We start from the raw sequence: 55,820 nt of genomic DNA on the forward strand, positions 1-55,820 counted from the left end.
GCGCACCGGAACCAGTTGTCGCGGCCGCCCACCGGAAAGGAAATACACCGCCCAGGCGGCATCTTCCGGCGCGGCCTGCGCGAAGTAGGCCTGCATCGCCGCCAGCTTGGCGTTGCTCGACGTGGTCGCATCGAGTTCGGCATATAACTCGGCGAAGGCTTTCATGGGGAAGTCTCGGCAACGGTGGGTTCGACGGCGATGTCTTCTTCGTCATCGCCGTATTCAGTGGTGAAGCCTTGGGCATCGAGGCCCTGTTCGCGCAAATGGCGCACGAGCACGCCGATCGAGCCGTGGGTGACCATGACCCGTTCGGCGCCGGTCTGGTTGATCGCCCAGAGCAGGCCGGGCCAGTCAGCGTGGTCGGACAGGACGAAACCACGATCTACACCACGCCGACGTCGAGTGCCGCGCAGGCGCATCCAGCCGCTGGCAAAGGCATCGCTGAAATCGCCGAAACGGCGCATCCACGTGCTGCCGCCCGCCGACGGCGGGGCGATGACCAGCGCCTGACGCATGATCGGATCGCTTTTTTTCACGTCGCCCGCGTAGATCGTCGGCGGCAGGTACACGCCAGCGTCGCGGTAGACGCGGTTCAACGGTTCGACTGCACCGTGGCTGAGGATCGGCCCGAGGGTTTCGTCGATGCCGTGGAGAATCCGCTGGGCCTTGCCGAAGGAATAGCAGAACAGCACGCTGGCCTTGCCGGCGGCGATATTGGCCGCCCACCACTGATTGATCTCGTCGAAAATCTGCGCCTGCGGCTGCCAGCGATAGATCGGCAGGCCAAAGGTCGATTCGGTAATGAAGGTGTGGCAGCGCACCGGTTCGAACGGGGCGCAGGTGCCGTCCGGCTCAACCTTGTAATCGCCCGACGCGACCCAGACTTCGCCGCCGTATTCCAGACGCACCTGCGCCGAACCGAGGACATGCCCGGCGGGATGAAAGCTCAGAGTGACCCCGTGGTGAGTCAGACGCTGGCCATAATCGAGAGTTTGCAACTGGATATCCTGACCGAGGCGCGCGCGCAGAATCCCGGCGCTGGCGCTGCTCGACAGGTAATGCTGATTACCGGTCCGCGCGTGATCGCCATGGGCATGGGTGATCACCGAACGCTCGACCGGTCGCCAGGGATCGATATAGAAATCCCCGGCGGGGCAGTAGAGACCTTCAGGTCGGGCGATAACAAGATCCATGTCGTGACCGGAATGGGGGGCTTGTTAGCTATGAGGCGGGTGTCAGGCTGGAAGTTCGATTGGCTTTAAAGCGCTACCCTCACCCCAGCCCTCTCCCGGAGGGAGAGGGGGCCGACCGAAGTGTCTGGCGAGGTACATCGACCTGAGGGACCGAATTGAATATGGATCCGGCACAGCCTTGAGCCTGGTCCAATGTTGGATTCAGCGCCTCTCTTTCAGGTCGGCGCAAGACCGAAGCATCCCCCAATCAGTCCCCTCTCCCTCCGGGAGAGGGCTAGGGTGAGGGGCTGTTGATCTTTGCTTTACTTGCCGGGAGTCAGGGTCAAACGAGTCTTGCCATACACCCGATCGAAATTCTGCGGCTGCATCGGCAAGCCGATGTACTGACCCTTGAGCCATGCATCGATCCCGTTCAAATAATTCGGACTCAGCGGATTGCCCGACTGACCCGTGCCGTTCTGCGCCATCAGCGGTTCGCTCTGGCCGAAGTCGACGATAAAACGCATCGCCGGCGCACGGGTCGTGACGAAGTCCTGGCCCCAGGCAAACGCCGAAGTGTTCAGGGTGGTGTGATCGCCACCGGCCGCCAACGGCCCGCGAACGGTCTGGCCATTGCTGTTCTTCCACGCATAGCTGTGCAATTTGCCCCACTGCCAGGCGCGGTGGTCGCCGCCCAATTGACTGTCACCGGCAGTGATGGCCGCCGCGAGGCTACGGGCGAGAATCACGCTTTTGTCTTCCTTCTGCGGCGTACGGACATCGTCCCAGAACGGACTGTCCTCACGCCCCAGCAGATGATCGGCCTGCGCTGCGTAGGACAGATCGCCATTGGCGACAAAGGCCTTCCACGCCGGGCTCGACTCAGGCCCCAATTCGTCGAGGAAAATCTGCTTCATGCTTTCCTGCAGAAACAACTCATAAATCGCTGCATCCGCAGAGGTCGGGCTGAGCTTGCCGTCGAAGGCCATCAAGCGCGTGAAGGCTTCGCGGGCCTTGCTGCGTTCGGCTTCCGGCAGGGCATCGATCGCCTGTTTCAGCGGTTGCTTCATGCCCGGTGCTTCGAAGACTTTTTTCAGCTTGGCGGCGAAGGTGGTGGTCTGGTCGTACTGCATGGTGATCACGCTGCGGCTGTCGTGCTTGCCGCTGCCGGCCATTTCCGCCAGGCGTTCGCCGCGCTCCGGTGCCGCCCAGGATTTCGACAACTGCATGCCGTAACCGTCGGGGATGACGCGCTGGTTGGCGGTGCCGAGCCAGCCTTGTGCCGGGTCCTGATCGTAGGGGTGCAACATCGGGTCGGCGTAACCGTCCCAGTCGTAGCGACCGTCCCAGCCCGGCGAGGGCAGCAGGCCTTCGCCTTCGCGGCGGTTGGGGAAGCGGCCGGTGACTTGCCAGCCGATATTGCTCGCATCGGCGAATACCAGATTCAGGGTAATGGCGCGGATTTCGCGGCTGGCGTCCGAAGCGCGCTCGACGTTTTGCGCGCGGGTCAGATCGAAGAAGGCATCCAGGGTTTTGTCGTCGGTGAAATTCGGTGTCTGCAACGCGAGGCCGAAGCCGCTGCCTTGCGCCGCTGCCTGGGCACTGTTGAGCAGCGCGCCGTGGCGGGTTTCGTAAACGGCTTCGCGAATCGGTCGCTGGCCTTTGACGAAGTAGGTCTCGTTGCGCACGCCCAACGGCTGCCATTTGCCGTTGACCTCATAAGTCAGGCTGCTGCCCTGACGGCGGATTTTCTCGAGGAACAGGTCCTGATTGTCGCCGAGCACGCTGGTCATGCTCCACGCCACTTTGCCATTGAAGCCGCCGAGCACCATCGGCAGGCCGGCAACCGTGACGCCAGCGGCCTGATATTTCGGCGCGCGGATCTGCACGAAACTCCACAACGACGGCGCGGCGAGCGGCCCGTGCGCGTCGCTGGCCAGCAGACTCTTGCCGCTACGGCTGCGTTGCGGGGCGATCGCCCAGTTGTTCGCAGTCGGTGTGGCGAGCAGGTTCAGCGCCGACAGCTGCTGGCTGGCGCTGCTCAGTTCGGTCAGGCCCGGAATCTGCCCGTTGAGCTTGAGGCCTTGCAGCTTGTCGGCTTCCGCCACCGGTAGATTTTCATCGGGCGCCGACGGGCTCAGCCAGGCGAGTTTGTCAGTGGTCACGGTTTGCGCGAGCACCAGTGACTGGATTTCCTCCGGCAGGTTGGCCGACTGGCTGAAATTCAGCAGGGCAAAGATCAGCGCCGAATCTTCCGGTTTCCAGTATTCCGGTTTGTAACCGCTGGCGGCGAGGTCGCCCGGCAACTTGTCGGCGTAGCGGAACAGGTAGGCGTTGACGCCCCGTGCGTATACCTCGAAGAAGCGTTTGAGGCGCGGCGACGAGGCCTTGTAGAGCTCGCCGGCGCTCTTCTTCAGATTGACCGCGCGCATGTAGCGGTCGGCATCGAGCATCGACGCGCCGGACATTTCCGCCAGCCGGCCCTGGGCCAACAGACGCAGGGTGACCATCTGATTGATGCGGTCGCTGGCGTGGACATAGCCGAGGCTGAACAGCGCGTCATGGAAGCTGTTGCTCTCGATCAACGGCATGCCCATCGCATTGCGCCGCACCGACACGTTCTGCGCCAGGCCCTTGAGCGGTTGCACGCCGGAGGTCGGCGGCAGGCTGTCCTGGGCGTTCCAGGTCTGGCAACCGGACAAACCGAGAACACCGGCCACTGCTGCGGCAACGCCGAACCGGGGAAGAAAATGTGTAAGGGCTGGCGAGGCCATGGCGAAGCTCCTGCGGGGGTATAAGGCTGGGGGCGCAATAAAGCCGCTACGTTAGTGAGGGCGCGAGGGCCGCGCAAGCGGGGCGAGTGGTTATTTGTGCAGTTGTCGGCTGATCGGTCACAGGCGTGAGAGTTGCTTGTGGGAAAGCGCTGATGTTGAACTACGGAATAAGTCCCGAGACCTGTCAGGAGAAAGATCGCTATGGCGCTTCAAAGCAACGCTGCGCTGATCATCATCGACCAGCAGAAAGGCATTCTGCATCCGCGTCTGGGGCGGCGGAATAATCCTCAGGCCGAAGACAGAATGCTTGAGTTATTGGCGCTGTGGCGCCTGCGCGGGCGCCCGGTGATTCACGTGCAGCATTTGTCGCGCTCGCCTGACTCGGTGTTCTGGCCCGAGCAGGCCGGAGTGGAGTTTCAAGAGCGATTTGTGCCTCAGGTCGGGGAATGGCTGATCCAGAAACAGGTGCCGGACGCGTTTTGTGCCAGTGGGCTGGAGGCGCAGTTGCGTGAGGCTGGGATCGGGCAACTGATCATCGTTGGTGTGGCGACCAATAACTCTGTTGAGTCGACGGCGCGCACTGCGGGCAACCTGGGGTTCGACACATGGGTGGCAGAGGATGCGTGTTTTACCTTCGACAAAGCCGATTATTTCGGCACGCCACGTACCGCTGAAGAGGTGCACGGGATGTCGCTGGGGAATCTGCATGGGGAGTATGCGACGGTGGTCAGTAGTGCGCAGCTGTTGGCGGCAGACTGAAGTTTTTAGGTGAATGGACCGACGCTTTCGCGAGCAGGCTCGCTCCTGTAGGAGTGAGCCTGCTCGCGAAAGCGTTTGATCAGTCGATATCAATTTCGGATGTGCCGGCCCCATCGCGAGCAGGCTCACTCCTACAGGAGATCGGTACGCGGTCACTGTGGGAGCGAGCCTGCTCGCGAAGACGGTGTGTCAGGCGAAGCAGGTCTCCGCCCGAACCATCAAGCGCCGTGGCACTTCTTGAATTTCTTGCCGTTGCCGCACGGGCAAGGGTCGTTGCGGCCGACGTCTTTCAGGGCGTTGCGCACCGGTTCCTGGTGGGCGTGGCCGCAGTTCGGGCCGTGGACATGACCATGGTCGTGATCGTGATGGTGGTCATGATCGTGGTTGCAGTCAGGGCCATGGACATGAGGTTGCTGGGTCATCGAGGTCACTCCGGAGTTAGATCGGCGGGGATTATCACGCCATTGCGCTCAAGGTGCACGTAGTGGGCGATGAATAAACCGGTTTCCATTTCCCCCTGCAATCGATAGGGAATCTGCTGATTCGGATTTTTCAGCAGTTTCACCACCTGTTTGATCTTCGGCCACAGGTTGGTGCGGATCGGCACTTTGAAATAGGCGCTGCGCTTCGGCCCGACGGTAAACCAGTGCTCATGCTCGCCCTCGGTGAGCAGCATGTCGGCCAGATGGATGCGGTATTCCAGACCGCGTACGGTCAGGTCGCTGTCGTTGGGATTGTCGACGCGAAAGTGCAGGATGAATTTCTGCTCGAGCAGTTTGGCCCGTACCACCTCGACTTTCACCAGATGCACGGCGGGTTCGACGCTGTCATCACTGAACCACGAGGCACAGCCGCCGAGGTTTACGATCAGCATCAACAGCAGAAAATTTAATGTGCGCCGGCGACCGAGCATGGTTGTACTCCCTTTATTGCCAGTCTAGACGCTAAAAGATCGCAGCCTTCGGCAGCTCCTACAGAATGAACGCAAATCCTGTGTAGGAGCTGCCGAAGGCTGCGATCTTTTGATCTTCAGCTCAAGCGCCGAAATAACCCGCACAGCACTTCTTGAACTTCTGCCCGCTGCCGCAAGGGCAGCCGTCATTGCGCCCCAATTTCATCTGCACCGTCGGATCGATGAAATACCAGCGCCCGGCGTTCTGCACAAACGAGGAGCGCTCGCGGTGGCTGTGCTCGCCCTGGCTGTCGTGCCAGCGCGCAGTGAAGGTGACGAAAGCATGTTCCGGCTGACCGCCGAAGACTTCCGAGCTTTCGACCTCAAGACCGAGCCAGGTGCTTTGCGCACTCCAGTCGCTGATCGATTGTCGGTTCAATCCCGCTTGCTGGGCGGGCAGGGTGGTCGCCACCAGATAGTCGATCAGCCCCAGCACATAAGCGCTGTAGCGCGAGCGCATCAAGGCTTCGGCGCACGGTGCCGGGTGGCCGTCATGATAAGGGCCGCAGCAGGCATCCAGCAGATTGCCGCTGCCGCATGGGCAAATGGCTGTACTCATTGCATTACCACCAGTATTTCCCGAAATTTTCCGGATTGGCCCAGAAGCGTGAATTGAGCCAGTCGGGGACTTGTTTGTAGTCAAGCAGATCGTAAGTGAACAGCGTCAGCACCTGCTCGTCGCGCTGGAAACGCTCGCTGGCCTGCAGTGCCAGCGAATAGAAATCGGTTTCCTGCCAGCCACTGGCCGCGAGATCAGCCAGCACCGCGATGCGACTGGCGTTGAGATTGCGGATGCCGCCCAACAGGTTCAGGCCGTCGCGCTTGGGCAGATGTTCCAGGCAATCGACTACCAGCGCCAGATCGAAGCGTTGCGCGGCCAGTTCGGCAGGCAATGCGCCGGGCGCGGCGTGGGCCACCAAGGTGTCAGGGTGCGCCTGCTTGAAGGCGTCCAGGGCTGGAAATGCGCTGGCGCCGATCAGCAGCAGACGAGCCGGGGCGTAGCGATCCAGCAAAGCGGCCAGCGCCTGTTGCGGCGTGCGCGAAGAAATGGCGACGTTCATCGAAGCTCCTCAGTCAGACCGCCAAGACTAGCCTGCCAGACTGCGGCGGCAAAGCGCCCGGTTGCGTGGTTTTCCTTAAAAGTGGCAAACCCCTGTGAACACGGTCGCAAACAGCGGTGGCCTATTGCTGGCGGAGATTAAAACTCCGGTCTTTAATCCCTGAATCGGTTTCAAGCCGATCCCTCAGGAGAAAACTAGATGAGCATAGTTCGGACAGCATTACCCTTGGTTCTGCTAACCAGTGTGTTGACTGGTTGTGCAGGTTTGCAGAAAACCGACTGGCCGACCTGTGCGGCAGTCGGTGGTGTGGTCGGTGCCGGTCTCGGCGCGACGGAAAGCGCTTCGTGGGCCGGTTATGGTGCGCTGCTGGTTGGCGGCACGGCGGCGGCTTATTGCTGGGTGCACGGTGATGGCGATGAGGACGGCGACGGCGTGCCGGACAGTCGCGACAAGTGCCCGGGCACGCCAAAAGGTGTGCAGGTCGATGCTGACGGTTGCCCACCACCGACGCCTGCGCCAGTGGTCGAAGAAGCGGTTGTGGTCAAGGAGGAAACCATCGTCATTCGTGATGTGCACTTCGAGTTCGACAAAGCCACGCTGACCGGCCCTGACAAGCAAGTGCTCGACAAAGTCGCCGATCGCCTGAAACAGGAGTCCTCCACCGCGCAACTGACCGTGACCGGTCACACCGACAGTGTCGGCAGCGATGCCTACAACAAGAAACTCTCGGATCGGCGTGCGCACTCGGTGGTGGAATACCTGATCCAGCAGGGCGTACCGCGTGCCAGCTTCGTTTCGGTGTCGGGCCTTGGTGAAAGCCAGCCTGTCGCTGACAACAAGTCGGCCGATGGTCGCGCGCAGAACCGTCGCACCGAAATCAAAATCGTCCGCTAGCCCCTCTCGCATCCGCGGCTTGTGCAGTCGCGGATGCGGGTCTTTACTCCTGTGTAACCGGTATGGGCCGGTACACAGGAGCGTTCACAAATGCGTGTTTTCTCAAGGTCCGTCTTGCCGGTGCTGCTGCTTGGCAGCTTGCTCACCGGTTGTGCCACTCACAGCGATGGCACCGCCCCCCTCAATCAACGTACGTGGCCGATCTGCAGCCTGCTTGGCGGCCTGGTCGGCGGCGGTCTTGGTGCCATTGAAAGCGCCGGCTGGGCCGGCGGCGGCGCGGCATTGGGCATCGTCACCGGTGGCCTGATCTGTTATGCCCAGGATGGCGACGAAGACAGCGACGGCGTGTTCGACCGCCGCGACCGCTGCCCGGACACGCCGGAAAACACCGAAGTCGATCACCGTGGCTGCCCGCGGCCGCAATATCCGGTCGCAGTAAAACCGGTCGAACCGGCGCCGCAAACCGAAGTGATCACCCTGAGCGATGCCGGCAACGTGTTGTTCGATTTCGACAAATCCGATCTGACCCCGGCAGCAAAAGCCCAGCTCGACACTTTGATGGACAAGCTGCGCAATGCCGATGTGGTCAGCATCAAAGTCATCGGGCATACCGACAGCAAAGGCTCCGATGCCTATAACCAGGCATTGTCGGAACGCCGTGCCAGCAGTGTCGCCGCGTACCTGCTCAGTCAGGGCCTGGCGCCGAACAAGCTCACCAGCGAAGGGCGAGGCGAGAGTGAACCGGTGGCCGATAACGCCAGCGATGAAGGTCGCGCAGAAAACCGCCGCGTCGAGCTGCACATCAATCGTTAGGAAAGGTCTGTAGTCCGCAGGCTAGAGCTGCCGGGCCGAAATCATCGGCTCGGCAGCCTTTTACCCGGTGTTTGTAGAAATTTCATTTTTCCCTCTGGCTTATCCCCCGCAGAAGCCGGTACTGTGCGTGCAAAGAATAATTCGCAACACGGGGGAGCGTATGAAGGTGTTCTGGGGGCTGGGGCGTTTGCTGACCCTGCTGTTCTGCTGCGTGGTGCTGGCCAATCAACTGGTGCCGTTCGTCCATCCGCTGCATCTGCTGGTCAATCTGGCTGGCGCTCTGTTGTTGCTGATTCACGTACTCGAAGTGCTGCTGTGCAATCGCAGTCTCAAGGGGCGTCCGCATCCTTGGCGTGATCGTGGGCGCATTCTGTTGTTCGGCGTTTTCCATCTGCAAACCATCCCGGCCCCGGCCGCTCCGGAGGCTTCTTCCCATGCGTAAACTCTGCCTGCTCGCTGCATTCATCAGTCCACTGGCCTGCGCCCAAGTGGTCAACGTGCAAAGCAATTCGCTGATGCGCTTGCCCAACACCACCAGCACCCTGCAACTGGAGAAGCTGGAAGTTGCCGATTACGGCACCTTGCTGATCCCGTCCAACGTGACCGAATTGAACATCGATGAACTGCGCCTTGGCCATGAAGCGCGCATCGCCATCGTGCCGGCGGAACAGGCGCTGGAGCTGAAGGTCAACCGCGCCGAGTTGAGCGACGGCAGCCAGATCACCGCACGCGGCGCCCCCGGCACTTATGAAAAGGCTGCCCGCGCCGGGCGCAATCTGAACCTGCAATTTCAGGCCCTGAGCGCGCCGCAACTGACCGTCGATGCCCGTGGCGGCACCGGCGCACCGGGTTTCGTCGGCCTCGACGGCGGCAACGGTGAAGATCCGGGCTGCACCTATGGTTCGGCTGGCCACGGCGCCGATGGCAGTGACGGCAGTGATGGCCAGCCGGGCGCGCCGGGTGCGCTGGTGCGCCTTGCCGTGCCACGGGATTTCCCGGCCGAGCTGATCAAGGTCAACGTGGCTGGCGGTGCCGGCGGCCCGGCGGGTGTCGGTGGTAAAGCGGGGAAGGGCGGCAAGTCCAAGGGCTGCCTGGTGTATCGCGCCGATGGCGGCAAGAACGGCAAGGCCGGGGCTGATGGGCAGCCTGGGCCGACAGGGGCGGCGGGTGCCGTAACCGTGCAGCGTCTCTAAAGGCAAGCCCTCACCCCAGCCCTCTCCCAGAGGGAGAGGGAGCCGACCGAGGTGTCTGTCGCTATCCATCGACCTGAAAGACCAGGTCGATTATGGATTCAGCGAAAATCTTCCAAGTCGGCGTAACTCCTCAATATCCCCCAATCAGTCCCCTCTCCCTCTGGGAGAGGGCTAGGGTGAGGGGCTTTTGATCTTTGAGTCGCAGATTGTCAGAACATCGGCCGAGCCGCAGCCACCGCCACCAACACCAACCCGACCAGCAGATTAAGCCCCACCACCCGCCGAATCCGCCCCAGCACCGCCGCACCCGCCGGCCAGTCCTTTGCCTCGACCGCCTTGCGCAACTCCGGCAGCATCAACCCCTGAATGCGGATGAACAGCGCCGTCATCACCACATACAAACCGATCATCACCTGCACATACTTCGGTGCGGTCTCAAAGCCGACCTGCTGCAAGTGCAACATGCCTACGCCGCTGATCGGCAACAGAATCACCGCGACCCAGACCCAGCGGAAAAAACCTTGAAACACTTCCACCCACAGGGTCAGGCGAGCGGGGCCCTCGAGAGCCTTCACAGCCCCAGGGCGCAAGACCATCCAGGCGAAAAACATGCCGCCAACCCACACCAGAGCGGCGAGGACATGCAGGGGATAAACGAGGCTAAAAGGTGTCATTGGGTCACTCCGTTCTGCGCGGGATCGATTAGCGGGGTATGATAGCCGCCGAACCAAACTACTGAAAATTTATCCAGCGTTTTGCGCCCGACACTCAATGATCAGCACTGAACTCAAAACCACGATCCAGGGCGCCTATTCGCGTTTTCTAGAGGCCAAGAGCCTCAAGCCGCGTTATGGCCAGCGCCTGATGATCGCCGAAATCGCCAAGGTACTCGGCGATATCGACACCGACGATGAAGGCCGGCGCAGTGGCGACCCCGCGATTGTCGCGGTGGAAGCCGGCACCGGTACCGGCAAGACGGTGGCCTACAGCCTGGCGGCGATCCCCACGGCGAAACTGGCTGGCAAGCGTCTGGTGATTGCCACCGCGACCGTCGCCCTGCAAGAGCAGATCGTCTACAAGGATTTGCCCGACCTGATGCGCAACAGCGGGCTGAATTTCAGTTTCGCCCTGGCCAAGGGCCGTGGCCGCTACATGTGCCTGTCCAAACTCGACATGCTGCTGCAGGAAGGCCACGCGCAGACCGCCACCGCGCAGCTGTTCGAGGAAGAAGGCTTCAAGATCGAAGTCGACGAGGCCAGCCAGAAGCTGTTCACCAGCATGATTGAAAAGCTCGCCGGCAATAAGTGGGACGGCGACCGTGACAGCTGGCCGAACGCCCTGGAAGACGCCGACTGGGCGCGCCTGACCACCGATCACAGCCAGTGCACCAACCGGCATTGCCCCAACTTCGGCCAGTGCGCCTTCTACAAGGCCCGCGAAGGCATGGGCAAGGTCGACGTGATCGTCACCAACCACGACATGGTCCTGGCTGACCTGGCTCTGGGCGGCGGCGCCGTGCTGCCGGATCCGCGCGACACCATTTACGTGTTCGACGAAGGCCACCACCTGCCGGACAAGGCCATCGGCCACTTCGCCCATTACACGCGCCTGCGTTCCACCGCCGATTGGCTGGAAACCACCGCGAAGAATCTGACCAAACTGCTCGCCCAGCACCCGTTGCCGGGCGATCTCGGCAAGCTGATCGAGCAGGTGCCGGAGCTGGCGCGGGAGATCAAGACCCAGCAGCAGTTCATGTTCACTGCATGCGAGCAGATCGCCGATTTCAAACCCGGCGAAGACGTCGAAGGCCGCGAGCGCCCGCGTCACCGCTTCGTCGGCGGGGTAATTCCCGAGGATATGCGCGAGATGGGCATCGAGTTGAAAAAAGGCTATTCGCGCCTCAACGACCTCTTCCAGCGTCTGACCGATCTGCTCAAGGAAGGCATGGATGGCGAGGTCAATATCGGCATTGCCAGCAATCAGGCCGAAGAGTGGTATCCGCTGTTCGGCAGCCTGTTGTCCCGTGCTTCCGGCAATTGGGAGCTGTGGACCGCGTTCACCGCCGAAGACCCGGAAGACAGCCCGCCCATGGCGCGCTGGCTGACCCTGGCCGAAAGCGGCTCGCTGTTCGACATCGAGGTCAACGCCAGTCCGATTCTGGCGGCGGAAACCTTGCGGCGCAGTTTGTGGAACGTCGCTTACGGCTGTCTGGTGACCTCGGCGACGCTGACGGCGCTGGGCACTTTCGATCGTTTCCGCATGCGCGCCGGCCTGCCGAAAAAAGCCGTTACGGCGGTGGTGCCGAGCCCGTTCCATCATGCCGATGCCGGCGTGTTGCGCGTGCCGGATCTCAAGGCCGATCCGCGCGACGCCGCCGCCCATACCGCGGCGATCATTCGCGAACTGCCGGATCTGGTCGAAGGTTCGCGCGGCACCCTCGTGCTGTTCTCCTCGCGCAAGCAGATGCAGGACGTCTTTGACGGCCTCGACCGCGACTGGCGCAAACAAGTGTTCATTCAGGGCAACCTGTCGAAACAGGAAACCCTCAACAAGCACAAGGCACGGGTCGATGGCGGTGATTCCAGCGTGCTGTTCGGGCTGGCCAGTTTCGCCGAGGGTGTTGATTTGCCGGGGGCTTATTGTGAGCACGTGGTGATCGCCAAGATTCCGTTCTCGGTGCCCGATGATCCGGTCGAGGCTGCGTTGTCGGAGTGGATCGAAGCGCGCGGCGGCAATCCGTTCATGGAAATCTCCGTGCCCGATGCCTCGCTGAAACTGGTTCAGGCCTGCGGCCGTCTGCTGCGTACCGAAGAAGACCGCGGCACCATCACCTTGCTCGACCGGCGTCTGGTCACCCAGCGCTACGGCAAGGCGATCCTCAATGCGTTGCCGCCTTTCCGTCGTGAAATATCCTGAGACACGGGTGGGCCGATTGGCCCGCCGCGTTGTCTATCTCTCTGCTAGCACTTTTCCACTGGCCTTGACTGGTCGTTAGGGAGAACTCCGTTCTTATGATCCGCCGTTCGTTGCCCGCTGTTTTCGCCTTGATCTTTGCCGCGCCGTCGCTGGCCGCGCCCGCCGGTCAGCAGACGCTGTTCAACTTCGTGCGCCCGGCCGATGTGGTCAAGGTCGCCACGGAAAACGCCGACCTGCCGCAGGCAAATGCCGAACAGACCGCGGAAGGCGAAGTGCTGCGTCGGGTGACGTTCAACCCGGTCGCCCGGCCGACCTTGCGCCTGACGCCACAGACCGGCGCCTGGGACTGGTCGCAGTCCGGGATGATGACCCTGCGCCTGCAGAGTTCGATGAACTGGGCGGTGACGGTTTATGTGCAGATCCAGAGCAACGATGGCCGCACTTTGCTCAGCCGCGTCGATCTGCCGGCCGGCCCCGCGCAAACCTTGCTGGTGCCGTTGGTGGCTTCGACGCCGCTGAGTCAGGGCATGAAAGCCGGGCCGCCGATGCCGATGACCGTTGACGGCCAGCGCATCCTGCTGGCCAGCAGCACGGGCGAGATCGACCGCAGCCAAGTGGTTTCGGTGAGCCTGTCGATGGATCAGCCGAAAGTTGCGCAGAGCCTGCTGCTCGAGCGTTTCGGCGTGCAGGACGGCGAGTCGGTGACGCAGGCGGTGTACGGCAATCTGGTCGATGCTTACGGGCAGTCGACCCGCAGCAAATGGCCGGAAAAAGTCAGCAGCGACGAGCAACTGAAAAGCGCCGCCAGCAAAGAACAGCAACAACTGAACAGTTGGCTGGCCGAGCGCGAAAAGTCCTCGCTGGACAAATTCGGCGGCTGGAACAAGGGCCCGGCGTTCAAGTCCAGCGGTTTCTTCCGCACGGAAAAACGCGACGGCCGCTGGTATCTGGTGACCCCTGAAGGCCATCCGTTCTACTCGCTTGGCGTCAACACCGTCAGCCCGCAAGTAAACCAGACTTACGTAGCGGGTCGCGAATACATGTTCGAATCACTGCCGAAGAACGGCGACCCACTGGCTGCGCATTTCGGCGAGGGCCACAACCGTGGCGGTAACGGCGTCGATCAGGGGCGTGGCTACGGCAACGGCCGCTGGTACGACTTCTATGGCGCCAATCTGCAACGCCTGTACGGCGAACCGTGCCAACCGGACAGCGACAACAAGGCCGGGATCGCCGAAGCGGCGAAGGCAGGCGCGGCTGAGGCCAGTTCGGTGCAGGCGGCTGAGTCTGTGGCGGCGCCTGCCGAGCCGAAGTCAGGTATCGCCGAAGCGGCGCAGACCGACGCGGTGCAAACGTCCAGCGCGCAAGCCGCTCCGTGTACAGCCACGATTGATGAGGAACGATGGGCTCGGCATACCCTCGACCGCCTGCAAGCCTGGGGTTTCAATACGGTTGGCAACTGGAGCGCGCCGTCGCTGGCGGACGCTGAGCGCGTGCCGTACACCTTGCCGCTGTCGATCGTCGGCGATTACGCCAGCATCAGCACCGGTAGCGACTGGTGGGGCGGCATGCCGGACCCGTTCGATCCGCGTTTCGCCATGGCCACCGAGCGCGCCGTAGCCATTGCCGCCCGCGATCACCGCGACGATCCGTGGCTGATCGGTTACTACGCCGATAACGAGCTGGCCTGGGCCGGCGCCGGTGACGATCCGAAGGCTCGCTACGCGCTGGCTTACGGCACCTTGAAAATGACCACGGACGTGCCGGCCAAACGCGCCTTTCTCAAGCAATTGCGCGACAAGTACCGCAATCAGGCCGGACTGTCCAAGGCGTGGGGCATCGAGCTGCCGGCGTGGGAGTTGATGGAAGACCCGGGCTTCGTGCCGCCGCTGCCCAATCCTGAGCATCCGGAGATCGAAGCGGACTTCAAATACTTCCAGAAGGTCTTCGCCGACACCTATTTCAAGACCATCTCTGATTCGCTGAAATGGCACGCGCCGAACCAGATGCTGCTGGGCGGTCGCTTCGCTATCAGCACGCCTGAGGCCGTGGCGTCCTGCGCGCAGTATTGCGATGTGTTGAGCTTCAACATGTACACGCTCAAGCCGCAGGACGGTTACGACTTCGCCGCGCTGGCAGCGCTGGACAAACCGGTGCTGATCACCGAATTCAACTTCGGCTCGGCCGACCGAGGCCCGTTCTGGGGCGGCGTGACGCAATTGGCCAAAGAAGAGGATCGCGGCCCGGCCTATGCCAACTTCATCAAACAGGCGCTGAGCGAGCCGTCGATTGTCGGCGTGCACTGGTTCCAGTATCTCGACCAACCGGTGACTGGCCGGTTGCTCGACGGCGAGAATGGCCATTTCGGACTGGTCGGCGTCACCGATCTGCCGTATCAGGGATTTGTCGAGGCAGTGCGCAAAAGCAATCTGCAAGCGCTGGAGCAGTTGGGCAAGGAGGCGCAGAAAACGCCGAATACCGAGGCTGAAGGCGGGCGCAAGGCCGAGGCTGGCAAAGCGCCGGGGGCTGCGCAAGCGGGCGGGCATTCGGGGAATGGTCACTAGGTTTCAGACCGCGTTATCGTTCTTCGCGAGCAGGCTCGCTCCCACGGGGGATCTTCGCTGCTGTTGAGATCCAGTGTGGGAGCGAGCCTGCTCGCGAAGGGATCAACACAAATTGCCGATCAACCGTCTGGCCCGCGCCTGTTCCCAAATCCCTCAAGGGCTGGAACAATGCGGACCACTTTGTAGAGCGTTTTCGCGGGGGAGTTGCGGGTGCAGATTCAGGGACATTACGAGCTTCAATTCGAAGCGGTGCGCGAGGCTTTCGCCGCACTCTTCGACGATCCCCAGGAACGCGGCGCAGCCCTGTGCATCAAGGTCGGTGGAGAAACCGTCCTCGACCTCTGGTCTGGTACCGCCGACAAGGATGGCACCGAAGCCTGGCACAGCGACACCATCGCCAATCTGTTCTCCTGCACCAAGACCTTCACCGCCGTCACCGCGCTGCAACTGGTCGCCGAAGGCAAGTTGCAACTCGATGCCCCGGTTGCCCGCTACTGGCCGGAATTCGCCGCCGCTGGCAAAGAATCGGTGACCCTGCGCCAATTGCTCTGCCATCAGGCCGGCCTGCCGGCGCTGCGCGAATTGCTCGCCCCTGAAGCCCTGTACGACTGGCAAACCATGGTCGACGCCCTTGCGGCCGAAGCGCCGTGGTGGACGCCGGGCACCGGTCACGGTTATGCCGCGATCACCTACGGTTGGCTGGTCGGCGAATTGCTGCGCCGCGCCGACGGGCGTGGGCCGGGCGAGTCGATCGTCGCTCGGGTTGCCAAGCCGTTGGGGCTGGATTTCCATGTGGGCCTGGCCGACGAAGAGTTTCATCGCGTGGCGCACATCGCCCGTGGCAAGGGCAATGCCGGCGACGCCGCGGCGCAGCGCCTGCTGCAAGTGACCATGCGCGAACCGACTGCCATGACTACCCGCGCCTTCACCAATCCGCCGTCGGTGCTGACCAGCACCAACAAGCCGGAATGGCGCCGCATGCAGCAGCCTGCGGCCAACGGCCACGGCAATGCGCGCAGCCTCGCCGGGTTTTACGCCGGCCTGCTCGACGGCAGTCTGCTCGAAAGCGAGATGCTTGAAGAGCTGACCCGCGAGCACAGCCTCGGCGACGACAAGACCTTGCTCACCCGCACCCGTTTCGGCCTCGGCTGCATGCTCGATCAGCCGGACGTGGCCAACGCCACCTACGGCCTCGGCCCGCGCGCGTTCGGCCATCCGGGGGCGGGCGGCTCGATCGGTTTTGCTGATCCCGAGCGCGATGTCGCCTTCGGTTTCGTGACCAATACTTTGGGGCCTTACGTTTTGATGGATCCGCGCGCGCAAAAGCTGGCGCGGGTGCTTGCCACTTGTCTGTAAAGCTTCGACTGAGGTTCCAGGATCGGAACCTCGAAGGGATTTTCGTTTCAAAACGGCTGTTTATCCGGGCGAAAGTGCTCTGATTTTTCATTACTTCATTTTGTGGATTTTCAATGTCATCTAAAAAGACCCTCGCCCTGGCCCTGTGTGTAGCGATCACCGGTTGCGCACAGAACCCGAAAAACGACGCGGACGGCGGCAGCTGGTGGCCGTTCGGTTCTTCCGACAAAGTCGCGGCCAAAGATCCGGCTCCGGCCCCAGCTCCGTTGAAACCGGCGGCGACCGCGCCAGTGGCCAAAACCGAGAGCAGCAACCCGTGGTACTGGCCGTTCGGTTCCAGCGATGAAGCGGTAAAAGCTGATCTGAAAGCCGAGGTCAAACCTGAAGCCAAACCGGTCGAGATGGCCAAGGCCGAGGCCGAGTCCAATGGCAAATGGTGGTGGCCGTTCGGCGGTAAGGATCAGCCAACCGCCAAAGCCGTGCCGATGCCGGATCCGAAGGTGACTCAAGCCTGGCTCGACGACTACGAACCGCGTCTGCGTGAAGCGGTGAAGGACAGCAACCTGCAACTCGAACGTCGCGACAACGTGCTGGTAGTGACGGCGCCGGTAGAAGGCTCGTTCAACCCGGACCGTCCAGCGATGCTGCTGCCTGTCACCCTCGGCCCGTTCACTCGCGTGGCGAAGATCCTTGAAGCCGACCCGAAAACGGCGGTGCTGGTGCTCGGTCACAGCGACACCAGCGGCGCTGCGCCGGCCAACATCAAGCTGAGCCAGGAACGTGCGCAATCGGTGGCAGCGATCTTCCGTCTCAGCGGCTTGCAGCGTGACCGCCTGATGCTGCGCGGCATGGGTTCGGAAGCGCCGCGTGCGGCCAACGACAGCGTTGAAGGCCGGGCCTTGAACCGTCGTGTAGAGCTGCTGGTCACCCCGCAAAACACCATGGTGGCACTGCTGAGCAAATACAACATGCCAGCGCCGAAGCCTGTGACGATGGTCGCCGCGCAAGACGTCAAGCCAGTGGCCAAACCAGCCACCCCAGCGCCTGCGGCGAAGAAAGCTGCTGTGCCGGCGACGAAAAAGGCGCCAGCCAAGAAAGCTGCCGCCAAGGCTCCAGCGAAAAAGGCTCCGGCCAAAGCTGCGGCGAAAAAGACTGCGCCAGCCAAAGCCGCCGCGACCGACAAGAAAGTCGCCGCAGCCGACGCCGCGAAGAAGTGATCCGCTAACGAAAAGGAATCCGCCATGACCCAGGCTCTGGCCGATATGCGTCGCGATTACACCCGTGACGGTTTGACCGAGGCGCAAGCCCCGGCCGAGCCGTTTGCGTTGTTTCATCAGTGGTTCGCCGATGCGGTGAAAACCGAGCAGGCGCCGGTGGAAGCCAATGCCATGACCCTGGCTACGGTCGATGCCGACGGTCGTCCGCATTGCCGCATTCTGTTGCTCAAGGGCCTGGACGAGCAGGGCTTCACCTTCTTCACCAACTACGACAGCGCCAAGGGCCAGCATCTGGCAGCCAACCCGTTTGCCGCCATGACGTTCTTCTGGCCAACTCTGGAGCGCCAGGTGCGCATCGAAGGGCGGGTGGTTAAGGTCACGCCGCAAGAGTCCGATGCCTATTATCAGGTGCGTCCATTGGGCAGCCGCCTGGGCGCCTGGGCGTCACCGCAGAGCCGCGTCATCAACGGTCGTGGCGAGCTGGAAGATTTGCTCAAGGCCACCGAGCAGCGCTTCAGCGACAGTCAGCCGCACTGCCCGGAACACTGGGGCGGTTACCGTTTGTTGCCCGAGCGCATCGAGTTCTGGCAGGGCCGTTCGAGCCGCCTGCATGATCGCCTCAACTACCGGCTGCAGGGCGCCGAGTGGATTCTTGAACGTCTGGCACCCTGAGCAGTCTACCGAGCGGGATGAAGGGCGATGGCGGATCGGTGATTTCACGCTACTTTAAGTGAACGCTCGCGGCATCTGTACCCAGCCTGAATGGAAGCCAATTTTATCCGGAGGGTGTCGTGACAGACGCCAGGCCACGGAGTTTAATGAACACATGTTCTTTTGGAGTTGATGCTATGCGTAAGTCTGTTCTGCTGGTTGCTTCCTTTTCCACGATGGCGATGTTGCTGACCGGCTGCCAATCGAGCCTCACCGGCGACTCCTACTCCCGTGACGAAGCCCGTCGTGTGCAGACGATTCGCATGGGCACCATCGAATCCCTGCGACCGGTGAAAATCGAAGGCACCAAAACCCCGATCGGCGGCGCAGCAGGCGCAGTGGTCGGCGGCGTCGGCGGCAGCGCCATCGGCGGCGGCAAGGGCAGCATCGTTGCTGCGGTCATTGGCGCAGTGGCCGGCGGCCTGCTCGGCTCCGCCACCGAAGAAGGCCTGACCCGCACCCAGGGCGTGGAAATCACCGTCCGCGAAGACGACGGCAGCATGCGCGCCTATGTGCAGCAGGTTCAGGAGAATGAAGTGTTCCGCGTTGGCGAGCGGGTACGGATTTCCACCGTTGGCGGGACCAGCCGCGTTTCGCACTAAGCGGGAAGCCGGGTAAAGAAAACCCCGATCAGGTGACTGGTCGGGGTTTTTCTTTGCTTGTGAGTGGGTCAGTCAGTATTTGACGCAGGTCCCCATGAAGTATTCGAGGCCCTTTGGGAAACTGACGCTGAGCAGATTTTCCAGTGCGGTTACCTGATCCTGAGTCAACAACAACTCGCCGGGTTCCACCTCACCCAAGGGCTTGGATTCAATGAGCTGGGCGACTCTTTCATTCATCTCGCTGCCTGTGATATCCAGCTCGAACTGCAAGGAGTCATCTTGAACTTCGTCAGGGAAGAATCCGGTAATCGAAAGAAAGCGCATGTTTCAATCCTTAATTTCTGGAGGTTTTTCGTTTTGGATCGGCGGGTCCCGTTTGTTCACCTGTCAAGTGATTGAACTCACCTAAATGAGTCGTTCCTAATTTGTCGTATTTTTCTACGGCGTTGCTTTTGTAATCCCATTCGTAAATTCGACCTTTGCGGTCTACCCAACGTGCTCGCTGTTTTCCACCATCTTGTACTGACGACTTCGATTTCACTTTGACTGCATCAGGGAATGCGGGCAGCGTTTTTGGATGGCCGTAATAAGCATGGTCGCGAGCACGGCTGAGCACAACATAGATCGGCCTCACGCCAGAATCTGCCGGAAACACCAGAATAAAATCCCGATACTCCGGCGGATAAAGCGGATTCACCAGTATCCCGTCCGCCGCTTTCGTCGGTGGATAGACCCAGATATGCGGTGCCTGCGGGGCAGCCTCCAGCGCCGGAATGCCGAGGATGTCCGAGCCATCCACCGCCGGGGTCCAGAGCAGTTCGACGCCTTCACCCAGATCGGCAACGAACCGGTCGCCGCGTGCAGTGAACTGCACGACATCGACCATTTCCCAATCGCGGTTCTTGCCGGTGTAGAAGCCGTAACCCTTGAGGCTGCCATTGGCCTGTTGCTCGACGCGCAGGCGTACGCGTGTTCTGGCTTGTTTGAGTGTGCTCAGTTGCTCATCGGTGTAGAGCGCGCTGTCGCTCACGCTTGACGGGATCAGCAGCGCAACCAGCCCGATCAAGGGCGCAGCCACCGCACTGGAGACGAGCGCCGGCAGCGCTTCAAAAGCCGAGCCTGCCAAGGCCAGACTGCCAAACCCGATCGGGATCGCATTGGCGCTGATTTTCTTGAGTGGAATGCCGCCGCTTGCGTCGGCTTCGCGAGCGCCGAGCAGGATCAGCTCGCCGTAATCCTTCAGGCTGTCGGTCGGGACCATGCCGGAAGGATTGCTGTAATCGATGATCGCATCCGGCAACTTGCACGACTTGGCGAATACGCACCCGGCACGCACAGCTTCAGGTTTTTTCGCCGCCACTTCCCGGCTGCGCTCGAAAGCCTCCTGCCGCGCCAGCATCGCATCGTAGGCATTTTGCCCGGCTTCGCGCTCGGCCAGTTCAGCCGCCGTCATATAGCGCCAGGTAACGTGATGTCCGTCGCCCTCCGGTGGGTTTTGCACCCGGGGAATGTCCTTGTACCGCGCCACTGATCGTCCCTTCGTTCACCATCGACAGCCCCTGGAGAGGGGCTGCACGACGTTATCGAAGCGGGGAAAGCGCGGCTGTAGGACGCGTCGCTAAAGACGTGGGGATTGTTCGCTGCTTAACTGAGAGGCGAGGAATCTGTGGCGAGGGAGCTTGCTCCCGCTGGGGTGCGAAGCGCCCCCAAGAAGTGGGCGTGCTGCGCAGTTCAGCGGGAGCAAGGGTTATTGCAGTTGTGAATTCTTGCGACTCGCCGCCGCCGTCACCGCATAACCAATCAGCGCCGCGAGAATCGAGCCGGTGAGGATGCCCATCCGATCCATTCCTGCGTAATCACTCACGCCGGGTTCGAAGGCCAGCGAGCCGACGAACAGGCTCATAGTGAAGCCGATGCCGCAGAGGATCGCGACGCCGAGGACCTGGCCCCAGTTGGCGCCTTGGGGCAGGGCGGCGATGCCGATCTTGACCGCCAGCCAGGTCAGGCCGAACACGCCGATGGTCTTGCCCAGCAGCAGGCCGATGGCGATGCCCATCGGTACGTCGTGGGTGAAGCTTTCGACGGTGACGCCGCTCAGCGACAGGCCGGCGTTGGCGAAAGCGAACAGCGGCAGGATGCCGTAGGCGACCCACGGGTGCAACGCGTGTTCGAGGGTCAGCAGTGGCGACGGCTCGGCATTTTTCGTCCGCAATGGGATGCAGAAAGCCAGGGTCACACCGGCCAATGTGGCGTGGACACCGCTCTTGAGCACGCAGACCCAGAGGATCAGGCCGATGATCATGTACGGCCCGAGCTTGACCACGCCGAGCCGGTTCATCGCCACCAGCGCGGCAATGCAGGCCGCCGCCAGGCCCAGCGAAAGGGTCGACAGTTCGCCAGAGTAGAAAATCGCGATGATGACGATGGCGCCGAGGTCATCGATGATTGCCAGGGTCATCAGGAACAATTTCAGCGAGACCGGCACGCGCTTGCCGAGCAGCGCCAATACGCCGAGGGCGAAAGCGATGTCGGTGGCGGTCGGAATGGCCCAGCCACTCAGGGCGGCGGGGTTGTCGCGGTTGAGGAACCAGTAGATCAGCGCCGGCACCAGCATGCCGCCGATCGCCGCAGCGCCGGGCAGGACGATCTGCGAGGGCCTGGACAACTGACCGTCGAGCACTTCGCGTTTGACTTCCAGACCGATCAGCAGGAAGAACAGCGCCATCAGGCCGTCGTTGATCCACAGCAGCAGGGGTTTGGCGATTTTCAACGCACCGATCTGCGCCACCACCGGAGTGTCGAGCAGGCCGGTGTACAGCCACGACAATGGTGAGTTGTTGATGATCAGGGCGAGAATGGCTGCGGCGATCAGTAACAGACCGCTGGCAGCTTCCAACTGAAAGAAACGCGTGAAAGTGCTACGCAGAGGCAAGGTCGCTCTCCATCGATTGGTGAAAAAGGTGGGCTACCCTAACCCGTACCGTTAGTTGTTAAAACAAAAGTTATATTCTTTTTTGTTATATGGCGTTACAGGCTGTCTGGCTCGGAAGCATTGAGCCTAGCAGTTGCCTGACACATTGAGACTCAGCTGTATCTTTGCCGTCTGCGGGATATTTCCTAAGCTTGCGCAAGACCTTTTTCAGGAGACCCATCTCCTGTCCGATTCCATGAGAAACGAGACCATGAGCGACAACCGACAGTGGGCCCGCGAAGCCATCCGCATCATCGAGGCGGATTTCCAGCGCAGCGCCGACACCCACCTGATCCCTTTGCCGCTACCCGGTTTTGCCGGCATCGAGTTGTATTTCAAGGACGAATCCAGTCACCCGACCGGCAGCCTCAAGCATCGCCTGGCCCGTTCGCTGTTCCTTTACGCGCTGTGTAACGGCTGGCTGAAACCCGGCGCGCCGGTGATCGAAGCGTCCAGCGGCTCGACGGCGATTTCCGAAGCGTATTTCGCGCGCATGCTCGGTTTGCCGTTTATCGCGGTGATGCCCGCGACCACTTCGAAAGAGAAGATTGCCCAGATTGCGTTCTACGGTGGCCAGAGCCATCTGGTGCAGGATCCGACGCAGATCTACGCCGAATCCGAGCGTCTGGCCCGCGAGCATGGCGGTCACTTCATCGACCAGTTCACCTACGCCGAACGCGCCACCGACTGGCGGGCGAACAACAACATCGCCGAGTCGATCTTCCAGCAGATGCGTTTCGAAAAACACCCTGAGCCGACTTGGCTGATTTCCAGCCCCGGCACTGGCGGCACCACCGCTACCCTCGGGCGTTACGTGCGCTATCGCCAGCACTGCACCCGCGTGTTGTGTGCCGATGCCGAGCGTTCGGTGTTCTTCGATTTTTACCAGAGTGGTGATGCGAGCCTGCGCCTGGACTGCGGCTCGCGCATCGAAGGCATTGGCCGGCCTCGGGTGGAAGCATCGTTTCTGCCCAAGGTCATTGATGCGATGGTCAAGGTGCCGGACGCCTTGTCGCTGGCCGCCATGCATTATCTGGCGCAGCGTTTGGGGCGGCATGTCGGCGGGTCGAGCGGGACCAATCTGATCGGCGCCCTGATGGCGGCGCAGAAGATGAAAGCGGCGGGGCATTCTGGGTCAATCGTGGCGATCCTGTGCGATGGCGGCGAGCGGTATGCCGACACGTACTACGATCAGGATTGGCTGAAAGCACAGGGGTATGAACTGGGTGATTTGATTGCAGCGGTGGCGGCGAGTGCCGAGCGCGGGGAGGCGCTGCCGACCTCGGTGTTGCGCGCCAATATCTAACACGCCCCAATCAAATGTAGGAGTGAGCCTGCTCGCGATAACGGTGTGTCAGACGCCATAAATGCTGACTGACACGCCGCTATCGCGAGCAGGCTCACTCCTACAAGGGTTTTGTATCAGTCAGTAAGGCCGAGGATATCGCGAGCCACGGCCTCGGCAATGCGAATCCCGTCCACGCCCGCCGAGAGAATCCCGCCGGCATAGCCCGCGCCTTCCCCGGCCGGGAACAGACCCTTGACGTTCATGCTCTGCAGCGACTCGTTGCGGGTGATGCGCAGCGGCGACGAAGTGCGGGTCTCGATCCCGGTCAGCACGGCGTCGTGCAGCGAATAACCGCGAATCTGCTTTTCGAACGCCGGCAAAGCCTCACGGATTGCTTCAATGGCAAAATCCGGTAGTGCCAGAGCCAGATCACCCAGCGCCACGCCCGGCTTGTACGACGGCTCGACTTCGCCCAGTTCGGTCGAAGGCTTGCCGTTGATGAAATCGCCAACCAGTTGCGCCGGGGCCTTGTAGTCGCTGCCGCCAAGGATGAACGCGTGGGATTCGAGGCGTTCCTGCAACTCGATACCGGCGAGCGGGCCGCCCGGGTAATCGACTTCCGGGGTGATGCCGACGACGATGCCGGAGTTGGCATTGCGCTCGTTACGCGAGTATTGGCTCATGCCGTTGGTGACCACACGATTGGGCTCGGACGTCGCCGCGACCACGGTGCCGCCCGGGCACATGCAGAAGCTGTAGACCGAACGGCCATTCCTGGCGTGGTGCACCAGCTTGTAATCGGCAGCGCCGAGTTTCGGGTGGCCGGCGTATTTGCCCAGACGTGCACGGTCGATCAGCGATTGCGGGTGCTCGATGCGGAAACCCACCGAGAACGGCTTGGCTTCCATGAACACGCCACGGCCATGGAGCATGCGGAAGGTGTCGCGGGCACTGTGGCCGAGGGCCAGGACCACATGTTTGGAATGCAGGGTTTCGCCGCTGGCCAGTTGCACGCCGAGCAGTTGGCCGTCTTCGATCAGCACGTCGGAAACGCGCTCCTGAAAGCGCACTTCACCGCCCAGTTCACGGATCTGCTCGCGCATGTTTTCGACCATGCCGGTCAGGCGGAACGTACCGATGTGCGGCTTGCTGACGTAGAGGATTTCTTCCGGCGCGCCGGCCTTGACGAACTCATGCAGAACCTTGCGCCCGAGGAATTTCGGGTCCTTGATCTGGCTGTAGAGTTTGCCGTCGGAGAATGTACCCGCGCCGCCTTCGCCGAACTGTACGTTGGACTCGGGATTGAGCACGCTTTTACGCCACAGGCCCCAGGTGTCCTTGGTGCGCTGACGGACTTCGGTGCCGCGCTCGAGAATGATCGGTTTGAAGCCCATTTGCGCCAGCAGCAGACCGGCGAAGATACCGCACGGGCCGAAACCGACGACGATCGGCCGCTGGCCGAGATCGCTCGGTGCCTGGCCGACGAATTTGTAGCTGACATCCGGCGCCACGTTGACGTTACGGTCGTCGGCGAACTTGGCCAACACTCGGGCCTCATCGCGTACGTTGAGGTCGATGGTGTAGATGAAGCACAGTTCGGAGGACTTTTTGCGCGCGTCATAGCTGCGCTTGAACAAGGTGAAATCGAGCAGATCATCGCTGGCGATGCCCAGACGCTGCACGATGGCGGCGCGCAGGTCTTCTTCGGGATGGTCGATTGGCAGCTTGAGTTCGGTGATTCGTAACATGGCGGGATCCGGATTCGCGGGGCGCACAACTGCGCCAGGGCGTTTGAAGGCGGCGATTATAAGCCGCCGCGAGCGGATCCGTGGGGGAAAAACGATCAGTCGTTGCGCGCGCCGCCGAAATAGCCGCAGCCGCGCTGGACCTGACCGTCGATGCGCAACTCGGCGCTCATGTGCTGCACGCTGCCGGTACTGCTGTCGACGCAGCGCTGCGGCGCGACCCATAATTCGATGCGCTGGTTGTTGGCTTCGCTGCTGAGATTGAAGCGGCCGTCGCCCAGTTGCTCTTCCACATAGGGCACGGCGAGCGGGGGCTGGCCGTCGCGCTCGATGACCATACCTTTGCCGCTGACCTTGGCGTTCCACTCCGGGCCATGGCCGGCGGCGCGCAGGATCAACAGTTTGAAATTCGGGTCATCGCAGGCTGTGCCGGAGCGTTCGACGCGATACAACTGGCCCAGGTCGAGGCGATCGCCGGAGACCTTGCCGCGCACATCGGCAAACAGCTTGCCTTGCTCGTCGGCGAGGGTGGCGGCCTCTTGCAGGACGCTGGTGCCGCCGATGTCATTGACCACCAGTTGCCGCTGCTCCTGACACGGCTGGAACACCAGTTTGCCGTCGGCGGCGGTCAGTTGCCCCTGCATCCGCGTCTGCCCGGCATGGGACACACTTGCACGCTGGCCGTCGAACAACTGGCAGGCGGCAAACAACGGCAGCAGGGCAACGAGGACGAACGAACGGGCAACACGCATCTTTGGCTCTCCAGACAAGTGCTGCCACGTTACGCAGCCTGACCCCCAAATGCAAAAGATCGCAGCCTGCGGCAGTTTCTGCAGGGAACCATAAAGTCCTGTGCAGGAGCCGCCGAAGGCTGCGATCTTTTGCTCTTAACCGACGTGAAACGTCTGCCCGGTTTGCAATCCCTCGACACTTTTCGCGTAGGCCAATGCGACGTCCGCTGCAGGAACCGACTTGAAGCCACGGAAATAGGGCGCGTATTTGCCCAGGGCCTCGGTCAGGACGGTCGGGCTCACCGAGTTCACCCGCAGGCCCCGCGGCAGTTCGATGGCGGCGGCGCGGACGAAGCTGTCGAGGGCGCCGTTGACCAGTGCTGCCGAGGCGCCGCTGCGAATCGGGTCGTGGCTGAGCACGCCGGTGGTGAAGGTGAACGAGGCGCCGTCATTGGCGTACTCGCGACCGATCAGCAGCAGGTTGACCTGGCCCATCAGTTTGTCTTTCAGGCCGAGGGCGAAGCTGTCTGCAGTCATCTCGTCCAGCGCTGCGAACGTCACGTTGCCCGCCGCGCAGATCAGCGCATCGAACTTGCCGGTCTGTTCGAACAGCTTGCGTATCGACGCGCTGTCGCTGATATCCACTTGCAAGTCACCGCTGTTACGACCGATACGGATGACTTCGTGGCGTTGCGACAATTCTTTGTCCACCGCCGAACCGATGGTGCCGCCGGCGCCTATCAACAGAATCTTCATCGAGCTGTACCCCAAGTGAGTGAATGAGGTTTCAGTCTAGAGTGGTTTTTTCCGCGGATAAGCGCACTAATGGGCAACCTTTGGTTTTCAATTGGAAACAATCCATGAGCGAAATGGATGACCTCGCCGCATTCGCCGTACTGATCGAGGCCGGCAGTTTCACCCTCGCGGCGCAGCAGTTGGGCTGCAGCAAGGGCCAGTTGTCCAAGCGCATCAGTCAGCTCGAAGCGCAGTTCGGTGTGGTGTTGCTGCAACGCACCACCCGCCGTTTGAGCCTGACGGCGGCGGGGGCGGCGCTGCTGCCGCAAGCGCAGGCACTGGTGGTTCAGGTTGAACGCGCACGGCAGGCTTTGGCGCGGTTGAAGGACGACATGGCTGGCCCCGTGCGCATGACCGTTCCGGTGTCGCTCGGCGAGACCTTCTTCGATGGCTTGCTGCTGGAGTTTTCCGGGCAATACCCCGAGGTGCAGATCGAGCTGGAGCTGAACAACAGTTATCGCGATCTGTCTCGCGACGGTTTTGATCTGGCGATTCGCGCCGAAGTCGCCAATGACGAGCGGCTGGTGGCCAAGCCGCTGTTGGCGTGGCACGAAATGACCTGCGCCAGCCCGGCCTACCTTGAGCGCTTCGGCGAACCGGCGGCGCCGCAGGCCTTGGCCGAGCATCGCTGCTTGCTCAACAGCCATTACAGCGGGCGCGAAGAGTGGTTGTATCACCAGCAGCATGAGTTATTGCGGGTGCGGGTGTCAGGCCCGTTCGCCAGCAACCATTACAGCCTGCTGAAAAAAGCCGCGCTGTCCGGCGCCGGCATCGCCCGTTTGCCGTCGTATCTGCTGCAATCCGAACTGGCTGACGGCCGCTTGCGCTGGCTGTTGCGCGATTACCAGACCCGACGGATGCCGATGTACCTGGTGCACCCGTATCAGGGCGGATTACCGAAACGCACGCAGGTGTTGGCGGATTATCTGATGGGCTGGTTCAAGCGCAGTGGCGAGGCGCTGGATCGACTGCAGCGCTGACACCGAACCTGTGTAGGAGCTGCCGAAGGCTGCGATCTTTTGATTTTTAGAAGCAAGATCAAAAGATCGCAGCCTTCGGCAGCTCCTACAGTTTCAGGTCAGCCTTGGAGGCGGCGAGCAATCAGGTGATCAATCGACAACTTGCCCGGGCCGGTCGCCATCAGGTACAGCAGCACCGCCGCCCAGGTGCCGTGGGTCGGGTAGGCATCCGGGTAGACAAACAGTTGAATGGTCAGGGTCATGCCGAGCAACGCCAGCGCCGAAAACCGTGTGGCGAGGCCGAGCAGGATCAGCAGCGGGAACACATGCTCGGCAAACGCCGCCATGTGTGCGGCAATCTCCGGCGACAACAGCGGCAGGCTGTACTCGCTCTTAAACAGCGGAACCGTCGAATCAGCCAAGCGCGGCCAGCCAAGTTCAAATGTGCCGTCAAACAAGTCGACGGCCAGCCCTTCGATCTTGGTTTGCCCGGATTTCCAGAACACGGCGGCGATGGAAAAACGCGCGATGAAGGCAATCAGACTGTTGGGGATTTTTTCGAACGACGCGATGACGCGCAGGATCAGGCTGTTCATGGCAACTCCTTGTAATTGAGCCGGGTGATCGCGTTATGCGCAATCAACAGCGCGAGGGTTTGGGCGAGATCGAACGGCGGACTTTTCTCTGCTGCCACCAGCAGTGGTCGCCCTCCGGCAAGGTGACGAATAAACACGCTCGCCGCGGTCTCGAGAGCAAACACTTCAACATCGAGACCGTTGCGCAGCACCAGGGCGTGTTGGCCTTGATTCAGGCCAATGCCCGCCAGACTTTGCTCCTGCTGATGCGCGGCCCAGATCGCAACCACCGCATAGGCGGAGTCGAGCAAATGCAACGAAGGATGTAATTCGAAACACAGCTCGCTCAGCGACTGCGGATCGGCCAGCGCGGCGCTGACTTGCTCCGGCCGGATCGGCTGCGCATCGGCGGCGTGATAGGCGAGGGTGCGCAAATATTCGAGTCGGGCGACATCGGCCACATAAGGCACGCCGGCGATGGGTTCGAATTGCCCGATGAAGTCAGCGAAGCCCTCGCCGTAGCGGCTCATCAACGGACTCTGTGGCGGCTGACTGCGTACGAAAATCGCCGCCATGGCGCGGAAAAATTCCTCACCGACCAATTGCTGCACCACCGGATAACTGTCGGCCAGGGCATTGATCAGCGAGCTCTGCACGTTGTTGCGATAGACCGCGAAACGCCGTGACGGATCGGCGCCGTTGCGGCTGCACAGGCCCTTGGGATACGGCAGTTGCACATCGAGCAGGGCGGCGGCGAAGTCCGCTTGCGTGCTCATGCCGCACGCTCCGCTCGGCGCAACAGCGTATCGGCGTGCTGCGCTTCGGCAAGCAATACGTCGAAGGCCGGCAGGTGATTGTCACGTTCGATCAGCGTCGCCACCGGGCCGATCCGACGCAGCACTTGCCGGTACAGATCCCAGACAGCCTGATCAATCGGCGCGCCATGATCGTCGATCAGCAAGCGATCGCCGAGGTTGTCGCGATCTTCAGCGAAGCCGGCCAGATGAATCTCGCCGACTGCTTGCAGCGGTAACGCATCGAGATAGGCCAGTGGATCGCGCTGATGATTGATGCATGACACGTAGACGTTGTTGACGTCGAGCAACAAGCCGCAACCGCTGCGGCGGATCACTTCGGCGATGAACTCGGCCTCGTCGATCGTCGAATGCTGAAACGCCAGATAGGTCGCCGGGTTTTCCAGCAGCATTGTTCGTTTCAAGGTGTTCTGTACTTGATCGATATGCGCGCAGACGCGGTTCAGGGTCGGCGTGTCGTAGGCCAGTGGCAGCAGATCATTGAGGAACACCGGGCCATGGCTGGACCACGCCAGATGTTCGGAAAAGGCTTGTGGTTGATAGCGCTCGATCAGCTCGCCGAGGCGTTTGAGGTGCTGGCTGTCCAGCGGGCCTTCGCCACCGATCGACAGTCCGACGCCATGCAAGGACAGCGGGTACTGTTCGCGAATCACACCAAGAAAATGATGAAACGGGCCGCCGGCCACCATGTAGTTTTCGGCGTGGACTTCGAAGAAACCGAGGTCCGGTACGGAGCCGAGCACTTCGAGGAAGTGCCCGGTCTTGAGCCCCAGCCCGGCGCGGGCAGGAAGCTCGGTGCGAGCGGCCTGAGTGCGCGGCAGGGACGGTTCGTGATGACTGAACATGGGCGTCACTCAGGCAGGCCTTGAATCAGGACTTGGCTTTGAAGGCTTCGAGCTGGCCGAAGCCGGTCGGCGAGGTTTTGCTTTCGGTGGTAGCGCAGGTGCCTTTAGGAACGAGTTTCCAAGCGTTGGCCTGATAGTCCGTTTTCGCCGTGCCAGCGCAGGTGGTGCCGGCACCTGCAGCGCAATCGTTCTTGCCTTTGAGGGCCACGCCGAAGCATTTTTCCATGTTGGCATCGGCGGCCTGGGCGGTGGAGACAGTGGCGATGCTCAGAGCGGAACCGAGGGCCAGAACCAGGGCGGTGGCGGACAGGGTGCGGGTAGTAGCAGTCATGATGTTTCTCCAGTTTTTATCAGGGTTTCTGCAAGCGGTTTGCGCTTGCTTGTCCCTCTAGAGAACGGGTGGCGGGATGCGTTACACGCGGGGCTGAATTTTTTATAAAAATCTTCAGACCACCGCGTCCCCTGTAGGAGTGAGCCTGCTCGCGATGGCGTTTTGTCAGTCACTGCCGTTGCGACTGATACACCGCTATCGCGAGCAGGCTCACTCCTACAGGGTATTTGTGGTGGGCATGAAAAAACGGCCCGAAGGCCGTTTTTTTGTCCAGCGATAATATTCAACCGCCGAGGTACGCCTCGCGTACTTTCGGGTCGGTCAGCAGCGCTTCACCGGTGCCTTGCATGACCACACGGCCGTTCTCCAGCACGTAGGCGCGGTCGGCAATTTTCAGCGCCTGGTTGGCGTTCTGCTCGACCAGGAACACCGTCACCCCGTCCTTGCGCAGCTGTTCGATGATGTCGAAGATCTGCTGGATGATGATCGGTGCCAGGCCCAGCGACGGCTCGTCGAGCAGCAGCAGCTTGGGCTTGCTCATCAGCGCACGGCCGATGGCGAGCATCTGCTGTTCGCCGCCGGACATGGTGCCGCCGCGCTGGTTGAAGCGCTCTTTCAGGCGTGGGAAAAGTCCGAGAACCTTGTCCATCTGTTCCTGATAGTCGCCCTTGTCGGTGAAGAATCCGCCCATGGACAGGTTTTCTTCCACGGTCAGGCGGGCAAATACCCGACGACCTTCCGGGACCACGGCGATGCTCTTGCGCATGATCTGCGACGAGTCCTGGCCGACCAGTTCCTCACCCATGTAGCGGATGCTGCCGCTGTGCGCTTGCGGCGAACCGCACAGCGTCATCAACAGCGTGGATTTGCCGGCACCGTTGGCGCCGATCAGCGTCACGATCTCGCCCTGACGGACTTCGACGTTAACGCTGTGCAGGGCCTGGATCTTGCCGTAGAAGGTGGAAACGTTTTCGAACTGCAGCATTTACGCTTCCCCCAGGTAGGCTTTGATCACTTCAGGATTGTCGCGGATCTGTTCCGGCGTGCCGTCGGCCAGCGGAGTGCCCTGGTTGATCACGACGATGTGGTCGGAGATGCTCATGACCAGTTTCATGTCGTGCTCGATCAGCAGCACGGTGACGTTGTGCTCTTCACGCAACACACCGATCAGCGCCTTGAGGTCTTCGGTTTCCTTCGGGTTCAGGCCGGCGGCCGGTTCATCGAGCATGAGGATCCGCGGGCGGGTCATCATGCAGCGGGCGATTTCCAGACGCCGTTGCTGGCCGTAGGCGAGGGTGCCGGCGGTGCGGTTGGCGAACTCTTTGAGGTTGACCTTTTCCAGCCAGTACTCGGCAAATTCCATCGCCTCGCGCTCGCTTTTGCGGAACGCCGGGGTCTTGAACAGGCCGGACAGGAAGTTGGTGTTCAAGTGACGGTGCTGGGCGATCAACAGGTTCTCGACCGCGGTCATGTCCTTGAACAAACGCACGTTCTGGAAGGTACGCACCACGCCTTTAAGGGCGATTTTATGCCCCGGCAGGCCCTGGATAGGCTCGCCGTCCAGCAGGATGCTGCCGCCGGTAGGCTGATAGAAGCCGGTCAGGCAGTTGAACACGGTTGTCTTGCCGGCGCCGTTCGGGCCGATCAGTGCAACCACCTGTTTTTCCTTGACGGTCAGCGCCACGCCGTTGACCGCCAGCAAGCCGCCGAAGCGCATGCTCAGATTTTCGACTTTAAGGATCTCGCGGCTCATTTGCGCAACTCCATGTGTGGGCGTTGCATCGGCAGCAGACCTTGTGGACGCCAGATCATCATCAGCACCATCAGCGCACCGAACATCAACATGCGGTACTCGCTGAACTCACGCATCATTTCCGGCAACAGGATCATCACGATCGCCGCCAGGATCACGCCCAGTTGCGAGCCCATGCCGCCCAACACGACGATGGCGAGGATGATCGCCGACTCGATGAAGGTGAACGATTCCGGGGTCACCAGACCCTGACGCGCGGCGAAGAAGCTGCCGGCGAAACCGGCGAACGCAGCACCCAGGGTGAACGCGGAGAGCTTGATCACAGTCGGATTGAGGCCCAACGCGCGGCAGGCGATTTCGTCTTCACGCAGTGCTTCCCACGCGCGACCGATCGGCATGCGCAGCAGACGGTTGATCACGAACAGCGCGGCCAGTGCGAGCAACAGCGCAACCAGGTAAAGGAAGATCACCTTGTTGATCGAGTTGTATTGCAGGCCGAAATACTCGTGGAACGTCTGCAGGCCTTCGGCGGCCTTGCGCTCGAAGGTCAGGCCGAAGAACGTCGGCTTCTCGATGTTGCTGATGCCGTTCGGGCCGCCGGTGATGTCAGTCAGGTTACGCAGGAACAGACGGATGATCTCGCCGAAGCCGAGGGTCACGATCGCCAGATAGTCGCCACGCAAACGCAATACCGGGAAGCCCAGCAGGAAGCCGAATGTCGCCGCCATCAGGCCGGCAATCGGCAGGCAGATCCAGAAACTCAGGCCGTAGTAGTGCGAGAGGAGCGCGTAGCTGTAGGCGCCGACGGCGTAGAAACCGACGTAACCCAGGTCAAGCAGGCCGGCCAGACCGACGACGATGTTCAGGCCCAGGCCGAGCATCACGTAGATCAGGATCAGCGTTGCGATATCCACCGCGCCACGGGAACCGAAGAACGGCCAGACCAGGGCGATCAGAATCAGCGCAATGATGAAATAGCGCTGGGTGGTCGGCAGGGTCAGGAAGTTGCTGGCCTTGGCCGGGATCAGCGGCATGCCCGGCGAGGAACGCCAGGCCTTGCTGATCTGCTGGTTGAACAGCACGCGCAGAAACATCAGCACCGAGCAGATCGCGATGGTCGCGAGTACCGCCGGGCTGGTGTTGTGCACTTCCAGATTGATGCCGACGATGGTCAGTTTCAGTCCGAGTACCGGGTAGGCCACCGCCCACACCAGCAAGGCACTGAACAGTGCCTGTTTAAGATTCCTAGTCATACTTTCTCAACCTCCGGACGGCCCAGAATGCCGGTCGGACGGAACAACAGCACCAGAACCAGCAGGCCGAACGCGACGACGTCCTTGTACTGGTCGCCGAAGATATCGGCACCGAACGCTTCTGCTACACCGAGCACCAACCCACCGAGCATGGCCCCTGGGATGCTGCCGATGCCGCCCAGTACCGCGGCGGTGAAGGCCTTGAGGCCGACAAGGAAACCGGCGTTCGGGTTGATCACGCCGTATTGCATGCTCAGCAGCACCGCCGCCACGGCGGCCAGCGCAGCACCGATGACGAAGGTCAGGGCGATGATGTTGTTGGTGTTGATGCCGAGCAGGTTGGCCATCTTGATGTCCTCGGCACAGGCGCGGCAGGCGCGACCCAGGCGGGAACGGGAGATGAACAGGGTCAGGCCGAGCATGGCGATCAGGGTCACGACGAACACCACGATCTGCATGTAGGAAATCAGCACTTCTTGTGCGCCACCCGGACCAAAGGCGAAGTTGCCCGGGATCAGGTTGGGGATCGCTTTGTCCTTGGAGTCTTGCGCCAGCAGAACGGTGTTCTGCAGGAAGATCGACATACCGATGGCGGAAATCAGCGGGATCAGACGGTTGCTGCCGCGCAGCGGGCGGTAGGCGATCCGTTCGATGCTGTAACCGTAGGAACTGGTGACGACGATGCTGGCGATGAACGCCGCGGTCATCAACAGCGGGACACTGTCGAGTCCCATCATGGTCAGCCCGGCGATGGCGATGAACGCCACGTAGGAACCGATCATGTACACCTCGCCGTGGGCGAAGTTGATCATTCCAATGATGCCGTAGACCATCGTGTAGCCGATGGCGATCAGGGCATACATGCTGCCAACGTTGAGGCCGTTAACCAGCTGTTGGAAGAAGTGATAGAGGTCAGGCATTACAGCGCTCCTAAAAACCTGTACGCATTTCACTGGTGGAGTCATTTTCCCGCCCGGCCCCGTGGATCTCTATCCACTTCGAATCCGGGTTTTGCCAGCGAACCGCTGATGACGGTTTTGAGATTTTCAGGTGGGCAGACTGGCGGATCACGCCAGCGCGGCCCTTACATTCGCAAAACAAAGCCCACGGCACGCCGTGGGCTTTATTGGCAGTCAGTCGGGCAAGGCCTTACTGAGGCGAAACTTCGGTTTTTGGTTTGCCGTTGTGCCACTCGTACACGACAAATTTGAAGTCCTTCAGGTCGCCCTTGTCGTCGAAGCTCAGGTCGCCGGTCGGGGTCTTGAACGAACCGGCGTGGATGGCTTCAGCGACTTTGGCCGCGTCTTCGGACTTGGCCGCCTTGATGCCTTCGGCAATCACGGTCACCGCCGAGTAGGACGGGAACACGAACGGACCGCTCGGATCTTCCTTCTTGGCTTTGAAGGCGTCAGCCAGAGCAACGTTGGCCGGATCCTGGTCGAAGGACTTCGGCAGGGTCACCAGCAGGCCTTCGGAGGCGTCCTTGGCGATCTGGGTGATCGAGTCGTTACCCACGCCTTCCGGACCCATGAACTTGGCTTTCAGGCCTTTTTCCTGAGCCTGACGCAGAATCAGACCCAGCTCCGGGTGATAGCCGCCGTAGTAGACGAAGTCGACATTGGCTTGCTTGAGCTTGGCGATGATTGCCGAGAAGTCCTTGTCACCAGCGTTGACGCCTTCGAAGACGGCAACCTTGGTGCCTTTCTTCTCGAGGGTCGATTTCACGGCGGTGGCAATGCCTTCACCGTACTGCTGTTTGTCATGCAGCACGCCAACCACTTTCGGTTTCACGTGATCGGCGATGTAGTTGCCGGCGGCAGGACCCTGGGCGCTGTCGAGACCGATGGTACGGAAGATCATTTTGTAGCCACGGGCGGTGATGTCCGGGCTGGTGGCAGCCGGGGTGATCATGATCACGCCTTCGTCTTCGTAGATGTCCGAAGCGGGCTGGGTGGAGCTGGAGCACAGGTGACCGACCACGAACTTGACGCCATCGTTGACGACCTTGTTCGCTACCGCTACCGCTTGTTTCGGGTCGCAGGCATCGTCGTATTCAACGGCTTGCAGTTGCTTGCCGTCGACGCCACCCTTGGCGTTGATTTGCTCGATGGCCATTTTTGCGCCACTGAACTGCATGTCGCCGTACTGGGCTACTGGACCGGTTTTAGGACCGGCGATACCGATTTTGATGGTGTCAGCTGCGAACGAATGGCTGGCAACCCCGGCCAGAACCATAGCGGCAAACAGTTTGGAAATCTGCTTAGTAGCCTTAGTCATAGTGCTCCACTCTTACTGTTGTAATTTTTTTGAGTTCTGGCGCCGTAGCAGCAGAACCGGGTCAGATATCTTTGCGATACCCTCCGGAAATGCCCCCGGCAACTGTACCGGTACAGTGTAGAGCGCCGGTTGTCAGCCTGGGAAGCGGGCGCCGAGGGGCAAAACTTGGGGGTGTCGCATTTTTGAATGAAAAAGACAGAATTGCGGCGGGGCGTTCGTGGGCATATATCCCAATCGGCAGCATTCCTTGGCGTTCCTGCTCTTTTCGTTCGGTGCAGCCATTTGCAACCGGGTTTTTCTGACGGACCACCGACGTTATCATTCGCGTCGATTTCTTTTCCGGACAGCTCCCATGAATCAAGAACCTAGCACCCTCTATGCCAAGCTGCTTGGTGAAACGGCATCAATTACCTGGAAAGAGCTGGAGCCGTTCTTCGCCAAGGGTGCCCTATTGTGGGTCGACCCCGACCTTGATTTGATCGCTGCCGCTGAGGCCGTAGCATCGGACGAGGGCGAGAAAGTCGCGGCCTGGCTGGCCGAGGACAAGGTCGCCAAGCTGTCTGAAACGCGGGCGCTGGATATTTTCGAGCGTGATCCGCAACTGTGGGCCGTGGTGGTTTCGCCGTGGATTCTGATCCAGGAAAGGGCGGCGATTTGATTGGTTGCACCGTTTTAGTGCTTCCATCGCCGCGCCCCAAGTGTGTAGCGGAGTAGCGTGATGGCACCTTGCCGTGGAGAAATGCCACGCCTCACGGTGACGTAAACGTAACGGGAACAGTTTATTGAGCGGCCGGACGGTCGCTTAATTGTTTCTGGATGTTGGTTAAGCAAAAATTTTCGGTGTTTGTAGGGCCTCATCGCGAGCAGGCTCACTCCTACAGGGGAACGCATTCCGAAATGTAGGAGTGAGCCTGCTCGCGATTGAGACGACCCGGTCTTTGATCAGACCGAGTAAGTCTTCCCGGTATGGTTATTCAGCGAAATCACCTTGGTCTTGCCAATCCGGTGGCGGTAGATTTCGCGCAAATACTTGATCGACTTCTTCACGCAATCACGCGACAGGCGGATGTCATTGATCGAGACAAACTTGTCTTTGTCGTTGATCAGCTCGCGATACTTTTTCTCGTACATCGGTTTGATCGCGTACCAATTGGTGTCGAGGATCTTCGCCGGGTTTTCGAATTCATTGAGCAGGTCGTCGATACGCGCTTCGTCGAAATCTTCCTGAATGATGAAGTCGAGAATCGAGTTGTCCAGCGTCTCGTCGAAACGGTACGGGTTCTTCGCGAAACAGCGCTTGATGAACGCCACGATCAAGGTCAGGAAATCGTCCGACAGGCATGGGCTCTTGGCGATCAGCGTGGTCAGCGACAGGTTGGCCGAAGCGCCGATCACCAGCGCGTAGCGCTTGAGCGTGGTGTTGGGGAACAGGCTGTTGAGGTGGGTCTTCAACCGGTTCAGGTCCATGTACGACAGCTTGTAGTCTTTCGGCAGCGAGACGATCGAGACCACCGACGAGCAGTTCTTGAAGAAGTGCAGATCGTGCAGCGCTGCCGCGTCGTAACCGGAGTTCTTGTACTGCTCCAGCGAAGCACGATAACGCTTGGACTCGATCGGCAACAGACTGATGCCTTCGATCGCCTGAGTGACCTTGTTGAAGTGCGGCAGGTCGATCGAGCGGAAGAACAGGTCGTCGATGTTCAGGCGCTGCGGCTCTTTATCGAAGACCTTGAACTTGTCGCTGCTCGGCGGCGGCGTTTCCGGGACCACCGATTCGGCGTAGGCAATCGCCACCGGGCCGGCCAGACTCATGAACAGGTCATTGGCATCCAGGCGGATGGTTTCGCCGATGTCGATGCCGGCGCGGCGGAAGTAGTTCTGGTCGTAGTCCGTGGTGACTGCCTGCGCCGTCAGAATGTTGAAGATCTGCTGCGAGATGTACTGGTTGGCGTGCTTCTCCATGGCATTGACATCAATGTTCTGGATATTGCCGTCATCGCTTTCTTCGGCGTATCGCATGATGTCGTTGGAGATCAGCATCATCGCGTTCCACGGGCGGATACGCCCCATGACGCTGGCTTCGCTGCTGTCCTCGTTGGCGAAGTTGTAGGAGAAATCCCATTCCTCCGACAGGTATTTGCACAACAGGCGCCCGGCGTTGATGTGCAGGGCTTCGGACATTTCGCTGCGGTGATCGGAAATGTTCGGCAGCACGCAAATGCCGCTGGTGAAGATCGGTTCGAACACAAACGAATGGCCGCTCTTGCCGTCGTGCTCATCCATCGGCTTGGTGTCGAAGGTCTTGTTCATGTACGAGTGCTGCTGCGCCAGACCGAACTCCGAGGCCATGCCGGAACCGGTACCGCCGCCGGCACTGAAGATCGAGAAATACAGGCGCGACTGGTTGGCCTTGATCCCGCAGCTGTCGATCAGGTACGAGTGGATCATTTTCCAGTCCGGGCTGGAGAAGCGCTGGGTGTCCTTGTTGAGGATGATCTTCGCCAGGTACTGGCCGAGGATCGGCGCGTTACCGGCGCCACCGGCGTGGACTTCGGACAAGTCCATGATCTTCATTTTGCTGTAGTCGCGCAGGAAGCCGCTTTTTTCGCCCTTGCGCGAGAAACGGATGCGCCCGGCGATGTCCTTGTCGAGATCGCCAAGCATCACCAGCGGTTCGACCAGGAATACCGGTTTGGTCGATTTGCTGGTGCCGATGCGCAGGTTGTTCTTGATCCACTGCGCCGGGCTGTAGCCCTTGTCGGCCAGACGCCGGTCAGCCGGGCGGTCTTCGTTGTTGAATTCGTTGAGGTAGAACTTGCGCGCGTTGTACACCAGCTCCGCCACGTCGAGGGCGATGTTGGAGCCGCAGCGACCGAGGCCGATCAGGCACACCGAGGGGAATTCCTGGTCGTTGTGCTGTTCGTTGTCGCCTTCCTGATGCGGCGGGCGCGGGAATACCGAATCGCGCAGGCCGTCGAGGTTATCGAGGATGCGGTCGGTGTTGGTTTCGGTGAAGTACAGATATTGCTGGGTCGACAGCGGGCGTGAAGGCTGCGCGGGTCGGGACAGTGACGCGCTGTTCGCGGCGGGGCTCAGGGTCAGATCGGCTGTTGCACTGGCGGGATTGTTTTTGGAGGTCATGGTGCGCCATTTACCTGGACTGGGTTGGCTCGCCGCACAGTGCCGGCGAACCTCACGGAATTAGATCTCGCGTCTTGTGTGCGCGAATACGGCCCGGGCGTCGTGGTGCTGGCTGCTTTGGTCGCCGGGCGGAATCCTTTCCTGATCGTTGATGAATCGGCCATGATTCGGTGATCTTTAATGGAAAAGAGGCAAAATGATGTCAACGCTACCTTCGTTGGGGTTTGCCGGAATCGGCCTGATGGGCCTGCCGATGTGCCAGCGTTTGCTGGCGGCGGGTTATCCGCTGACCGTGTGGAACCGCAACCCGGACAAGTGCGCACCGCTGGTTGCGGTCGGCGCCCGGCAAGTGACGAGCCCCGCCGAACTGTGTGCGCACGCTGACATCGTCATGCTGTGTCTGGCCGATACTGCCGTGGTGCGTGACGTGGTGTTTGGCGCTGGCGGTATCGCCGAAGGTGCGAAAAACGGCCAGCTGTTGGTGGATTTCTCCAGCCTTGAACCGACCGCGACTCGCGAGATGGCCGCAGCGCTGGCCGAGAAAACCGCCATGGCCTGGCTCGATTCACCGGTGTCCGGCGGCGTGGCGGGGGCCGAGGCCGGCAGTCTGGCGATCATGGTCGGCGGTGCGGCGGCGGATCTCGAACGGGTACGCCCGGTGCTACTCAACCTCGGTCAGCGCGTCACGCACATGGGCGGCATCGGCGCCGGGCAGGTGACCAAGGCGTGCAACCAGATGATCGTCGCCTGCAATGCGCTGGTGATCGCCGAAGTGGTGGCGTTGGCCGAGCAGGCCGGGGTCGATGCCCGTCTGATCGCCGAAGCGCTGGCCGGTGGTTTCGCCGATTCGAAGCCGTTGCAGATCCTCGCCCCGCAAATGGCCGAGAGCCGTTTCGAGCCGATCAAATGGCACGTGCGCACGCTGCTCAAGGATCTCGACACGGCGGTGAAATTTTCCCGCGAACAGGGTTCGGCCACGCCAATCAGCGGATTGGCCGCACAATTGATGCGCCTGCATGGGGCGCAAGGCTTTTTAGCGCAGGATCCAGCGACACTGGTGCAAATGTATCGCGGGCCAGACTCAGAGGATTGACCCCGAGTACGGGTTTGCGCTGGTTGATTTCATCGAGCACCGCGCGCAGCTCGTCCAGCGGCACCGGGCGGCTGAGCAGATAGCCCTGAATGAAATCGCAGCCCGAACGCTCGAGAAACTCATATTGCTCCAGGCTTTCGACGCCTTCTGTGACCACTTGCAGATGCAGGGTGTGCGCCATGACGATGATCGCCTGGACGATCTCCATGTCCGCCGTGGCGGTGGGAATATCGAGGATGAACGAGCGATCGATCTTCAGGGTATTCAGCGGCAGGCGCTTGAGGTAGGCCAGCGATGAGTAGCCGGTGCCGAAATCATCGATCGACAGCGACACGCCGAGGGCACGGATCTGTCGCAGCAGTACCAGGGTGTTGGCGATATTGCCCATCAAAGCGTTTTCGGTAACCTCCAGTTCAAGGCGTTCCGGCGCTACCCCGGCGGTGTGCAACGCGTGTTCGATCTCCTCGGCCAGCTCTTCCCGCGCCAGATTCAACGGCGAGCAGTTCCAGGCGATTTTCAATTCTGCACAACCATGCCGCGACAGTTCGCCAAGATCCTTGCAGGCGCGGCGCAGCACCCAGTTGTCCAGTTCGGCGATCAAACCGTTGTTCTCGGCGATACCGATAAAGCGATCGGGCGTGAGCAAGCCGTGAAGCGGATGCTGCCAGCGGATCAGTGCTTCGAGCTTGGTCACGCGCCCGGTTTTCAATTCGAAGATCGGCTGGTAGTAAAGCATCAGCGCGTTGTCTTCCCGTAGCGCGCCGCGCAGTTCTTCTTCCAGTTGCAGCTCACAACTGGCGCGGGTCTTCAGGCTGGAATTGAAGAAATGCAAGCCATTGCGCCCGGCGCCCTTGGATTGGTACAGCGCCAGGTCGGCGTGCTTGAGCAGCTCTTCGCAGGTGGTGCCGTCTTCTGGAAACAGGCTGATGCCGATGCTGGTGGTCATCACCATGCGCCGCCCCGCCAGTTCGATCGGCTCTTTCATCTTGTGCATGATGCGCTGCGCCATGCCGCGTGCCTCTTCGCGGTCGCGCAGGCTGATGAGGATGCAGAATTCGTCGCCGCCGAACCGCGCGACCACATCTTCGTGGCTGCGCACCGAGCTCTTGATGTGTTGGGCGATGACTTTGAGCAGCGCATCCCCAGCATCATGGCCGAGGCTGTCGTTGATGCGCTTGAAATGGTCGATGTCGAGAAACATCACCGCGAGCATGCCACCCTCGCTGGTCTTCTGGCTGAGCTTCTCGGCGAACATCTGGTTGAAGCCACGGCGGTTGATCAGGTTGGTCAGCGCGTCGTAATTGGCCGCTTGCTGCAGGGACATGCGCGCCTGATCGAGCTGGCTGAGCAGGGCGTTGACCCGGCGCAGATCGTTGTCCTTGTTTTGCAGTTTCTTGTCGGCGAGCGCGGCGCTGATCGCACTGCCGAGGATCAACAGGATGATCAGCGCCACGGTCAGGCCCAGTTGCAGATGCCCGGTTTCGGCGCCGCTCGCTGCCAGAGCGCCTTCGGGAAGCACCAGATCCAGGGCAGCCATGCCGGTGAAGTGCATGCTGATGATGCCGGCACCGAGGATCAGCGCCGCGCTGTACTTGAGCAATTGGTGCGCGACCCCGCTGCCTTCGCTCAGATAACGCGCCACCCACAGCGCGGCGAAACTCGCGCCGATAGCAATCAGCACCGACAGCGCGAACAGTCCTGGCTGATAGTAGGCGGTGGCGCTCGACTTCATCGCTGCCATGCCGACGTAATGCATCCCCGCGATGCCCAAGCCGATGACAAACGCAGTTTTGAGACAATGCAATGCGCTTGGCTGGACCTCGCTCAGGGTGTGCATGGCCAGCCATGAGGCGAGCAGGGCGATCAGCAAAGAGAAAAGGGTGATGCCGAGGTCGTACTGAATGTCGATCGGTGTCTGGAAAGCCAGCATGCCAATGAAGTGCATGGCCCAGATGCCGCCGGCCAGGCAGGTCGCGCCGATCCAGCGCCAGATCCGCCGCGATCCCGGATCTTCGGCATGCACGACGCGCTCAGCCATGTCGAGGGTGGCGAAGCTCGCCGCGCAGGCGACCAGATAGGCCACCAGCACCAGCAAGGGATTGTGACTGCAATCGAGGAGTATCTGCCCGCTCGCCGGCAGCTCGGCAACAAACTGCAAACCAAGCCACTCCATAGCGTGCCCCGTCTCGGATTCATCTGGCCCATGCGTCAATCCAACGCAGGCGAATGCAAGGAGTATAGAGGCGGTTTCCAAGCTGCAAGGCGTAGTGGCACATTGGTGGTAACGATTTTGCCATTAGCCTCATAGCGATTCGCGCTAAGGCTCAGGCAATGCGCTCCAGCGGCAGGTCGTTCCAGTGTGGCGGCAAGGGTGGCAAGCCGTGGGCGGCGCGGGCCTTGTCGCAGTCGGGGTTGTGCTCGCCGTTCTCCCATGACGCCTCGAACTCGCGGCAGGTGCTCGAGCGTTTGTCATAGATCGTGCAGGCCACAGCGCTGCCGACCTCGCCCGCCAGAGACGTGCAACGCGCCGGCTTGCGGTCGGTGCCGATCATCGCCACTCGGCTCGGGGTGATCTGTGCGACCAGTTCATCGGGCACCGTCCCGCCAGCGGATGAGCACTCACCCCAGAAAAAAGACACGCGAAAATGGGAACAGCAGGCACCGCAATTCAGACACGGACTGGCTTCGGACATGGGCGGGGGTATCAAAGGGATTGATCGGAAGATCCGGACGGATCCGGCGGCCATTCTAGGCGTTGCCATGGCGTTGGGAAGGGGGGCGCGAAACTATTTTTTTGTCGCCGGATTTTGCCGGAAAAGCCCCGTATGGCGGGGGATTCCAGACTTATCAAGGGCTTACGTTTCGTTACAGTGCGATGGGCCGATATCAGGCTGACGAATGATGACAGACAGCCCCCGCGCGGCTGACTAGATTGCAGGTTCCGGGCTCGACGCGCTGGCAGTGAAGCCCTCATAACAATAAAGAGACGGACCCATGCAGAACTCGACCCAAGCGGCGAATGCCTGGCGCATTCTGTTCCTGCTGTTCCTCGCCAACCTGTTCAATTTCTTCGACCGCACCATCCCGGCGATCATCATCGAACCGATCCGCATGGAATGGCACCTCAGCGACTTTCAGCTGGGCATCATCGGCACCGCGTTCACCGTGGTTTATGCGATCGCCGGCCTGCCGCTGGGGCGCATGGCCGACACCGGTTCGCGCAGCAAACTGATGGGCTGGGGCCTGGCGACGTGGAGCGCGCTGACCGCCGTCAACGGTCTGGTCGGCAGTTTCTGGAGCTTCCTGATCGTGCGCATGGGCATCGGCATCGGTGAGGCCAGTTACGCACCAGCGGCGAACTCGCTGATCGGTGACCTGTTTCCCGCACACCGTCGGGCACGGGCGATGGGCATCTTCATGCTTGGCCTGCCGCTGGGGCTGCTGCTGGCGTTCTTCACCATCGGCGCGATGGTCAAGGCTTTCGACAGCTGGCGCGCGCCGTTCTTCATTGCCGCCGTACCGGGGCTGATCCTCGCGGTTTTCATGTTCTTCATCAAGGAGCCGAAACGCGGTGCGGCTGAAACCGTGCAGGTCTCGCAAGAGAGGGTCGACAAGCCGATCCGTCGCGTCCTCGCCGTGCCGACTTTCCTGTGGCTGGTGATGGCCGGGCTGTGCTTCAACTTCGCCACCTATGCCTGCAACTCGTTTCTGGTGCCGATGCTGCAGCGCTATTTCCTCATGCCGTTGCAGGAGGCGGCGGTGGCCACCGGATTTATCGTCGGCGTCACCGGGCTGGTCGGGCTGACCCTCGGCGGCTGGATCGCCGACAAGATTCATCAGCGGTTCGCCAGTGGGCGCCTGCTGTTTGCGGCGTTCAGTCTGATTATCTCGACCTTGTGCACGGCGTGGGCGCTGCATGCCGGACGCGTCGAGATCGGCGTGTTCGTTGCGGTGTTCAGCGTCGGCTGGCTGTTCGCCTACAACTTCTACACCTGCGTGTACACGGCGATTCAGGACGTGGTCGAACCGCGCCTGCGGGCGACGGCGATGGCGTTGTTCTTTGCCGGTCTGTATTTGCTGGGGGGCGGGTTAGGGCCGGTAGTCGTCGGTGGGCTGTCGGATCACTTCGCACACACGGCGATGCTGTCGGCGGGCGCTGAGCAGATGACCGAAGCGTTCAAGGCAGTCGGCCTGCATGACGCGATGTACCTGATTCCGGTGGCGCTGTTTTTGACCATGGTCTTTCTGTTTCTGGCATCGCGCTGTTTCGTGCGGGATGCGCAGCGGATGAAGGACGGGTTGGTGGCGGTGGTTGAGCCAGAAATTTCTGCGGCGACTGCTTAAGATCAAAAGATCGCAGCCTTCGGCAGCTCCTACAGGAGGAACGCATTCTCCCTGTAGGAGCTGCCGAAGGCTGCGATCTTTTGCTTTTTGCTTCTGAAATAAAAAAGGCCCGCATCACTGCGGGCCTCTTTGGTTTCAGCGGTGGAGCAGGCGGTTAGCCCGCCACCAGCACCCGAATCGCTTCCAGGCGCAACGCCGCTTTGTCCAGCATCGCCAGACCCTGTTCACGCTGAGTGCGCAAGGCTTCCAGTTCGCTGTCGCGCACGGTCGGGTTGACCGCTTGCAACGCGGTCAGGCGCGCCAGTTCTTCGTCGGTGTCGGCGGCCAGACGGCGGCGCGCTTCGGCCACACGTTCGGCGTGACGCGGGGCGATCTTTTCTTCGCCGGCGTTGATCCGAGGTGTCAGCTGATCGCGCTGGGCCTGGATGAACTTGTTGGCGCTGGCGCGCGGCACGCTTTCCAGCTGGTCGTTGAGGGTTTCGAAGGAGACCCGTGGCGACAGGTCATTGCCGTTGGCGTCGAGCAGGCAGCGCAGTGCCGCCGGTGGCAGGTAGCGCCCCAGTTGCAGCGAACGCGGTGCGACCACTTCGCTGACGTAGAGCAATTCCAGCAACACGGTGCCCGGTTTCAGCGCCTTGTTCTTGATCAGCGCGACCGCGGTGTTACCCATCGAGCCGGACAGCACCAAGTCCATGCCGCCCTGCACCATCGGGTGTTCCCAGGTGATGAACTGCATGTCCTCGCGCGACAGCGCCTGGTTGCGGTCGTAGGTGATGGTCACGCCTTCGTCGTCGCCCAGCGGGAAACTGGCGTCGAGCATCTTCTCGCTCGGCTTGAGGATCAGGGCGTTTTCCGAATGGTCTTCGCTGTCGATGCCGAACGCGTCGAACAGGGTTTCCATGTAGATCGGCAGGGCGAACTGGTCGTCCTGCTCGAGGATCGCCTCGACCAGCGCTTCACCTTCGCCAGCGCCGCCGGAATTGAGTTCCAGCAGACGGTCGCGGCCGGTGTGCAGCTCGGCTTCGAGACGTTCACGCTCGGCACGCGCTTCGTCGATCAGCGCTTGCCACTCGCCGTCGTCCGCTTCTTCGAGCAGCGGCAGCAGGCGCGGGCCGAACTGATGCTGCAAGGCGTTGCCGGTCGGGCAGGTATTGAGGAACGCGTTGAGCGCTTCGTGGTACCACTGGAACAGGCGCTGTTGCGGACTGGTTTCCAGGTACGGCACGTGCAGTTCGATGATGTGCTTCTGGCCGATCCGGTCGAGACGACCGATGCGCTGCTCGAGCAGGTCCGGGTGCGACGGCAGATCGAACAGCACCAGATGGTGAGCGAACTGGAAGTTGCGACCTTCACTGCCGATTTCCGAGCAGATCAGCACTTGTGCGCCGAACTCTTCGTCTGCGAAGTAGGCGGCGGCGCGGTCGCGCTCAAGGATGTTCATGCCTTCGTGGAACACCGTGGCCGGGATGCCGGAACGCACGCGCAGGGCGTCTTCCAGATCCATAGCGGTTTCGGCGTGGGCGCAGATCACCAGCACTTTGGTGCGCTTGAGCATTTTCAGCTGATCGATCAGCCACTCGACGCGCGGATCGAATTTCCACCAGCGCTCTTCTTCACTGGCGTCCGGCTGTGCCTGGAAGCTGACTTCCGGATACAGCTCGGCGTGTTCGCCCAGTGGCAGTTCGAGGTATTCGGCCGGGCACGGCAGCGGGTACGGATGCAGTTTGCGCTCCGGGAAACCCTGCACCGCGGCACGAGTGTTGCGGAACAGCACGCGGCCGGTGCCATGGCGATCAAGCAGTTCACGGACCAGGCGCGCACTGGCTTCTGTGTCGCCATCGTTGACCGCGGTCAGCAGCGCTTCGCCTTCGTTGCCGAGGAAACCGTGAATGGTTTTGTGCGCTTCGGCCGAGAGACGGCCCTTGTCGAGCAGTTCCTGCACGGCTTCGGCCACCGGGCGATAGTTCTCGCTCTCGGCGCGGAACGCGGCCAGGTCGTGGAAACGGTTCGGGTCGAGCAGGCGCAGACGGGCGAAGTGACTGTCCTGACCGAGTTGTTCCGGGGTCGCGGTGAGCAGCAGCACGCCGGGAATCACTTCGGCCAGTTGTTCGACCAGCGAATATTCCGCGCTGGCCTTGTCTTCGTGCCACACGAGGTGATGCGCTTCGTCGACGACCATCAGATCCCAACCGGCGGCGAACAAGGCGTCCTGCGCCTTCTCGTCATCGACCAGCCATTCCAGCGCAACCAGCGCCAGTTGCGTGTCTTCGAACGGGTTGGTGGCATCGCTCTCGATGAAGCGCTCTTCGTCGAACAGCGCGACCTGCAGGTTGAAACGGCGGCGCATCTCCACCAGCCACTGATGCTGGAGGTTTTCCGGGACCAGGATCAGCACGCGATTGGCGCGGCCCGAGAGCAACTGGCGGTGGATGACCAGACCGGCCTCGATGGTTTTACCCAGGCCCACTTCGTCCGCCAGCAGTACACGTGGGGCGATACGGTCGGCGACTTCACGGGCGATGTGCAACTGGTGCGCGATCGGCTGCGCCCGCACGCCGCCCAGGCCCCACAGCGAGGACTGCAACTGGCGGCTGGTGTGTTCAAGAGTGTTGTAGCGCAGGGAGAACCACGGCAGCGGATCGATCTGCCCGGCGAACAGACGGTCGCTGGCCAGGCGGAACTGAATGAAGTTCGACAGCTGGGTCTCCGGCAGAGTGACGACTTCGTTCTGCCCGTTGAGGCCGTGATAGACCATCAGCCCGTCGACGTCGTCGACCTGCTGCACAGTCATCTTCCAGCCTTCGAAGTGGGTGATGGAGTCGCCGGGCGAGAACCGCACACGGGTCAGGGGCGCATTCCGTAGCGCGTACTGGCGGGTCTCGCCAGTGGCCGGGTAAAGCACGGTCAACAAGCGGCCGTCCTGTGCCAGAACGGTGCCTAAACCAAGCTCTGCTTCGCTGTCACTGATCCAGCGTTGCCCCGGTTGATACTGCTGCGCCATGCTGCCTGACTCCCACCTTGAAAAAGCGGGCTATCTTAACGGAATGACGGCTTCAGGGCCAAAGATTACTGGCGTAGGAGCTGCCGAAGGCTGCGATCTTTTGATCTTTGGGAACACTTGGGTTTTGCGTTGTCCCATGAAAGATCGCAGCCTGCGGCAGCTCCTACGGGTGCGAGGTGCATCACACAATTACGACAGGCGGCTCAAGGCGCCTGCACCCCAGCCGATAGCCTGCAGACAGGAGACCTTTATATGTTGCCACCGATGCTCCCCTTGAGCGCTGTGCCGATCACTTCCCAGCAGGATCCGATCCGCCAGCGGCCGGACATTCCGCCGGTGGTGCCGGTGCAGGAAAGCTCCAACGAAAGCACGATCGATCTGCAGAAGCGTGATCCGGAAGAGGATCGGCTGCTGGCGCGCGAAGAACAACGTCGCCAACAGGAACGTGATCGTCGGCGCCGCGAGGCGGATGAAGATCCTGAAGAGCATCTGGCGGTGCCGGGCACTGAGCTGAATGCTGACAATACCGTGCCAGTGGTGCCGCTGATTGACGATCAGCCGCGTCAGGGACTGTGGGTCGACATCGAGATTTGAGCTGTCACTGGTCAGCGCCAGCGCCACGCGGCATGATTGGCGCAATCCTGCCGGTGATCGGCAGCTGTGATCTCTTTTGCGATGTGCCGAACGCCATGAGCCAAGACGACAAACTGATCGACCTCAACACCGAACGCGCCAAGCGTGTGCATGACCTCAACGAAAAGCGCCTGAACGAAGTGCGCAACGCCTTCGAGCAGGCGATGCCGTTGGGAAAAACCAAGAAAAAGTCGAAGAACAAACCGAAAAAGCGTTGATCTCCCGCCGCATCAATTGATGCAGGTCAGTTATTTCCCCTCCTTTGATTCCCTTCCTTGCGGATATTGATCCTGGTCAATGTGCGCGCCTGTGTGTTTGCTAATTTGAACCCATCGCAGCAAAGCAGGGCCAGGAGGCCAGTCATGTTTTTCGATAACGTGGTGTTTGCCGGGGTTCTGACGGTGGGGCTCATGGTGCTGTTTTTTGCAGGGTTTGGATTTTTTATCTGGAAGGATGCGCATAAGCGGCGCAAGTGAGTTCTTCTGGATTTGATGGGCACGCAAGGCATTTTGGGGCGACTTCGGTTGCCCCTTTTTTTTGGGGCCGTGGCGGCCTTTGGGCCGACCAGGCTGTTGGGGTTTTGGGGGTATATCCGTTTCTGCGGGGGTTGCGGCTGGCGGTTTCGCCCTTACGGCGAGGCACTTTTTCCAGACGCCGAAAAAGTACCCAAAAAGGCTTGCTCCTGCGTTCGGCCCTCGCAGGCTCGGGTTCCTTCGCTGCGGGATCGATCCGGGCGCAGCGGCTCCGGTTTGCTTCGCTGCACCTCCTTCCGCTGTGTCTGGCTGCGCCAGACGGTCGCTGCGCTCCCACGCCCGGATCAATCCCTCCGCTCAGCCTTCCGAAGTCGCCCGTGGATCAAGATCAAGAGCACTCGAGCTAACGCTCATTGTTGAGTGGTTAGAAGCGTCGCATGGCTTGGGATTTTCGGTGGATTCGCCCCTCACTCCAGCCCTCTCCCGAGGGAGAGGGAGCCAATTTGCGGGTTTTTCAGAATCTGCATTCGACTCGGTATCTTACGTCAGCGTATTTCGCCTAAACACCTCGGTCAGTCCCCTCTCCCTCCGGGAGAGGGCTAGGGTGAGGGGCTTTTGATCTTGTGCGTATTTGCATTCGACTCGATATCCCAGGCCGGCGTGCTTCGCCCAATCACCCCGTTCAGTCCCCTCTCCCTCCGGGAGAGGGTTAGGGTGAGGGGCTCTTGATCTGGCTTTTGCTTTGCTTCGGCTCTTGATCTTTTGCCCCTTCGGCAGGCTTCGTTACGGGATTGATCCGGGGGTGGGAGCGCAGCGACCGTACGACGCAGTCGTACACAGCGAGTGTAGGTGCAGCGGAGCAAACCGGAGCCGCTGCGCCCGGATCGATCCCGTAACGAAGATACCCCGAGCCCCAGCGAGCGGGCCGTACGCCGGGGCAAAGCCTTTTGCTTACTTTTCGGCGTCTGGAAAAGTGAGTCGCTGTAAGAGCGAAACCGCCAGCGGCAGCACCCCCAGAAACGGATATGCCCCCAATCCCAATCCCAATCCCAAAATGAAAAAGGCGCGATTCCAAAGAATCGCGCCTCCTTCACAAGCAGCAATCGATCAACTACCCAAAGCCTTCGAAGCCAACCAGAACAACCCGGCCGACAGCGCCACAGTCGCCGGCAGGGTCAACACCCAGGCCAGCAGAATAGTCTTCACCGTGCCACCCTGCAGGCCGCTTTTATTGGCAACCATGGTCCCGGCGACACCCGAAGACAGCACGTGAGTGGTCGACACCGGCAGGCTGAAAATATTGGCCATGCCGATCAGACTGGCCGTGGTGATCTGCGCCGACATGCCCTGCGAATAGGTCATGCCCTGTTTGCCGATCTTCTCGCCAATGGTCAGTACCACGCGCTTCCAGCCCACCATGGTGCCCAGGCCCAGCGCCAGGGCGACCGCCAGAATCACCCAGAACGGCGCGTATTCGGTGGTGGTGGTCAGGTCCTTGCGCAGCTTGTCGAGGTCAGCCTTTTCACGGGCTTCCAGGCCAGGCAATTTGCCGACTTTCTTCGCCGTGTCGTCCAGGCAGAGCAGGTAGCGACGCACTTCGATGCGGCTTTCCGACGACAGCGAATGGTAGTCCGCTACGCCTTTAAGCGTGTGCAGCAGAGCGGTGATGGTCGGTTCGGTCTGCTGCGGGTTGCAGCGGAATTTCTCCGGCAGGTCGCCTTCCACGCTCTTGCCCAGGGCCAGGAACTCACCCAGCGAATCGGCGTTGCGCTGGTAGAACTGGCTCAGGTGCAGGGTCGCGTCGCGGGTGCGTTCGATCTGGTAGGTGGTGCTGTTCAGATCGAGCACGAACTGCGCCGGCACGATACCGATCAGCACCAGCATGATCAGGCCGATGCCTTTCTGGCCGTCGTTGGAACCGTGCACGAAGCTCACGGCCATGGCCGAGATCACCAGGACCAGACGGTTCCAGAACGGCGGGTGTTTCTTGTCGTCGATCTTGCGGCGCTGTTCCGGCGTCTTGTGCATCTTCGACAGCGGGCGCCACCACTTCAGGCCGATCAGCACCAGCGCGGCGATGAGGAAGCCGGCCATCGGCGAGAACACCAGCGAGGCGCCGATATCGATCGCTTTCTGCCAGTTCACGCCATCGGCCAACGGGATGTCGTTGATCAGCGCGTTGGCCAGGCCGACACCGAGGATCGAGCCGATCAGGGTGTGCGAGCTGGAAGCCGGGATACCGAAGTACCAGGTGCCCAAATTCCAGGCGATTGCCGCGGCGAGCAACGAGAACACCATCGCCAGGCCATGGCCGGTGTTCACATTGATCAGCAGCTCAACCGGCAGCAGATGGACAATGGCATACGCCACACCCACGCCGCCCAGCAGCACGCCGAGGAAATTGAACACACCGGAAAAGAACACCGCCAGGTGCGGCGGCATGGCTTTGGTGTAGATAACAGTGGCTACCGCGTTAGCGGTGTCATGAAATCCATTGATGAACTCGAAGGCGAGGACAAACGTCAGGGCGAGCAAGAGGCTCACAAGCACCCAAGCATCCAGTCCGCTGAATAAATCGATCATGAAGGTTTTCTGACCCGGTCGTAAGGGGGCGCGATTATGCCAGAAAAGACAGGAAATCGATGCCCCGTCTGCTCACTGGTCTCACCCTTGTTCGATTTAATTTGTTGCAGGGCGTGAAAACCAGGCGTCACGAAGGGTTTTTCAACTATTTGATTTTTCTAGGGAAAATTGATTTTCAAGAGTGTTTTTCCGGCGCTTTGGCGCCTCAAACGTTTGTCTGAAATATCTCTGAAACCTGTGGGACGTTCGTTCTTGAGCCACACAATAGCGATGCAGCCGCTGCCCGCGGGTAGCGGGCGCGCGAGGTGTCGTCTTGCCACCGCGCTGATGCTCGGGTGGACGCCGACTCTGGAATGTTCAGCAGCCGTGGCTCATGGCTCTTCGGCTTTGAGTTCCTTCTCGATTTTTTCGATTTCCTGCTTGAACACCTGATCCTGAACGGTAGGGCGCTTGCGCCATGCCTTGCGTTCCGGTTCCGGCTGAGCGGCGTAGGTGGTGACTTCCCCGCCGTAAACTTCCTTGTAACGTTGTTCCTGGCGCTCTAGTTCCGCGCGCAGTTCGTCTTTCGTCACGGTGTTACCTGTATGAGTTGAATTGAATATCCGGTGAAACACACTGCAACGAGTCAATTGAGCGAACCCGTCAGTCATCCACAGCCCGATCAGGCAGGGTGACATTGGAGAGGCGATCAAGACTTCCGTGTTACAGGCGGCTACGGCACCAGATAAAAACTGACGCAGCATCAGTTTCCTGTTTCAGCGAGCGCTGGCGTTGCATGTGTAATGGGCGCCGGGCGCTGGCCGGGGCTGAGACGAAGGGCCTCGTTCAGCAAGTCGCGGGCTTTGGATTAAAGCGCCGCGACTAGGGTGCATTATAGCGGTCGATTCGGGAATGACTATCTTTGCCAAGTTAAAAACGGTTCTGAATGTGTGACGGGTTTGTTGCTGGCAACTTTTGCCCATAGTTGAGTGTAACGACAGCGTTATAGAAACAGGCGTTCTGTTTTTGGCGCCATTAACTAGAACAACCAAGTTGTGAGCAGAATCGATAAAGGCGACTAAGGGCAAGGGAAGGGGGCGCTGCGCTGGATTGCGATTATCGGTCGGCGGTTCGATAATCGCCCAATGTTGGTGCCCCGGTGCTTGTGCATCGCGCGGCGAGCCGTTTGACTAGGCATTGATGCGTGCCGGACAAGGACAAGAAATGAACGATCAAATGCGCAACTCCTTCACGTCGGTGGCGCCGCCCATCGTCGCCTCGCCGGCCAAGCGCATTCAGGCGCTGACCGGTGATCCGGATTTCATGACCTCGCTGGCCCGTGGCCTCGCGGTGGTGCAGGCATTTCAGGAACGCAAGCGTCACCTGACCATTGCACAGATCAGCCATCGCACGGAAATTCCCCGCGCCGCCGTGCGCCGTTGCCTGCACACGCTGATCAAGCTCGGCTACGCCACCACCGACGGCCGTACCTATTCGTTGCTGCCGAAGGTGCTGACCCTCGGCCACGCCTATTTGTCCTCGACGCCGCTCGCCGTTTCCGCCCAGCCCTATCTCGACCGCATGAGCGAGCAACTGCACGAAGCCTGCAACATGGCGACGCTGGAGGGCGATGACATTCTCTACATTGCCCGCTCGGCGACCACGCAGCGGTTGATCTCGGTAGACCTTTCAGTCGGCGGGCGTCTCCCTGCGTATTGCACGTCGATGGGCCGGATTCTGTTGGCAGCGCTGGATGACACGTCGCTGGGCGAATACCTCGACCACGCTGAACTCGTCGCCAAGACCAGCCGCACCATTCACACGCCCGACGCTTTGCTTGAGTGTTTGCAGCAAGTGCGTCAGCAGGGCTGGTGCATTGTCGATCAGGAACTGGAACAGGGCCTGCGCTCGATCGCCGTGCCGGTGTACGACGCCTCCGGGCAAGTGGTCGCGGCGCTGAATGTCAGCACCCACGCCGGCCGGGTCAGTCGCGCCGAGTTGGAGCAGCGCTTTCTGCCGGGCCTGCTCAGCGCCAGTCGCGACCTCAGCGCGCAGTTGTTCGCCTGAGGAAGCTGTTCGATAAACGCACAGTGTTGCGTTTATCGAATTGACGCTAAAACCCTCGGATCATTAATGTCGCGGCAGCGTCATCCGGTGCTGACGTGTATGAGCCCGCCGGACTGTCGACCACGATAATAATGACAAGAGGCAACTCACCATGCGCCCGATCCCCGTCTGTCTGTGTTTCACCCGTTGTTGCCGGGTCCCGCGCAACGCCTGATTACAACCTTCTTTTCTTGTGACCGTGCCGTGCTCTGGCCGGCCGCCGTTCGACTGCGTTTTTTTGCGTGGAATAAAAATAATGAACCAGCCTCAGTCCGCTGTGGGTAACTGCCTCGATGTGCAGACCTTCATCAACGCTCAACCGATCTCGCGCTATCAGCGGCGGGTGGTGATCCTGTGTTTCCTGATCGTATTTCTCGATGGTCTCGACACTGCCGCCATGGGCTTCATCGCCCCGGCGCTGTCGCAGGACTGGGGTATCGATCGCGCCAGCCTCGGCCCGGTGATGAGTGCCGCGCTGATCGGCATGGTCTTCGGTGCCCTCGGCTCCGGCCCTCTGGCTGACCGCTTCGGACGAAAAGTCGTACTCGTTGGCGCGGTGATTCTGTTCGGCGGCTTCAGTCTGGCCTCGGCGTACAGCACCAACGTCGAACAACTGCTGGTGTTGCGCTTCCTGACCGGGCTCGGTCTCGGTGCGGGCATGCCCAACGCCACCACGCTGCTCTCGGAATACACCCCGGAGCGCAAGAAGTCGCTGCTGGTGACGAGCATGTTCTGCGGCTTCAACCTCGGCATGGCCGGCGGTGGTTTCATCTCGGCAAAATTGATCCCGGCGTTCGGCTGGCACGCCTTGCTGATGATCGGCGGGATCCTGCCGCTGATCCTCGCGGTTGTGCTGCTGTTCTGGCTGCCGGAATCGGCGCGTTATCTGGTGGTGCGCAACCGTGGCACCGACAAAGTGCGCAAGACCCTGGCACCGATCGATCCGATCACCGTCGCTCAGGCTTCGAGCTTCAGTGTGCCGGAACAGAAAACCGTCAAGGCGCGCAATGTCTTCGCGGTGATTTTCTCCGGCACTTACAGCACTGGCACGCTGCTGTTGTGGCTGACCTATTTCATGGGCCTGGTGATCGTCTACCTGCTGACCAGTTGGTTGCCGACGCTGATGCGCGACAGCGGCGCGAGCATGGAGCAGGCTGCGTTTATCGGTGCGTTGTTCCAGTTCGGCGGCGTGTTGAGTGCGGTCGCGGTGGGCTGGGCGATGGACCGCTTCAATCCGCACAAGGTCATCGGCATTTTCTACCTGCTGGCCGGAATATTTGCCTACGCGGTAGGGCAGAGCCTGGGCAACATCACCTTGCTGGCGACGCTGGTGCTGGTGGCGGGCATGTGTGTGAACGGCGCGCAATCGGCGATGCCGTCGCTGGCAGCCCGCTTCTACCCGACTCAGGGCCGCGCGACCGGGGTGTCGTGGATGCTCGGCATTGGCCGCTTTGGCGCGATCCTTGGCGCGTGGATGGGCGCGACCTTGCTCGGCCTGGGCTGGAATTTCGAGCAGGTGCTGACCGCACTGGTGATCCCGGCCGGTTTGGCCACGGCGGCGGTGCTGATCAAGGGCATGGTCAGTCACGCCGATGCCACCTGATATTTTCATTTAGAGCGAAAAGATCGCAGCCTTCGGCAGCTCCTACAGGGGAATGCATTTCAAATGTAGGAGCTGCCGAAGGCTGCGATCTTTTGCAGGCGACACGAACCGATAGGGAAGCAACAATCCGTTCGATAAACGAACACTCAGTCGATTATCGGATTGTTTGGCGATTTTCCCAGGCTTAATCTTCAGTGACTCCGGCGCTGAACCTCGCGCCTTTTTATCACTGGCGATTCCTTACAAAAGAACAGGAGCCTGCTCCATGGCTGAGATCCTTTCGCTGCACGACGCGGTGAAGCAATTCGTCAACGACGGCGATACCGTCGCCCTCGAAGGCTTCACTCACCTGATCCCTACGGCAGCGGGTCATGAAATCATTCGTCAGGGCAAGAAAGATCTGACGCTGGTGCGGATGACGCCGGACCTGATCTACGACCAACTGATCGGCGCCGGTTGTGCGCGCAAACTGATTTTCTCCTGGGGCGGCAACCCGGGTGTGGGCTCGCTGCACCGTCTGCGTGACGCGGTCGAGAAGCAATGGCCGCACGCCCTGGAAATCGAAGAGCACAGCCATGCCGACCTCGCCAATGCCTATGTCGCTGGCGCGTCCGGCCTGCCGTTCGCGGTGCTGCGTGCCTACGCCGGTTCCGACCTGCCGAAGGTCAATCCGCTGATCAAAACCGTGACCTGCCCGTTCACCGGCGAAGTGCTGGCGGCAGTGCCATCGGTACGCCCCGACGTCACCGTGATTCATGCACAGAAGGCCGACCGCAAGGGCAATGTTCTGCTCTGGGGCATTCTTGGCGTGCAGAAAGAAGCCGCGCTGGCGGCCAAGCGCTGCATCGTCACCGTGGAAGAAATCGTCGACGACCTCAACGCACCGATGAACGCCTGTGTACTGCCGACCTGGGCCTTGAGCGCGGTCTGCCATGTACCGGGTGGCGCGCATCCGTCCTACGCCCACGGTTACACCGAGCGTGACAATCGTTTCTATCAGGCGTGGGATCCGATCGCCCGTGACCGTGAGACGTTTACCGCGTGGATCAACGAATACATCCATGGCTGCGCTGATTTCAGCGAATTCCAGGCCAAGTTGGCCGCTGCTTCGGAGGCCAAGTAATGACTTACACCACCAATGAAATGATGACCGTCGCTGCGGCCCGGCGCCTGAAGAACGGCTCGGTGTGCTTCGTCGGCATCGGCCTGCCGTCGAAAGCCGCCAACCTTGCGCGTCTCACTTCATCGCCGGACGTGGTGCTGATCTACGAATCCGGCCCGATTGGCGCCAAGCCGAGCGTGCTGCCACTGTCCATCGGTGACGGCGAGCTGGCCGAAACCGCCGACACCGTCGTGCCGACCGGTGAGATTTTTCGCTATTGGCTGCAGGGCGGACGCATCGACGTCGGTTTTCTCGGCGCCGCGCAGGTTGACCGTTTCGGCAACATCAACACCACCGTGGTCGGCGACTACCACGCGCCGAAAGTGCGTCTGCCGGGTGCCGGTGGCGCGCCGGAGATTGCCGGTTCGGCGAAAAGCGTG

53 protein-coding genes (2 of these 53 cut by a window edge) are annotated in these 55,820 nt (G+C 61.0%); 24 read left to right on the forward strand and 29 right to left on the reverse strand.

Annotated features, from left to right (window positions below; all coding sequences use genetic code 11):
- The 3 genes from LIS66_RS06025 to LIS66_RS06035 form a co-directional block, all read right to left on the reverse strand.
- Nucleotides 1–165: the beginning of an ATP-dependent DNA ligase gene (locus LIS66_RS06025; RefSeq protein ID WP_227973803.1), read on the reverse strand. It extends 1,524 nt beyond the left edge of the window; 165 of the gene's 1,689 nt are visible here — the first part of the coding sequence; it begins with the start codon at nt 163–165; its stop codon lies beyond the left edge, outside the window.
- Nucleotides 162–1,193: a ligase-associated DNA damage response exonuclease gene (locus LIS66_RS06030; RefSeq protein WP_042608229.1), complete on the reverse strand. Its 1,032-nt coding sequence runs from the start codon at nt 1,191–1,193 to the stop codon at nt 162–164. Before LIS66_RS06030 ends, LIS66_RS06025 begins: the two co-directional genes overlap by 4 nt.
- A gap of 302 nt (nt 1,194–1,495) precedes the next feature.
- Complete coding sequence (locus LIS66_RS06035; protein WP_227973804.1) at nt 1,496–3,946, reverse strand: penicillin acylase family protein; 2,451 nt, start codon at nt 3,944–3,946, stop codon at nt 1,496–1,498.
- 201 nt (nt 3,947–4,147) lie between these two features.
- Between LIS66_RS06035 and LIS66_RS06040 the strand changes: the two genes are divergently transcribed.
- A complete protein-coding gene (locus LIS66_RS06040; RefSeq protein WP_227973805.1) occupies nt 4,148–4,705 on the forward strand; it encodes a cysteine hydrolase family protein in 558 nt (185 codons plus the stop codon).
- 218 nt (nt 4,706–4,923) lie between these two features.
- Here the strand turns inward: LIS66_RS06040 and LIS66_RS06045 are convergent, their stop codons facing one another.
- The 4 genes from LIS66_RS06045 to LIS66_RS06060 form a co-directional block, all read right to left on the reverse strand.
- Nucleotides 4,924–5,127, reverse strand: coding sequence for an SEC-C metal-binding domain-containing protein (locus tag LIS66_RS06045; RefSeq protein ID WP_003198420.1), 204 nt, complete (start codon nt 5,125–5,127; stop codon nt 4,924–4,926).
- 5 nt (nt 5,128–5,132) lie between these two features.
- Nucleotides 5,133–5,618, reverse strand: coding sequence for an LEA type 2 family protein (locus tag LIS66_RS06050; protein WP_042608227.1), 486 nt, complete (start codon nt 5,616–5,618; stop codon nt 5,133–5,135).
- A 121-nt stretch (nt 5,619–5,739) separates the two neighbouring features.
- Nucleotides 5,740–6,216: a YchJ family protein gene (locus tag LIS66_RS06055; RefSeq protein ID WP_116658542.1), complete on the reverse strand. Its 477-nt coding sequence runs from the start codon at nt 6,214–6,216 to the stop codon at nt 5,740–5,742.
- Between the two features lie 4 nt (nt 6,217–6,220).
- Complete coding sequence (locus tag LIS66_RS06060) at nt 6,221–6,718, reverse strand: DUF6231 family protein (RefSeq protein WP_042608225.1); 498 nt, start codon at nt 6,716–6,718, stop codon at nt 6,221–6,223.
- Between the two features lie 198 nt (nt 6,719–6,916).
- Between LIS66_RS06060 and LIS66_RS06065 the strand changes: the two genes are divergently transcribed.
- From LIS66_RS06065 to LIS66_RS06080, 4 genes are all read left to right on the forward strand, one after another.
- Nucleotides 6,917–7,612 carry an OmpA family protein gene (locus tag LIS66_RS06065; protein WP_024011908.1) on the forward strand — a complete coding sequence of 232 codons (696 nt, stop codon included), beginning with the start codon at nt 6,917–6,919 and terminating at the stop codon, nt 7,610–7,612.
- Between the two features lie 90 nt (nt 7,613–7,702).
- Nucleotides 7,703–8,425 (forward strand): OmpA family protein, encoded by a 723-nt coding sequence (locus tag LIS66_RS06070; protein WP_042608224.1) that lies wholly within the window; start codon nt 7,703–7,705, stop codon nt 8,423–8,425.
- Between the two features lie 160 nt (nt 8,426–8,585).
- Nucleotides 8,586–8,867, forward strand: a complete 282-nt coding sequence (locus LIS66_RS06075) for a DUF1145 domain-containing protein (RefSeq protein WP_042608223.1) — start codon at nt 8,586–8,588, stop codon at nt 8,865–8,867.
- Entirely contained in the window at nt 8,860–9,618 is a 759-nt protein-coding gene (locus LIS66_RS06080) for a collagen-like triple helix repeat-containing protein (RefSeq protein WP_227973806.1), read from the forward strand. Before LIS66_RS06075 ends, LIS66_RS06080 begins: the two co-directional genes overlap by 8 nt.
- Nucleotides 9,619–9,827: 209 nt before the next feature.
- Here the strand turns inward: LIS66_RS06080 and LIS66_RS06085 are convergent, their stop codons facing one another.
- The gene (locus LIS66_RS06085) at nt 9,828–10,292 is read right to left on the reverse strand and encodes a CopD family protein (protein WP_227973807.1); all 465 of its coding nucleotides are present in this window, start codon (nt 10,290–10,292) and stop codon (nt 9,828–9,830) included.
- Between the two features lie 97 nt (nt 10,293–10,389).
- Here LIS66_RS06085 and dinG point away from each other — a divergent pair, with 97 nt between their 5' ends.
- The 6 genes from dinG (at nt 10,390) to LIS66_RS06115 (ending at nt 18,984) form a co-directional block, all read left to right on the forward strand.
- On the forward strand, nt 10,390–12,534 hold the full coding sequence (gene dinG / locus LIS66_RS06090) for an ATP-dependent DNA helicase DinG (protein ID WP_024011911.1): 2,145 nt from the start codon (nt 10,390–10,392) through the stop codon (nt 12,532–12,534).
- A 95-nt stretch (nt 12,535–12,629) separates the two neighbouring features.
- Entirely contained in the window at nt 12,630–15,098 is a 2,469-nt protein-coding gene (locus LIS66_RS06095; RefSeq protein ID WP_227973808.1) for a beta-galactosidase, read from the forward strand.
- Nucleotides 15,099–15,308: 210 nt separating this feature from the next.
- Nucleotides 15,309–16,454 (forward strand): EstA family serine hydrolase, encoded by a 1,146-nt coding sequence (locus LIS66_RS06100; RefSeq protein ID WP_042608219.1) that lies wholly within the window; start codon nt 15,309–15,311, stop codon nt 16,452–16,454.
- A gap of 113 nt (nt 16,455–16,567) precedes the next feature.
- Nucleotides 16,568–17,671, forward strand: coding sequence for an OmpA family protein (locus LIS66_RS06105; protein WP_227973809.1), 1,104 nt, complete (start codon nt 16,568–16,570; stop codon nt 17,669–17,671).
- Between the two features lie 24 nt (nt 17,672–17,695).
- Entirely contained in the window at nt 17,696–18,343 is a 648-nt protein-coding gene (gene pdxH / locus LIS66_RS06110; RefSeq protein ID WP_042608217.1) for a pyridoxamine 5'-phosphate oxidase, read from the forward strand.
- A 176-nt stretch (nt 18,344–18,519) separates the two neighbouring features.
- The gene (locus LIS66_RS06115) at nt 18,520–18,984 is read left to right on the forward strand and encodes a glycine zipper 2TM domain-containing protein (RefSeq protein ID WP_016771369.1); all 465 of its coding nucleotides are present in this window, start codon (nt 18,520–18,522) and stop codon (nt 18,982–18,984) included.
- A gap of 72 nt (nt 18,985–19,056) precedes the next feature.
- Here LIS66_RS06115 and LIS66_RS06120 read toward each other — a convergent pair whose 3' ends face one another.
- From LIS66_RS06120 to nhaA, 3 genes are all read right to left on the reverse strand, one after another.
- Nucleotides 19,057–19,308: a pyocin S6 family toxin immunity protein gene (locus LIS66_RS06120; protein ID WP_042608216.1), complete on the reverse strand. Its 252-nt coding sequence runs from the start codon at nt 19,306–19,308 to the stop codon at nt 19,057–19,059.
- Nucleotides 19,309–19,318: 10 nt separating this feature from the next.
- A complete protein-coding gene (locus LIS66_RS06125; protein ID WP_227973810.1) occupies nt 19,319–20,512 on the reverse strand; it encodes an S-type pyocin domain-containing protein in 1,194 nt (397 codons plus the stop codon).
- Between the two features lie 219 nt (nt 20,513–20,731).
- Nucleotides 20,732–21,916: a Na+/H+ antiporter NhaA gene (gene nhaA / locus LIS66_RS06130; RefSeq protein ID WP_123418052.1), complete on the reverse strand. Its 1,185-nt coding sequence runs from the start codon at nt 21,914–21,916 to the stop codon at nt 20,732–20,734.
- Nucleotides 21,917–22,166: 250 nt separating this feature from the next.
- Between nhaA and LIS66_RS06135 the strand changes: the two genes are divergently transcribed.
- Nucleotides 22,167–23,261: a PLP-dependent cysteine synthase family protein gene (locus LIS66_RS06135; RefSeq protein ID WP_227973811.1), complete on the forward strand. Its 1,095-nt coding sequence runs from the start codon at nt 22,167–22,169 to the stop codon at nt 23,259–23,261.
- 116 nt (nt 23,262–23,377) lie between these two features.
- Here LIS66_RS06135 and LIS66_RS06140 read toward each other — a convergent pair whose 3' ends face one another.
- From LIS66_RS06140 to LIS66_RS06150, 3 genes are all read right to left on the reverse strand, one after another.
- Nucleotides 23,378–24,991, reverse strand: a complete 1,614-nt coding sequence (locus LIS66_RS06140) for an NAD(P)/FAD-dependent oxidoreductase (protein WP_042608210.1) — start codon at nt 24,989–24,991, stop codon at nt 23,378–23,380.
- Between the two features lie 95 nt (nt 24,992–25,086).
- Nucleotides 25,087–25,740 carry a COG3650 family protein gene (locus LIS66_RS06145; protein ID WP_227973812.1) on the reverse strand — a complete coding sequence of 218 codons (654 nt, stop codon included), beginning with the start codon at nt 25,738–25,740 and terminating at the stop codon, nt 25,087–25,089.
- Between the two features lie 135 nt (nt 25,741–25,875).
- Nucleotides 25,876–26,475: a short chain dehydrogenase gene (locus LIS66_RS06150; RefSeq protein ID WP_042608208.1), complete on the reverse strand. Its 600-nt coding sequence runs from the start codon at nt 26,473–26,475 to the stop codon at nt 25,876–25,878.
- 104 nt (nt 26,476–26,579) lie between these two features.
- Between LIS66_RS06150 and LIS66_RS06155 the strand changes: the two genes are divergently transcribed.
- Nucleotides 26,580–27,494 (forward strand): LysR family transcriptional regulator, encoded by a 915-nt coding sequence (locus LIS66_RS06155; RefSeq protein WP_042608207.1) that lies wholly within the window; start codon nt 26,580–26,582, stop codon nt 27,492–27,494.
- Between the two features lie 98 nt (nt 27,495–27,592).
- On the opposite strand, the gene LIS66_RS06160 is transcribed toward LIS66_RS06155, so the two are convergent.
- The 9 genes from LIS66_RS06160 to LIS66_RS06200 form a co-directional block, all read right to left on the reverse strand.
- The gene (locus LIS66_RS06160) at nt 27,593–28,069 is read right to left on the reverse strand and encodes a DoxX family protein (RefSeq protein ID WP_042608206.1); all 477 of its coding nucleotides are present in this window, start codon (nt 28,067–28,069) and stop codon (nt 27,593–27,595) included.
- Complete coding sequence (locus LIS66_RS06165; RefSeq protein ID WP_042608205.1) at nt 28,066–28,824, reverse strand: DNA-binding domain-containing protein; 759 nt, start codon at nt 28,822–28,824, stop codon at nt 28,066–28,068. Before LIS66_RS06165 ends, LIS66_RS06160 begins: the two co-directional genes overlap by 4 nt.
- Nucleotides 28,821–29,708, reverse strand: a complete 888-nt coding sequence (locus tag LIS66_RS06170; RefSeq protein WP_042608204.1) for a DUF692 domain-containing protein — start codon at nt 29,706–29,708, stop codon at nt 28,821–28,823. The genes LIS66_RS06165 and LIS66_RS06170 overlap by 4 nt, the downstream gene beginning before the upstream one ends.
- 25 nt (nt 29,709–29,733) lie before the next feature.
- Nucleotides 29,734–30,039, reverse strand: coding sequence for a DUF2282 domain-containing protein (locus LIS66_RS06175; RefSeq protein WP_042608203.1), 306 nt, complete (start codon nt 30,037–30,039; stop codon nt 29,734–29,736).
- 283 nt (nt 30,040–30,322) lie between these two features.
- Nucleotides 30,323–31,024 carry an ABC transporter ATP-binding protein gene (locus tag LIS66_RS06180; protein WP_003222380.1) on the reverse strand — a complete coding sequence of 234 codons (702 nt, stop codon included), beginning with the start codon at nt 31,022–31,024 and terminating at the stop codon, nt 30,323–30,325.
- The gene (gene livG, locus LIS66_RS06185) at nt 31,025–31,792 is read right to left on the reverse strand and encodes a high-affinity branched-chain amino acid ABC transporter ATP-binding protein LivG (RefSeq protein ID WP_016771357.1); all 768 of its coding nucleotides are present in this window, start codon (nt 31,790–31,792) and stop codon (nt 31,025–31,027) included.
- Nucleotides 31,789–33,045 carry a high-affinity branched-chain amino acid ABC transporter permease LivM gene (locus LIS66_RS06190; protein ID WP_016771356.1) on the reverse strand — a complete coding sequence of 419 codons (1,257 nt, stop codon included), beginning with the start codon at nt 33,043–33,045 and terminating at the stop codon, nt 31,789–31,791. Before LIS66_RS06190 ends, livG begins: the two co-directional genes overlap by 4 nt.
- Nucleotides 33,042–33,965, reverse strand: a complete 924-nt coding sequence (gene livH, locus LIS66_RS06195) for a high-affinity branched-chain amino acid ABC transporter permease LivH (protein WP_016771355.1) — start codon at nt 33,963–33,965, stop codon at nt 33,042–33,044. The genes LIS66_RS06190 and livH overlap by 4 nt, the downstream gene beginning before the upstream one ends.
- A 229-nt stretch (nt 33,966–34,194) precedes the next feature.
- Entirely contained in the window at nt 34,195–35,322 is a 1,128-nt protein-coding gene (locus tag LIS66_RS06200) for a branched-chain amino acid ABC transporter substrate-binding protein (protein WP_227973813.1), read from the reverse strand.
- Nucleotides 35,323–35,674: 352 nt separating this feature from the next.
- Between LIS66_RS06200 and LIS66_RS06205 the strand changes: the two genes are divergently transcribed.
- On the forward strand, nt 35,675–35,980 hold the full coding sequence (locus LIS66_RS06205; protein WP_227973814.1) for a DUF2288 domain-containing protein: 306 nt from the start codon (nt 35,675–35,677) through the stop codon (nt 35,978–35,980).
- A gap of 284 nt (nt 35,981–36,264) precedes the next feature.
- On the opposite strand, the gene LIS66_RS06210 is transcribed toward LIS66_RS06205, so the two are convergent.
- Nucleotides 36,265–38,463, reverse strand: a complete 2,199-nt coding sequence (locus LIS66_RS06210; RefSeq protein ID WP_227973815.1) for a hypothetical protein — start codon at nt 38,461–38,463, stop codon at nt 36,265–36,267.
- A 196-nt stretch (nt 38,464–38,659) separates the two neighbouring features.
- Between LIS66_RS06210 and LIS66_RS06215 the strand changes: the two genes are divergently transcribed.
- Nucleotides 38,660–39,556, forward strand: a complete 897-nt coding sequence (locus tag LIS66_RS06215) for an NAD(P)-dependent oxidoreductase (protein WP_227973816.1) — start codon at nt 38,660–38,662, stop codon at nt 39,554–39,556.
- Here the strand turns inward: LIS66_RS06215 and LIS66_RS06220 are convergent.
- Nucleotides 39,447–41,729 (reverse strand): putative bifunctional diguanylate cyclase/phosphodiesterase, encoded by a 2,283-nt coding sequence (locus LIS66_RS06220; RefSeq protein ID WP_227973817.1) that lies wholly within the window; start codon nt 41,727–41,729, stop codon nt 39,447–39,449. The genes LIS66_RS06215 and LIS66_RS06220 overlap by 110 nt on opposite strands.
- Before the next feature lie 151 nt (nt 41,730–41,880).
- Nucleotides 41,881–42,249 (reverse strand): YkgJ family cysteine cluster protein, encoded by a 369-nt coding sequence (locus LIS66_RS06225; RefSeq protein WP_042608197.1) that lies wholly within the window; start codon nt 42,247–42,249, stop codon nt 41,881–41,883.
- Nucleotides 42,250–42,550: 301 nt separating this feature from the next.
- On the opposite strand from LIS66_RS06225, the gene LIS66_RS06230 reads away from it, so the two are divergent.
- Entirely contained in the window at nt 42,551–43,900 is a 1,350-nt protein-coding gene (locus LIS66_RS06230; RefSeq protein WP_042608196.1) for a spinster family MFS transporter, read from the forward strand.
- Nucleotides 43,901–44,054: 154 nt separating this feature from the next.
- Here LIS66_RS06230 and rapA read toward each other — a convergent pair whose 3' ends face one another.
- Nucleotides 44,055–46,901: an RNA polymerase-associated protein RapA gene (rapA, locus tag LIS66_RS06235; protein ID WP_042608195.1), complete on the reverse strand. Its 2,847-nt coding sequence runs from the start codon at nt 46,899–46,901 to the stop codon at nt 44,055–44,057.
- A gap of 252 nt (nt 46,902–47,153) precedes the next feature.
- Here rapA and LIS66_RS06240 point away from each other — a divergent pair, with 252 nt between their 5' ends.
- The 3 genes from LIS66_RS06240 (at nt 47,154) to ccoM (ending at nt 48,010) form a co-directional block, all read left to right on the forward strand.
- The gene (locus LIS66_RS06240) at nt 47,154–47,495 is read left to right on the forward strand and encodes a hypothetical protein (RefSeq protein ID WP_024011931.1); all 342 of its coding nucleotides are present in this window, start codon (nt 47,154–47,156) and stop codon (nt 47,493–47,495) included.
- A 32-nt stretch (nt 47,496–47,527) separates the two neighbouring features.
- Complete coding sequence (locus tag LIS66_RS06245; protein WP_042608194.1) at nt 47,528–47,752, forward strand: hypothetical protein; 225 nt, start codon at nt 47,528–47,530, stop codon at nt 47,750–47,752.
- Between the two features lie 144 nt (nt 47,753–47,896).
- Nucleotides 47,897–48,010 carry a cytochrome c oxidase subunit CcoM gene (ccoM, locus tag LIS66_RS27795; protein ID WP_016771346.1) on the forward strand — a complete coding sequence of 38 codons (114 nt, stop codon included), beginning with the start codon at nt 47,897–47,899 and terminating at the stop codon, nt 48,008–48,010.
- Nucleotides 48,011–49,114: 1,104 nt separating this feature from the next.
- Here the strand turns inward: ccoM and LIS66_RS06250 are convergent.
- Entirely contained in the window at nt 49,115–50,590 is a 1,476-nt protein-coding gene (locus tag LIS66_RS06250) for an inorganic phosphate transporter (RefSeq protein WP_042608193.1), read from the reverse strand.
- A gap of 59 nt (nt 50,591–50,649) precedes the next feature.
- Between LIS66_RS06250 and LIS66_RS06255 the strand changes: the two genes are divergently transcribed.
- On the forward strand, nt 50,650–50,811 hold the full coding sequence (locus tag LIS66_RS06255; protein ID WP_161806088.1) for a hypothetical protein: 162 nt from the start codon (nt 50,650–50,652) through the stop codon (nt 50,809–50,811).
- A 150-nt stretch (nt 50,812–50,961) separates the two neighbouring features.
- Here LIS66_RS06255 and LIS66_RS06260 read toward each other — a convergent pair whose 3' ends face one another.
- Nucleotides 50,962–51,162 (reverse strand): hypothetical protein, encoded by a 201-nt coding sequence (locus LIS66_RS06260; RefSeq protein ID WP_008080067.1) that lies wholly within the window; start codon nt 51,160–51,162, stop codon nt 50,962–50,964.
- 631 nt (nt 51,163–51,793) lie between these two features.
- Between LIS66_RS06260 and pcaR the strand changes: the two genes are divergently transcribed.
- The 4 genes from pcaR to LIS66_RS06280 form a co-directional block, all read left to right on the forward strand.
- Complete coding sequence (gene pcaR, locus LIS66_RS06265) at nt 51,794–52,636, forward strand: pca regulon transcriptional regulator PcaR (protein ID WP_016771343.1); 843 nt, start codon at nt 51,794–51,796, stop codon at nt 52,634–52,636.
- A gap of 295 nt (nt 52,637–52,931) precedes the next feature.
- Nucleotides 52,932–54,278, forward strand: a complete 1,347-nt coding sequence (locus LIS66_RS06270; RefSeq protein WP_227973818.1) for an MFS transporter — start codon at nt 52,932–52,934, stop codon at nt 54,276–54,278.
- Nucleotides 54,279–54,543: 265 nt separating this feature from the next.
- Nucleotides 54,544–55,401, forward strand: a complete 858-nt coding sequence (locus LIS66_RS06275; RefSeq protein WP_024011937.1) for a CoA transferase subunit A — start codon at nt 54,544–54,546, stop codon at nt 55,399–55,401.
- On the forward strand, nt 55,401–55,820 hold the 5' portion of the coding sequence (locus tag LIS66_RS06280) for a CoA-transferase subunit beta (RefSeq protein WP_123418040.1). It continues 360 nt past the right edge of the window; the window shows 420 of its 780 coding nt (coding positions 1–420); the start codon lies at nt 55,401–55,403; its stop codon lies off the right edge, out of view. The genes LIS66_RS06275 and LIS66_RS06280 overlap by 1 nt, the downstream gene beginning before the upstream one ends.

The organism is Pseudomonas sp. HN2 (genome assembly GCF_020736465.1).
In the GTDB taxonomy this organism is placed as follows: domain Bacteria; phylum Pseudomonadota; class Gammaproteobacteria; order Pseudomonadales; family Pseudomonadaceae; genus Aquipseudomonas; species Aquipseudomonas moraviensis_A.

Excerpts from the sequence above, each read along its gene's own strand:
- LIS66_RS06030 (WP_042608229.1), bottom strand. The coding sequence starts at position 1,193 with ATGGATCTTGTTATCGCCCGACCTGAAGGTCTCTACTGCCCCGCCGGG.
- LIS66_RS06035 (WP_227973804.1), bottom strand. The coding sequence starts at position 3,946 with ATGGCCTCGCCAGCCCTTACACATTTTCTTCCCCGGTTCGGCGTTGCC.
- LIS66_RS06040 (WP_227973805.1), top strand. The coding sequence starts at position 4,148 with ATGGCGCTTCAAAGCAACGCTGCGCTGATCATCATCGACCAGCAGAAA.
- LIS66_RS06045 (WP_003198420.1), bottom strand. The coding sequence starts at position 5,127 with ATGACCCAGCAACCTCATGTCCATGGCCCTGACTGCAACCACGATCAT.
- LIS66_RS06050 (WP_042608227.1), bottom strand. The coding sequence starts at position 5,618 with ATGCTCGGTCGCCGGCGCACATTAAATTTTCTGCTGTTGATGCTGATC.
- LIS66_RS06055 (WP_116658542.1), bottom strand. The coding sequence starts at position 6,216 with ATGAGTACAGCCATTTGCCCATGCGGCAGCGGCAATCTGCTGGATGCC.
- LIS66_RS06060 (WP_042608225.1), bottom strand. The coding sequence starts at position 6,718 with ATGAACGTCGCCATTTCTTCGCGCACGCCGCAACAGGCGCTGGCCGCT.
- LIS66_RS06065 (WP_024011908.1), top strand. The coding sequence starts at position 6,917 with ATGAGCATAGTTCGGACAGCATTACCCTTGGTTCTGCTAACCAGTGTG.
- LIS66_RS06070 (WP_042608224.1), top strand. The coding sequence starts at position 7,703 with ATGCGTGTTTTCTCAAGGTCCGTCTTGCCGGTGCTGCTGCTTGGCAGC.
- LIS66_RS06075 (WP_042608223.1), top strand. The coding sequence starts at position 8,586 with ATGAAGGTGTTCTGGGGGCTGGGGCGTTTGCTGACCCTGCTGTTCTGC.
- LIS66_RS06080 (WP_227973806.1), top strand. The coding sequence starts at position 8,860 with ATGCGTAAACTCTGCCTGCTCGCTGCATTCATCAGTCCACTGGCCTGC.
- LIS66_RS06085 (WP_227973807.1), bottom strand. The coding sequence starts at position 10,292 with ATGACACCTTTTAGCCTCGTTTATCCCCTGCATGTCCTCGCCGCTCTG.
- dinG (WP_024011911.1), top strand. The coding sequence starts at position 10,390 with ATGATCAGCACTGAACTCAAAACCACGATCCAGGGCGCCTATTCGCGT.
- LIS66_RS06095 (WP_227973808.1), top strand. The coding sequence starts at position 12,630 with ATGATCCGCCGTTCGTTGCCCGCTGTTTTCGCCTTGATCTTTGCCGCG.
- LIS66_RS06105 (WP_227973809.1), top strand. The coding sequence starts at position 16,568 with ATGTCATCTAAAAAGACCCTCGCCCTGGCCCTGTGTGTAGCGATCACC.
- pdxH (WP_042608217.1), top strand. The coding sequence starts at position 17,696 with ATGACCCAGGCTCTGGCCGATATGCGTCGCGATTACACCCGTGACGGT.
- LIS66_RS06115 (WP_016771369.1), top strand. The coding sequence starts at position 18,520 with ATGCGTAAGTCTGTTCTGCTGGTTGCTTCCTTTTCCACGATGGCGATG.
- LIS66_RS06120 (WP_042608216.1), bottom strand. The coding sequence starts at position 19,308 with ATGCGCTTTCTTTCGATTACCGGATTCTTCCCTGACGAAGTTCAAGAT.
- LIS66_RS06135 (WP_227973811.1), top strand. The coding sequence starts at position 22,167 with ATGAGCGACAACCGACAGTGGGCCCGCGAAGCCATCCGCATCATCGAG.
- LIS66_RS06140 (WP_042608210.1), bottom strand. The coding sequence starts at position 24,991 with ATGTTACGAATCACCGAACTCAAGCTGCCAATCGACCATCCCGAAGAA.
- LIS66_RS06145 (WP_227973812.1), bottom strand. The coding sequence starts at position 25,740 with ATGCGTGTTGCCCGTTCGTTCGTCCTCGTTGCCCTGCTGCCGTTGTTT.
- LIS66_RS06150 (WP_042608208.1), bottom strand. The coding sequence starts at position 26,475 with ATGAAGATTCTGTTGATAGGCGCCGGCGGCACCATCGGTTCGGCGGTG.
- LIS66_RS06155 (WP_042608207.1), top strand. The coding sequence starts at position 26,580 with ATGAGCGAAATGGATGACCTCGCCGCATTCGCCGTACTGATCGAGGCC.
- LIS66_RS06160 (WP_042608206.1), bottom strand. The coding sequence starts at position 28,069 with ATGAACAGCCTGATCCTGCGCGTCATCGCGTCGTTCGAAAAAATCCCC.
- LIS66_RS06165 (WP_042608205.1), bottom strand. The coding sequence starts at position 28,824 with ATGAGCACGCAAGCGGACTTCGCCGCCGCCCTGCTCGATGTGCAACTG.
- LIS66_RS06170 (WP_042608204.1), bottom strand. The coding sequence starts at position 29,708 with ATGTTCAGTCATCACGAACCGTCCCTGCCGCGCACTCAGGCCGCTCGC.
- LIS66_RS06175 (WP_042608203.1), bottom strand. The coding sequence starts at position 30,039 with ATGACTGCTACTACCCGCACCCTGTCCGCCACCGCCCTGGTTCTGGCC.
- LIS66_RS06180 (WP_003222380.1), bottom strand. The coding sequence starts at position 31,024 with ATGCTGCAGTTCGAAAACGTTTCCACCTTCTACGGCAAGATCCAGGCC.
- livG (WP_016771357.1), bottom strand. The coding sequence starts at position 31,792 with ATGAGCCGCGAGATCCTTAAAGTCGAAAATCTGAGCATGCGCTTCGGC.
- LIS66_RS06190 (WP_016771356.1), bottom strand. The coding sequence starts at position 33,045 with ATGACTAGGAATCTTAAACAGGCACTGTTCAGTGCCTTGCTGGTGTGG.
- livH (WP_016771355.1), bottom strand. The coding sequence starts at position 33,965 with ATGCCTGACCTCTATCACTTCTTCCAACAGCTGGTTAACGGCCTCAAC.
- LIS66_RS06200 (WP_227973813.1), bottom strand. The coding sequence starts at position 35,322 with ATGACTAAGGCTACTAAGCAGATTTCCAAACTGTTTGCCGCTATGGTT.
- LIS66_RS06205 (WP_227973814.1), top strand. The coding sequence starts at position 35,675 with ATGAATCAAGAACCTAGCACCCTCTATGCCAAGCTGCTTGGTGAAACG.
- LIS66_RS06210 (WP_227973815.1), bottom strand. The coding sequence starts at position 38,463 with ATGACCTCCAAAAACAATCCCGCCAGTGCAACAGCCGATCTGACCCTG.
- LIS66_RS06215 (WP_227973816.1), top strand. The coding sequence starts at position 38,660 with ATGATGTCAACGCTACCTTCGTTGGGGTTTGCCGGAATCGGCCTGATG.
- LIS66_RS06220 (WP_227973817.1), bottom strand. The coding sequence starts at position 41,729 with ATGGAGTGGCTTGGTTTGCAGTTTGTTGCCGAGCTGCCGGCGAGCGGG.
- LIS66_RS06225 (WP_042608197.1), bottom strand. The coding sequence starts at position 42,249 with ATGTCCGAAGCCAGTCCGTGTCTGAATTGCGGTGCCTGCTGTTCCCAT.
- LIS66_RS06230 (WP_042608196.1), top strand. The coding sequence starts at position 42,551 with ATGCAGAACTCGACCCAAGCGGCGAATGCCTGGCGCATTCTGTTCCTG.
- rapA (WP_042608195.1), bottom strand. The coding sequence starts at position 46,901 with ATGGCGCAGCAGTATCAACCGGGGCAACGCTGGATCAGTGACAGCGAA.
- LIS66_RS06240 (WP_024011931.1), top strand. The coding sequence starts at position 47,154 with ATGTTGCCACCGATGCTCCCCTTGAGCGCTGTGCCGATCACTTCCCAG.
- LIS66_RS06245 (WP_042608194.1), top strand. The coding sequence starts at position 47,528 with ATGATTGGCGCAATCCTGCCGGTGATCGGCAGCTGTGATCTCTTTTGC.
- ccoM (WP_016771346.1), top strand. The coding sequence starts at position 47,897 with ATGTTTTTCGATAACGTGGTGTTTGCCGGGGTTCTGACGGTGGGGCTC.
- LIS66_RS06250 (WP_042608193.1), bottom strand. The coding sequence starts at position 50,590 with ATGATCGATTTATTCAGCGGACTGGATGCTTGGGTGCTTGTGAGCCTC.
- LIS66_RS06255 (WP_161806088.1), top strand. The coding sequence starts at position 50,650 with ATGCCCCGTCTGCTCACTGGTCTCACCCTTGTTCGATTTAATTTGTTG.
- pcaR (WP_016771343.1), top strand. The coding sequence starts at position 51,794 with ATGAACGATCAAATGCGCAACTCCTTCACGTCGGTGGCGCCGCCCATC.
- LIS66_RS06270 (WP_227973818.1), top strand. The coding sequence starts at position 52,932 with ATGAACCAGCCTCAGTCCGCTGTGGGTAACTGCCTCGATGTGCAGACC.
- LIS66_RS06275 (WP_024011937.1), top strand. The coding sequence starts at position 54,544 with ATGGCTGAGATCCTTTCGCTGCACGACGCGGTGAAGCAATTCGTCAAC.